Raw genomic sequence first — 56,034 nt, 5'->3', positions numbered from 1 at the left:
AGAACCAACAGAATGGTCGCCAGCGCATTAACCTCCGGCGATACCCCAACTTTAACCATCGAATAGATCTTCAGCGGCAGGATCTCATAACCCGGCCCGGTGACGAATGAAGAGACCACCACATCATCCATCGACAGGGTAAAGCTCAGCAGCCACCCTGCGGCCACCGCGGGCAGCGCCAGCGGCAAAATGATCTTTCGCAGAATGGTCAGTTCGCTGGCGCCGAGATCTTTCGCTGCTTCCAGCATCCGCACGTCAAAACCTTTCAGGCGCGAAAATACCGTGACCACCACGAAGGGCAGGCAAAAGGTGATGTGGGAAAACAGCAGCGACCAGAATCCCAGCTGAATACCGATCAGCATAAACAGCACCAGCAGCGAAATCGCCATCACGATATCCGGCGACATCATCACCACGAACAGCATCCCGCTGACGAACGGCTTGCCGCGAAAGCGATAGCGGTACAGCGCCACGGCGGTCAGCGAGCCGATAAGCGTAGCAAAGGTCGCCGAGAGCACCGCCATGGTCAGCGAGTGCTGCGCCGCCTGCAGCAGGCTGTCGTTATTCATCAGCAGGCTATACCAGTTGGTGGTAAAACCCTGCCAGTTAATGCCAAAGCGTGAACTGTTAAAGGAGTTAACGATCAGAATAATAATGGGAATATAGAGATACGCGTAAATAGCGGTCATAAAGCCGCCGCGCAGCAGTCGACCGATCATTCCAGTTCCACCTTTTTATTCAGTAAACGCGCCGCGCGCCAGTAAATCAGCAGCATCAGGCCCATCACCAGCGTAAGCGTGATGCTGGTCGCCGCGCCAAACGGCCAGTCGCGGATGTTGAGGAACTGGCTCTTAATCACGTTACCAATCAGCAGGTTCTTCGCGCCGCCCATCAGGTCGGAAACGTAGAACAGCCCCATAGCCGGAAGCATCACCAGCAGGCAGCCGGCGATAATCCCCGGCATGGTCAGCGGAATGATGATACGGATAAAGGTTTGTAGCTTACCGGCGCCAAGGTCTTTTGCCGCTTCCAGCAGCGGGCGGTCGAGCTTCTCGATGCTCGAGTAGAGCGGCATCACCATAAACGGCAGCAGAATATAGACCAGGCCGATAATCACCGCCGAGGGGGTGTACATGATGCGCAGCGGCGTATCGATGATACCCAGCCACAGCAAAAATTCATTAAGGTAGCCCTTGGTGCTGAGGAAAATCTTCAGGCCGTAGATACGAATCAGCGAATTGGTCCAGAACGGCACGATCAGCAGAAACAGCATCAGCGGGCGCACCTTTTCCGGTAGCCTGGCCAGGAACCAGGCGAAAGGGTAGCCGAGCGCCAGGCAGGCCAGCGTCGCCAGCAGCGCCATATTCAACGAATGCAGCAGCACGTCGTAGTAGAGCGGGTCGAGCAGGCGCGCGTAGTTGTCCAGCGTAAAGACCAGCTTGACGAAGTTGGTGTCGTCGCGGGTCAGAAAGCTGGTGGCGATGATCATCAGGTTGGGCAGAAAGACAAACAGCACAAGCCAGCCCACGATGGTGGCGATCGCAACATTCTGGAATTTACTGGTGTTCTTCATCGGCCAGCACAACCTCCCAGCTTTCTACCCAGTTAATGGCCATTTTCTGGTCGAGCGAGTGGTCAAAATCAGGGTCGTCTTCATTAAAGAATTCGCTGACCATCACCATTTTACCGTTTTCCAGTTCAACCACCGATTCCAGCGTCATGCCTTTATAGTTGCGTTCGCGGATATAGCCTATCAGGCCATCGGCGTCATTACTGTCGTGGATCTCGTCCACGCGCAGGTCTTCCGGGCGCAGCAGAACGTTAAGCCGCTGGCCTTTTTCAACGGCGAAGTTGACGTAGATATTGCACTCGCGGCCTTCGACGCTGGCGCGCACCCGCCGATCGTCAATCCGTTCAATGACCGTGGCGCTGAAAATGTTGATTTCGCCGATAAAGCTGGCGACGAACAGGTTTTTCGGTTCTTCGTAGATTTCGCGCGGCGTACCGTCCTGCTCGATTTTACCCTCGCGCATCACCACGATACGGTCGGACATGGTCAGCGCTTCTTCCTGATCGTGGGTCACGAAGACGAAGGTGATGCCGAGCTTACGCTGCAGCGCCTTCAGTTCGTTTTGCATCTGCTTGCGCAGTTTATAATCAAGGGCGGAGAGGGATTCATCAAGCAGCAGCAGGCGCGGTTTGTTCACCACCGCGCGGGCAATCGCCACGCGCTGCTGCTGGCCACCAGACAGCTGATGCGGTTTACGTTGAGCAAACGCTTCAAGCTGCACCATGCGCAGGGCATCGTGGACGCGGGGCGCGATGTCCGCCGTCGGGGTTTTCTGCATACGCAGGCCGAAGGCGACGTTTTCAAACACCGTCATGTGCGGAAACAGCGCATAGCTTTGAAAGACGGTGTTCACGTGGCGGTTTTCCGCCGGGATATGGGTGATATCGTGATCTTCGAGATGGATTTGGCCGCTATCGACGCTTTCCAGTCCGGCGATAAGACGAAGAACGGTTGTTTTACCGCAGCCAGAGGGGCCAAGCAGGGTGAGAAACTCACCGTTGTTGATGGTCAGATTGAGGTCGGAGATAACCGTTTTACCATCAAAGCTTTTGCGAATTCCCGCCAGCTGAACCAGCGGAGAACGCGAACGCGGTTGTGTATTCAATTTTCGACTCTGTCCCATGTAGACGCAGCGGAAAGCTTACCGATGCGGGGTTTGTGGTTAACCACCTTTGGTTTTGCACATAAAATAATAAGGCCGAGCATTCTACGGCAAACGATTGTAATCGCCAATGATTGATGCGCCATGATGAACTACCTTTACAACATTATCGTGTGAAATGTATTAAATTCTCATTTGCCGGGCTAAAAATGACCTGACGCAATATTTGGTTTTTCCGGCTTATCAATAATGTTGTCACAAAAGAAGAGGGTGGCTACATGGATAAATTGCTTGAGCGTTTTTTGCAGTACGTTTCTTTAGACACGCAGTCGAAACCGGGCGTGCGTCAGGTACCGAGCACGGAAGGTCAGTGGAAGCTGCTACGTCTGCTTCAGGCGCAGCTGCAAGAAATGGGACTGGTGAATGTAACGCTGAGTGAGAAAGGGACGATCATGGGCACCCTGCCAGCTAACGTTGAGGGTGATATTCCGGCCATTGGCTTTATTTCTCATGTCGATACGTCGCCTGACTTCAGCGGCAAGAACGTGAATCCGCAGATCGTAGAAAACTATCGCGGCGGCGATATCGCGCTTGGTATTGGCGATGAGGTCCTCTCGCCGGTGATGTTCCCGATACTGCACCAGCTGCTCGGGCAGACGCTGATCACCACCGATGGTAAAACGCTCCTCGGCGCCGATGATAAAGCCGGTATCGCAGAGATCATGACCGCGCTGGCGACGCTAAAGGCGAAGAATATTCCTCACGGCGATATTCGCGTGGCCTTTACCCCAGATGAAGAGGTGGGCAAAGGGGCGAAGCATTTCGATGTTGCCGCGTTTGACGCCTGCTGGGCCTATACCGTCGACGGTGGCGGCGTGGGTGAGCTGGAGTTTGAGAACTTTAACGCCGCGTCGGTGACGATTAAGATCGTTGGCAACAATGTTCATCCCGGTACGGCGAAAGGGGTGATGGTCAACGCGCTGTCGCTGGCGGCGCGCATTCATGCCGAAGTCCCAGCGGACGAAGCGCCGGAAACCACCGAAGGCTATGAGGGCTTCTACCATCTGGCCAGCATCAAAGGCACGGTCGATCGGGCCGATATGCACTACATCATCCGCGATTTTGACCGCAAGCAGTTTGAGGCCCGCAAGCGCAAAATGATGGAGATCGCCAAAAAGGTCGGCAAGGGGCTGCATCCGGATTGCTATATTGAGCTGGTCATCGAAGACAGCTATTACAATATGCATGAAAAGGTGATGGCGCACCCGCACGTGGTGGAGATTGCCCGCCAGGCGATGGTGGATTGCCAGATCGATCCGCAGATGAAGCCGATTCGCGGCGGTACCGACGGCGCGCAGCTCTCCTTCATGGGTCTGCCGTGCCCGAATCTGTTTACCGGCGGCTATAACTACCACGGCAAGCATGAGTTTGTGACGCTTGAAGGCATGGAGAAGGCGGTGCAGGTGATTGTACGCATTGCGGAGCTGACGGCGAAACGAGGCGCATGAAGGCTATAAGCTACGGGCCCGGTGAGGCGTCAGCCGTCACCGGGCAGTCGAAGACTCAGTCCTCAAAGAACCAGTAGCCGCTGTTGACCAGCGCGGCCAGCAGGGCGAGGAAGGAGGGATCTTCCAGCGCATCGCCGAGATGCTCAGCGTTTAGCGTCAGGTGGGTTGCCAGAGCATCCAGCGCCGGACGGTGCGGAGAGTTGATCTTCTCGCCGTTGACGAATACCTCGCCATCAATCCGCAGCACGCGCAGGCCCCCAAGACGCGTCAGCTTATCTCCCTGCTGCAGGGCATCGTAAATTTCATCCGGCTGATACGGTGGCTCCGGCGGCGCCACGTCCAGCTCGTGCCGGGACTGGGTGATAAATTCGCCGAACCACTGCTTAAAGTGCTCCGGCTGATTAATCAGCCCCAGCATCATATCGCGCAGGCGATCCAGCTCCGCGGGCAGAATATCCGCAGGGTGCTCGCGAGACGGTACGTCCGGGTCGGCGTAACGCTGGCTGCCCAGTTCACGCTGCAAAATATAATCAGCAAAGCCGCTGAACAGCTCACGCGCGTTAGGCGCGCGATAGCCAACTGAATAGTTGAGCGAGTTTTCCAGCGAGTAGCCTTCGTGCGGGAACCCCGGCGGAATATACAGAATATCGCCCGGCTCCATCTCTTCATCAATAATGGCTTCAAACGGGTCGACCTGCAGCAGGTCCGGGTGCGGGCAGTGCTGTTTCATCGGCACTTTTTCACCCACGCGCCAGCGGCGGCGGCCGGTACCCTGAATGATAAACACATCGTACTGGTCGAGATGCGGACCGACGCCGCCGCCAGGGACGGAAAACGAGATCATCAGATCGTCGATGCGCCAGTCGGGCAGGGCGCGGAACGGATGCATGAGCGCCGCCGTTGGCTGATGCCAGTTATTGACGGCCTGTACCAGCAGCGACCAGTTATTCTCGCTCAGGTGATCGTAGCTCTCAAAGGGGCCGTGGCTGACCTGCCATTTACCGTCCTGATGACTGACCAGGCGGCTGTCGACTTCGCTCTCCATAGCCAGTCCGGCCAGTTCGTCCGGGCTTAACGGATCGACGAAATTAGCAAAGCCCCGTTTCAGCACCACCGGGCGTTTTTGCCAGTAGCGTTCGATAAAGTCGGGCCAGTTAAGCGTTAATTGATAATCCATATTTATATTCCACAGCAGGTGTCTGTTAGGGATTATAACGGATGCGGCACCAGCATGATGCAGGCGCCGTTAAAAAACCGACTGTTTTAGCTCTCTTTATCTTCCAGGGCCTGGCGACCAAAAATAACTTCCATGCAGGCGCCGCCGAGCAGGCTCTCTTCGGCGAGGATGCGGCCATCGTACTGGGCTACGATATCGCGGGCAACCGAGAGACCGACGCCCTGTCCGGGGCGCAGCGTATCTGCGCGCTGGCCGCGGTCGAACACCGCGCTGCGCATCGCGGCGGGGATCCCCGGGCCATCATCTTCAACCAGAATATGCAGATGGTTGTCGTTGGTCTGCCGGACGGAGACTTCCACAAACTCAAGGCAGTATTTACAGGCGTTATCGAGCACATTGCCCATAACCTCCATAAAATCATTCTTTTCACCGACAAAACTGATTTCCGGGGAGATATCCAGGGTAATGTTCACGCCTTTACGTTGATAGACCTTATTCAGCGCCGAGGTCAGGCTGTCGAGGAGCGGAGCGATGGGATGCAGCTCGCGACTGAGCAGCGAACCGCCGCTGCGCATGCTGGCGCGGTGCAGATAGTAGCCAATCTGCTGCGAGATGCGGCTAATCTGCTCCAGCATCACCGGCTCTGCTTCATTGACGCTCATTTTCTCGCCGCGCATGGAACGCAGCGTGCTCTGCATCACCGCAAGCGGGGTTTTCAGACTGTGGGTGAGGTCGGTCAGCGTCGTGCGGTATTTATCATAGCGTTCGCGTTCGCTTTTCAGCAGGCGGTTGAGGTTGCTGACCAGCCGCGTCAGCTCGCGGGTGGTATTCGGATTGAGCATCTCACGGTGATGCTCCTCCAGTTCGCGCACCTCTTTGGCCAGCGATTCGATAGGGCGCAAGCTCCACCATGCCGCGACCCACAGTAGCGGGATCACCAGCAGCAGGTTAGCCGCGAGGACATAGATAAACCAGCTCCACACCATGTAGGAGCGCTTAAGCTCTACCGGAATGGTGTCGACAACCACGATACTGAGCTGCGGCATGGTGCTGGTGGCCGGATAGATATTGATCGCCACCGAGTGGGTCATTTCGGAGCCATCGTCCTCTTGCCGAATGGCGTCCAGCTGTTGCTGAATCTCATGGTTGTTGTGCTGCAGCATACTGCTGCTGTCAACGTCGGCCTCAATTTCGTGAAAGCCGTTGTTTTTGAGCCAGTCCGGTTGAATACGTTTTACCAGCCAGGGTACGTCGCGCTGTGCCCACAGCAGCTGGCCGCGGGCGTCGTAAATGAGCGTCACCGTGGGGCTTTGCATATTCAGGTTTTCGGGGATATCAACATCGATGGTGTTGTTTTCCCATTTCGCCAGCATATAGAACAGATTGCTCTCGCCGCGCAGCAGGCGGAAGGTGGTTTTATCGAAACTGACGCTATACCCCACCAGCGCGACCATGCCATAGGAGAGTGACAACACCAGCACTACGGCGGCCGTCGCCAGCAGAAAGCGAACGCGTAACGACAGCGGCAGAATATGCCGCAGCACCCCTTTCATCCGCGCAGTTCGAACAGATAGCCCTGACCGCGCACGGTGGTAATCACATCCTGCGGATACTCAGCCTGTATTTTTTTGCGCAATCGTCCCATCAGCACATCGATGGTATGGCTTTCGCGCAGCTCGGCGTCGGGATAGAGCTGCAGCATCAGCGAATCTTTGCTGACCACTTTGCCCCGATTGCGGATCAGGGTTTCCATAATGGTGTATTCAAATGCCGTCAGCTTGATGGGCTGGTCGTTGACCGACAGCTCGCGACGCGACAGATCCACCTGGAAAGGCGGAATGGAGATAACCTGTGATGCCAGGCCGCTATTACGCCGCAGAAGCGCCTGCATGCGGGCGGCAACCTCTTCGATATGGAACGGCTTAGTGACGTAATCATCCGCTCCGGCGCTCAGGACCTCAACCTTATCCTGCCAGCCTTCGCGGGCGGTCAGCACCAGCACCGGTACCGACACGTCGTGGCTGCGCCAGCGACGAATCAGCGAAAGGCCGTCTTCATCCGGCAGGCCAAGATCGACGATGGCGATGTCCGGAACGTGCTCACCCAGATAGTAATCCGCTTCCTTTGCGTCTTCCGCCGCATCGACCTGATGTCCCAGCTCCTGCAGCTGAACTTTCAGGTGGTGGCGCAGCAGAGCGTTATCCTCAACCACGAGTACGCGCATGCCAGTTCTCCATTTTATTTATGATATTGAACAATTTAGCGTTTATTATACACCTTTAATATAAACAGCTGTTAAATAAAGAATTTTATTCGATTTTTTGTACCTCGGTCTCTTGGGCGGTGAGGACAAGTCCATCTTCGGCCGCGGGCGACATCATCGGTATCGGGCGCAGCGTACGTTTATCGATCAGTACGGAATGGGGTTCCCCATGGGCAAACAGATGCAGCTCTCCCCACTGGCGTAGCGCAACGACAACGGGGAACAAACGCTCTCCTTTTGCCGTCAGTACGTATTCCTGATAAGCCGTGCCATCCGAGGCGGATTGCATAGTGAGAATACCTGAGTTTACCAATTTGTGCAGACGGTCAGAGAGAATATTACGCGCCATACCGAGGCTTCGCTGAAAATCGCTGAAGCGGCGTATGCCATCAAAGGCGTCGCGTACAATCAACAAGGACCAGCGATCGCCGATAATATCCACGCTTCGGGCGACGGGGCAGGTTTCGTTTTTCATTTTTTCACGCGTTGGCATGGGCTCTCCGAACGGCCTGGTAAGTAGTTGCATTTTAAAACTTGATGTTCTAGCCTTCAACTGGTTTCATTTTGAAACCAGATAACCAAGGTGGGCATCATGAAAGCGACACTGATATCTCCAGTGCTAAGCGATCCGCAAACGGTTATGCCTCGCAGCCTGGTCTGGCTGTTTGCTATCGCCAGCGGCCTGAGCGTGGCAAACGTGTATTACGCGCAACCGCTGCTCGACGCGCTAGCGCGAGATTTTGCGATCGGCGACGCCGCGATTGGCGGGGTGATTGCGGCGACCCAGATTGGCTGCGCAATGGCGTTGCTACTGCTGGTGCCGCTGGGCGACAGGGTGAATCGCCGCCGCCTGATGGCGACGCAGGTGATTTTACTGATCGCTGCCCTGGCGGCGGTGAGTATGGCTTCCACCGCCGTGATGCTATTGGGCTGTATGCTTGCCGTTGGCCTGCTGGGTACCGCGATGACCCAGGGGCTAATCTCGTATGCCGCCAGCGCCGCCGCGCCCCATGAACAGGGACGCGTGGTGGGCGCTGCGCAAAGCGGAGTATTTATCGGGCTGCTGCTGGCGCGGGTATTCTCCGGGTCGATTAGCGATCTCTTCGGCTGGCGCGGGGTGTACATCTTGGCCGCTTTACTGATGCTGGGCATTGCGCTTCCGCTGTGGCGTCGGCTGCCGGTATTGGCGGCTGCGCCGAACCCTCTGAGCTATCCGCGGCTGTTGATATCCATGCTGGCTCTGCTGCGCCAGGAAAAAGTGCTTCAGGTGCGCGGCGTGCTGGCATTACTGATGTTTGCCGCTTTCAATATCTTCTGGAGTGCGCTGGTTTTGCCATTAAGCGCTCCGCCCTTTCGCTTTTCCCATACTGAGATTGGCGCCCTGGGCCTGGTCGGGGTCATCGGCGCTCTGGCAGCGGGGCGTGCCGGTAAATGGGCCGATCGCGGATATGGGCAGCGCACCAGCGCCGCGGCCCTGGCGATGTTGCTGATAGCCTGGTGGCCGCTGTCGCTGATGGCATGGTCGCCCGCGGCGCTGTTGGTTGGCATTGTACTGCTGGATCTCGGCGGTCAGGCGCTGCATGTCACCAATCAAAGCATGATTTTCCGTACCCGTCCCGAAGCGCATAGCAGGCTGGTCGGTTTGTATATGCTGTTTTATGCGTTTGGCAGCGGTTTGGGCGCGGTCAGTACGACAGCGGTATATGCGCGCGGAGGATGGCAGGGCGTTTGCCTTCTGGGGGCTTCGGTCAGTCTGCTGGCGCTGCTGTTCTGGTTAATAACCCGGGGGATGACGACGAGCAGATGAGGGGGAGGAAAAATAACCCTCTTTCCCGGCGGAAAGAGGGTGGAAAGGTTTACTTCAGTTCGTCAACCATGGTGGTCGCGCGGCCGATATAGTTAGCCGGGGTCATGGCCTTCAGGCGAACTTTTTCCGCTTCCGGCAGCGCCAGGCTGTCGATGAACTGCTGCATGCCTTCGGCATCAACGCGCTTGCCGCGGGTCAGCTCTTTCAGCTTCTCGTACGGCTTCTCGATGCCGTAGCGACGCATGACGGTCTGAATCGGCTCGGCCAGAACTTCCCAGTTGTGGTCCAGTTCATCCAGCAGGCGGTCCTGATTCAGCTCCAGCTTGCTCACGCCTTTCAGGGTGGATTGATACGCGATCAGCGCGTAGCCGATGCCCACGCCGAGGTTACGCAGGACGGTGGAGTCGGTGAGGTCGCGCTGCCAGCGGGAAACCGGCAGTTTGCTTGCCAGATGCTGCATCACCGCATTGGCCAGACCGAGGTTGCCTTCGGAGTTCTCGAAGTCGATCGGGTTCACTTTATGCGGCATGGTGGAAGAGCCGATTTCGCCGGCAATGGTCTTCTGCTTGAAATGGTTGAGCGCGATATAGCCCCACACGTCACGATCGAAATCAATCAGGATGGTGTTGAAGCGGGCGACGCAGTCAAACAGCTCGGCGATATAGTCGTGCGGTTCAATCTGGGTGGTGTACGGGTTCCACTGGATACCCAGCGAGGTGACGAACTCTTCGCTGAACTGGTGCCAGTCGACTTCCGGGTAGGCGGCGATGTGGGCGTTATAGTTCCCCACCGCACCGTTGATTTTGCCAAGAATTTCAATCTGATTCAGCTGACGATACTGGCGCTCCATACGGTAAGCGACGTTCGCCATCTCTTTACCCATGGTGGACGGCGTGGCCGGCTGGCCGTGGGTGCGGGAAAGCAGCGGGATATCGCGATACTGTACCGCCAGCTCCTTAACCGCGTCGATCAGCTTGCGCCAGTATGGCAGGATCACTTCGTCGCGGGCGGTTTTCAGCATCAGCGCGTGGGACAGATTGTTGATGTCCTCGGAGGTGCAGGCGAAGTGGATAAACTCGGAGACCGCGTGCAGTTCTGCCACGTCGACGACTTTTTCCTTGAGGAAATACTCAACCGCTTTGACGTCGTGGTTGGTGGTGCGCTCGATCGTTTTGATGCGCTCTGCATCTTCTACGCTAAAATCGGCGACGATTTTATCAAGGTAACCGTTTGCGTCGGCAGCAAAAGCAGGAACTTCCTTGATCGCTGCGTGCGCGGCCAGTTTTTGCAACCAACGCACTTCTACCTGAACGCGGAATTTCAGCAAACCGAATTCGCTGAAGATACCGCGCAGCGCGCTGACTTTGTCGCCGTAGCGGCCGTCGACTGGGGAAACGGCGGTCAGTGAGGATAATTCCATAGATCACAACTCCGGGGTTAAATGAGCAAGAATTTGTTTTGCCTGGTTAACCAGACGATTACGGGAAAACATCAGCTGCAGACGTCCGCCGCCGACCTGGTGCCAGAGCACCGCGGAGCGAATACCTGCCAGCAGGGCAGAGCGAACCTTCGCCTGAACCTGAGGGCTTTGCAGCACGGCTGGAGAGCCGGTCACCTGAATCCGCGGGCCCAGCGGGCTAATGACATCAACATAGATGCCGGCCATTGCGCTGAGCAGGGTCTCGGATTGCAGATCGAAATGTTCAAGCTGACGGCGCAGGCCACCGATACGGTTGCCGAGGGTATCCATGGCCCCTTTGCTGGCGGCAAGCTTACGCTCGAGCACCATCAGGCTTAGAGTATAGCGGGTGAGTTCGGCGTTCAGTCCCTGGCGACTGCTGGTATTCAGCACGCCAATGAGAGTTTCCAGCCCGAGACGAAGATTGGCTTCACTACCACCGAACACCGCCAGCGTTGAATCCGGGTCGAGGTCGATGATGCTGTTCAGCGACACATGCAGGGCGTCGCTATCGCAGTGCCCCTGGTGCGCCAGTTCCTGAACCAGACGCGCGGCCTGGCAAACGCCGGCCAGCGCCAGCGTAATGTCATAATAATTCTTCGCCACACATTCTCCTTGTAAACCGCCGAATACCCGGTTGAGGCATTCCGCGGCTAATATGTCTGTCAAGCCTGCAGCGGCAAGCGCTGTTCGATAATCCCACCGCCGAGGCAGACTTCGTCGCGGTAAAAGACCGCAGACTGGCCAGGCGTGACGGCGGCAACCGGCTCATCAAAGATCACTTCAATGCGGTCGTCATCCAGCGCTTTTACGCTGCAGGGGATATCGGTCTGGCGGTAGCGGGTTTTCACCGTGCAGCGCAGCGTGCCGGTCAGCGGCTCGCGGTCTACCCAGTGCAGCTGTTGAGCAATCAACCCCACGGACATCAGACGCGGATGGTCGTGGCCCTGGGCGACAATCAGAATATTGTTTTCGACGTCTTTGTCGACCACGTACCACGGGTCTTCGCCGCCGTCTTTGATGCCGCCGATGCCCAGGCCTTTACGCTGACCCAGCGTGTGGTACATCAGGCCCTGGTGCTCGCCAACTTCGTCGCCGTCAACGCTGATAATTTTACCCGGCTGGGCGGGCAGGTAGCGGCCAAGGAATTCACGGAATTTACGTTCGCCGATAAAACAGATACCGGTCGAGTCTTTTTTCTTCGCGGTGATGAGATCCAGCTCTTCGGCGATTTTACGCACCTGCGGCTTTTCCAGCTCTCCTACCGGGAACAGGCTTTGCGCGATCTGTTCGTGGCTGAGAGTATAAAGGAAGTAGCTCTGGTCTTTGTTACCGTCGAGGCCGCGCAGCAGCTGGCTCTTGCCGTTAACGTCGGCGCGGCGCACGTAGTGCCCGGTGGCGATGTAGTCAGCGCCGAGGTCTTCTGCGGCAAATTCGAGGAAGGCTTTAAATTTAATTTCTTTATTGCACAGAATATCCGGGTTCGGCGTGCGGCCGGCTTTATATTCTTCAAGGAACAATTCGAATACGTTGTCCCAGTATTCTGCGGCAAAGTTGACGGTGTGAAGTTCAATTCCCAGCTTATCGCAAACGGCCTGCGCGTCGGCAAGATCCGCCGCTGCGGTGCAGTATTCCTCGCCGTCGTCCTCTTCCCAGTTCTTCATGAACAGGCCTTCCACCTTATACCCTTGCTGGAGCAGCAGGTAAGCGGAAACTGAGGAATCAACCCCGCCGGACATGCCGACGATCACTTTTTTCTGGCTTTCTGACATTGGAATACTCACTACATTGAACTTCGAGGCGGCGTATTCTAGCACGCGTCATCCGTCGAGGCACCCCCTGTAAACGGCCAGTTAAATTCGCCGATGAGCGACAGCGGGTAGCGCGGATCCTGCTGATAGCTGCGAATGCTCTCGGCAACCAGTTGAGAACGCAGGTTTGTTGCGTTAAGAATTTCCTCAGCTCTGAGCCACAGGCAGCGATCGATATCGCTATCATGGGGCTCGGTGACGCACGTATCGTTAAGCTCGATAGTAAAGAGGAAGCGCAAAAACGGGGTGCGATCCGGGGCTATCCACTGATGCAGGCGAAGAAAGTGCTGCGGCGTCGCGCGAATGCCGGTCTCTTCCCAGAGCTCGCGCTCTGCGGCCTGAACCAGGGTTTCGTCGGCTTCGAGGTGACCTGCAGGCTGGTTCCACAGCGCTTTTCCGTTGATCGTTTCTTCAACAACGAGGAATTTGCCTTTCGCGTGAACCACGCAGGCGACGGTGACGTGCGGCTTAAACATTGGTTTTCCTTATGGATGCGGTGAGTCGGTTTTACGCCATTCGCCGTTGGCCAGGCCATCCAGCGTATAGCCGCCCATCGCGTAGCGAATCAGGCGCAGCGTCGGAAAGCCGACGTGGGCGGTCATCCGCCGTACCTGGCGGTTGCGTCCCTCATAGAGGGTGATTTTCAGCCAGCTGGTGGGGATAGATTTGCGCTCGCGGATGGGCGGATTCCGCGGCCACAGCCACTCTGGTTCCGCAACCCGCTCAACGCCGGCGGGCAGAGTAGGGCCGTCATTAAGCGTGACGCCGTCGCGGAGCGCGGCCAGCGCGTCCGCCGTGGGTTCACCTTCCACCTGAACATAATAAATTTTACCGGTGCGCTTACCCGGTTGAGTGAGCGCCGCCTGCAGCGCGCCGTCGTTGGTCATTACCAGCAGGCCTTCGCTATCGCGATCCAACCGACCGGCAGCGTAGACGCCGGCAACCGGAATAAAATCTTTTAGCGTGCTGCGTCCGGCTTCATCGGTAAATTGCGGCAATACATCGTATGGTTTATTGAACAAGATCACAGTTTTTGGCTGGCGTTCTTTGCGTTGTCTGGTGACTTGTTGCGTGCTGAATCGCTCAACGCGATGTTTTCTAAATGAAGTTTTTTGCATGGTATTTTCAGACTCAATCAATTGCCGCATTATAGCCTAATTACGAATGCCTTTCATGGATGCAAACATTCAGGTAGTATTGACATGCTCATTACAACTTATTAACAAAAAGGTTGCTCAAACCGATTCGCATTACAGGAAGGCGACACGGACGCGAAATCTCCGGTTAGCGGGATATTCCGATGACGGGAGTGGGCGAGTAAAGCCAACGCCCGGCTAGCGTGAAGAGGGAAGAGCAGAACCAGAAGCGCTCGAAGGAGAGGTTAATGGAAAGCAAAGTAGTAGTTCCGGCGGAAGGTCAAAAAATCACCCTGCAAAACGGCAAGCTGAACGTCCCTAATAACCCGATTATCCCGTTCATCGAAGGTGATGGTATCGGCGTTGACGTGACTCCGGCGATGCTGAAAGTGGTTGATGCTGCCGTTGAGAAAGCCTATAAGGGCGAGCGTAAAATTTCCTGGATGGAAGTTTACACCGGTGAAAAATCGACCCAGGTTTATGGCCAGGATGTCTGGCTGCCTGCCGAAACTCTTGATCTGATTCGTGAATATCGTGTTGCTATCAAAGGCCCTCTGACCACCCCAGTCGGCGGCGGCATCCGTTCTCTGAACGTTGCTCTGCGTCAGGAACTGGACCTCTACGTTTGCCTGCGCCCGGTTCGTTATTATCAGGGTACCCCGAGCCCGGTTAAGCATCCTGAACTGACCGATATGGTTATCTTCCGCGAAAACTCTGAAGACATCTACGCCGGTATCGAGTGGAAAGCCGATTCTGCTGAAGCAGATAAAGTGATCAAATTCCTGCGCGATGAAATGGGCGTGAAGAAAATTCGCTTCCCGGAACATTGCGGTATCGGCATCAAGCCGTGCTCTGAAGAAGGCACTAAACGCCTGGTTCGCGCCGCCATCGAATACGCTATCACCAACGATCGCGATTCTCTGACTCTGGTGCACAAAGGCAACATCATGAAATTCACCGAAGGCGCGTTCAAAGACTGGGGTTACCAGCTGGCACGCGAAGAGTTCGGCGGTGAGCTGATTGACGGCGGCCCGTGGCTGAAGATTAAAAACCCGAACACCGGGAAAGAGATCGTCGTTAAAGACGTTATCGCCGACGCCTTCCTGCAGCAGATCCTGCTGCGTCCGGCGGAATACGATGTTATCGCCTGTATGAACCTGAACGGTGACTATATCTCTGACGCCCTGGCGGCGCAGGTTGGCGGTATCGGTATTGCCCCGGGTGCGAACATCGGTGACGAGTGCGCGCTGTTTGAAGCCACCCACGGTACTGCGCCGAAATATGCCGGCCAGGACAAAGTGAACCCAGGTTCCATCATCCTGTCCGCTGAGATGATGCTGCGCCACATGCAGTGGTTCGAAGCGGCAGACCTGATCGTTAAAGGCACCGAAGGCGCAATCGCCGCTAAGACCGTGACCTATGACTTTGAACGTCTGATGGAAGGCGCTAAGCTGCTGAAATGTTCAGAGTTTGGCGACGCGATTATCGCGAACATGTAATCCAGTCTCTGGGTTAAACAAAAACGGGAGCCGATGGGTTCCCGTTTTTTTATTCTCCGGGGGGAATCGCGTCCGTTACGCGGGTCTAAAAGGAGGGGTATAGCGGTCTCTCGTCCAGTTTTACGCGGTGGTGTGACTGTCGACTCAATCCGCCTTCAACATCCCAAAGCTCACAATTCTCGACCGCCCCAGCTCTTTTGCCCGGTAGAGCGCTGCGTCAGCCGCGCGCAGCAGGCTATCGCTTTGCGTATGCTGCGGGTAGCTGGCGATGCCGATGGAAACATCGATCTGACCAATTTCAGCCAGGCCATAGCGTAGCGTCAGCAGTTGGACGCTGTGATAGATGTCGGTCGCGCAGGCCATCGCGGCCTCTTCATCGGTTCCGCCCAGCAATACCAGGAACTCTTCGCCGCCATAGCGGAAGGCCATCCCAATATCGCGCACCGCACGTTGAATAATCGCCGCGACGTTTTTAATGACCAGATCGCCCGCTTCGTGACCATAACTATCATTAATCGCCTTAAAGTGATCGATATCGATCATCAGGCAGCTCAGCGGCGTACCGTTGCGTACCGCCAGATTTATTTGGGTATGCAGAGCGTCCTCCAGGTGGTGGCGGTTACGCAGGCCGGTTAATGAATCAAACAGCGCCTTTTCCAGCAGCGCATTGCGTAAACGCTGGTTCGCCAGCGCCAGACCCAGGGCTTCGGCCATCAGTTCAAGATAGGCGCGGGACGGGGCGGTCGCGGAGGTGACGTTGCTGAAGGAGAGCAGACCAATCGCTTCTCCTTGCGCAATCAGCGGCACGCATAGCGACCGTTGAGCCTGCGATTCCGACAGGTGATAGCAGGCGATATCCGGCTCACCGTTGACCGGCGGATGGCTCAGCCCGCGCCGCACGGCCCAGCAGTTATCCGGATGGAAGACGTCGGCTTCAAGCGGCGGAGAAAGCCACTGCGCCACGCAGCGCATCTGCCAGGGATCGGTATCGAGAATATACAGCCGGCCCGGGATCTCCGGGGCGATATTTGGCGCGAACAGTTCGGCAACCTTGATCACATCCTCGAACGATTCGCAGCCCTGCAAGCGCTGGGTCATCCTCGCCAGCAGCTCGCGGACCGCCCAGTCCGCATCGCGCTCTTGTTCCAGCCGCTGCCGCGCCAGCCCGTTCTCGCGAAAGATACGAATGGCCTGGGCCATATCGCCAATTTCATCAATCTGGGTAAACTGCGGCGTCTCAACCGCATAATCCTGCGATGCCAGCCGCTGCACCACGTCGCTCAGGCGAACGACGGGATAGAGCACCCGCCTCTTAAGAATAAACCCCAGCACAAACAGGAACATCAGCGCGGTGAGCCCAACCATGATCTCAGAAAGCGTACGCCAGATCCGTGATTTCTCCGTAGCCTCGGCAATGGTTTTATTTACCCGGCCTTCGAGCATCAGGCGAAAGTGATCGAGCTGCGTCTGGACCCGCTCGAGCTCCTGCTCATAGGCAGCGCCGTAAAGCAGGCTGACCGCCGCTTTTTCTTCTCCCCTGGCAACCTGCGCCAGCGCCGTTAGCTGTTCATCCTGAAGTTCATCGGCTATCTGTAAACCCTCGCGCAGCAGCGCCAGCTCTTCAGCGGTTGCGCCACTGTCTTTCAGCTTTTCCAGACGATGTTCAATGGCGGCGGTGGCCTGGGCTTGCTGCCGGTACTCCTGCAGCACATCCTGATTTTTTTGAATGATGTAAAGTCGCGCGAGATCGGAAAGCTCCCAGGCGCCGCTTTCTACTTCTTCGCTTAGCTGGTCAAACGCCTGGCGTTGTTCGACGGCGCGGCGTTCGGCATTATCCGCACTTGAGGCCATCAGCATGGCGATGCCTGAGGCGAGGGTCAGGGCGACGGTGATCCCGTAGGCCCAGTTAGTCATGGTGGCGATTCTCACCGGATATTCCTTGCGTGCAGATGAATTAATTATTTTTTTATCGTCACACTCCGGCTTCACCGGAAAAAAAGCGGTGATTACGGGTGCAGCGTGTGAGTAATAATAGCGTGCAGCGCTTCGGCATGGTGATGCAAAATGCGGTACACGTCTTTATCCAGCGCGCCATTTATAACATCACTCTCTATCAGCTGTAACGCTTGCTGACGGCTCATTCCGGGGCGATAGGGGCGGTCTTCGGTAAGCGCGGTGAAAATATCCGCGATGGCGATAATCCGATCCGGGAGCTGCAGGTAATGCTCATTGAGATGAAGCGGATAGCCGCTGCCATCCAGCTTTTCATGATGATTCGCGGCCCAGTTAATTATTTCGCCGAGTTCGCTGAAGGTGCTAAGAATTTCGCCGGTCATATAGCTATGTTCCCGCACCTGAAGCAGCTCTTCGTCATTCAGTTCGCCCTGTTTCTCCAGGATTTTCAGCGGAATGTGTACTTTGCCAATATCGTGTAAATAGCCGGCAATCTCAATTTTCTTACACTCCATCTCCGGCAGATTCATATAAGCGGCGAGGGTGCGCGAAATTCGCCCGACCTTCAGACTATGGCTGGCGGTGAAGCTGCTGTAGGTATCGACGATTTTGGCAATTAACAGGCAGATATCTTTCAGACCGTCGATATCGATATAAACATGGTTGATAGGGCCGATGATCTCCAGCATTCGCTGAATATGTCCGGGATTGAGGTGCAGCCAAAAATGCTCTTTTTGTGCGAGCTGGCACAAAGTCTGGCACAGCGGCGGATCTATCGCCTGGTAAAGCGCGCGAAATTTACCAATAATCATATCGGTTTGAAAGGTTGTCGCGTGCTTATCGCCAGCAAGCAGGCGTTCAAACACGTCGGCGAAATAGACGATATGCTGTTCGAGGCTGCCTTTGTGGTGTGGGCTAAAATGGTGATCGCGGATAATCGGCAGGATGGGGGCCAGGGTCGCTAACCCGGCCAGCATTTCTGCTCCCCGGTGCTGATGCGGATCGTTGAGGTTATCGATGGCGTTCAGCGAGGAGAACACTCGTTTATCGCCCAGAACGCCAATGTCGTGCAGCAGCGCGGCGCAAAAGATCGTCTGCTGCTGCTGACGCGAGAGCCCTGACGCCTGCGCAAGCTCCAGCGCGATCAGCGCCGTTCGTTGCATATGCAGGTGTAATTCAGGGTTAATAATTTGTATGACGCGGGTGGTAAGCATCAATGCTGATTTTAAGGCGATATTATGCATCGTTTTTCTCCATCGCATTACCCGCACCGTTTTGCTCTATTTCGTTGATAGCGATGCCGACATGACAAAATAGATTGAATAAGTCCATTCGGGTTTCGCATTTTTATCCTGCCCATTTTTAGCGCGTCCCTGCACCAAAGTAGCGCTCCGGGCGAAGTAAAAATCCTTTTTTGTCCGATAGTTAATCATTTTTACCGAGTAAAATACATTAAATCCTGGCAAGCCGTTTGCATTCTCTCTGCGCGAATTTATTTAATATCTATTTTGGGATGAGTCATGATGAATTTTAGAGCATTACTGGCAATTACGTTACTGGCGATAAGCGCTTTCGCCTCGAGTGAGACGCGTCTGCCGCATATCGTAATCCTCGCGACCGGAGGGACGATTGCCGGTTCAGCGGCCAGCAATACCCAGACTACCGGGTACAAAGCCGGCGCGATTGGCGTACAGACGCTGATTAATGCCGTGCCTGAGATGAGCAAAGTCGCACGCGTTGACGGCGAGCAGGTCGCTAATATCGGCAGCGAAAATATGACCAGCGACATCATTCTCAAACTGTCAAAGCGCGTCAATGAACTGCTGGCCCGCGATGATGTGGACGGCGTAGTGATTACCCATGGTACCGACACCCTGGACGAGACGCCTTATTTCCTCAACCTGACGGTAAAAAGCAATAAGCCGGTCGTTTTCACGGCGGCAATGCGTCCGGCCACGGCCATCAGCGCCGACGGTCCGATGAATCTGCTGGAAGCGGTGACCGTGGCGGCCGACCCGGAAGCGAAGGGCCGCGGCGTGATGGTGGTGCTTAATGACCGCATCGGCGCGGCGCGTTTTGTCACTAAGACCAACGCCACGACGCTGGATACCTTCAAGGCGCCGGAGGAGGGCTATCTGGGCGTTATCGTGAGCGGCAAACCGCAGTTCGAAACTCGCGTGGATAAAATTCACACCGTGCGTTCGGTTTTTGACGTCCGCAATCTTAACGCGCTACCGAAAGTGGTCATTATTTATGGCTACCAGGATGACCCTGAATATATGTATGACGCGGCGATCGCGCACCATGCCGACGGGATTATCTATGCGGGCACCGGCGCGGGGTCGGTCTCCGTACGCAGCGCGGCGGGGATCGAAAAGGCGGAAAAAGCCGGTATCGTGGTGGTTCGCGCCTCGCGTACCGGCAGCGGCGTCGTGCCGGTTGATGACGGCCAGCCTGGGCTGGTAGCCGACTCGCTCAACCCGGCAAAAGCGCGCATCCTGCTGATGACGGCGCTGACGCAAACGAAAAATCCGCAGGTGATCCAGCAATACTTCCACACCTACTGATCAACTTCGGGTAGGGCGCAGCGCGCCTTACCCGGGTTATTTCACCACGCACATCGGGCGCTGCGACACCGGCTCCGGGTGAATCTCCGCCTCCAGGTGAAAAATCTCCCGTAGCATCTCCGGCGTCAGTACCGTTTCCGCCAGGCCCTGAGCCTGCACCTGGCCCCCTTCAAGCACCACCAGATGGTCGCAGTAGCGACTGGCCTGGTTCAGGTCGTGCAGTACGGTGACCACGGTCTTGCCCATCGTCTGCAGCTCGCGCATCAGCGTCATTAGCGCCACCTGATGATGAATATCCAGCCAGGTCGTTGGCTCATCGAGCAGCACCAGCGGCGTATCCTGCGCCAGCAGCAGCGCCAGAAAAGCCCGCTGCCGCTGGCCGCCGGAAAGGGCGGTCAGCGGTCGTTCCGCCAGCGCAGCGATGCCGGTTCGTTGTAGCGCGCTGTCGACCTGCTGTCGATCCTGCGCGGAAAGCCGCCCCCACAGCGGTAGCCACGGACTCCGGCCGTAGCCGACCAGCTCGCGTACGGTGACGCCTTCCGGAACGTGATGCTGCTGCGGCAGCAGCGCCAGTCGCCGCGCCAGCTGTCGGGCGGAGAGGCGGTTTAAGGGGACATCATCGAGCCAGACCTCGCCGGCGATGGGCGTCAGGAGGCGAGAGAAACACTTCAGCAGCGTTGATTTACCGCAGCCGTTTGGCCCCAGCAGCGCGGTAATTTTCCCGCCCGGTAGCGTCAGATCGAGATTGTTGATAACGCGCTTGCCGCCATAGCCAGCGGTTAGCTTTTCTATTCGCAGTTCCATTTAACGCATTCTCACAAGAAGCCAGATAAACCAGGGGGCGCCGATAATCGCCGTCAGCACGCCTGCCGGCAGCTCAAGCGGCGGATGCAGCGTTCGCGCCAGCAGATCGGCGAGCAGCAGAACCAGTCCGCCCGTGAGCGCAGAGAGCGGCAATAAACGGCGATGGCGGCCGCCGAAGAGGCGACGCACAAGATGCGGCACCACAAGGCTGATAAAGGCGACAGGACCGCAGACCGCGACGCCGATCGACGCGAGGGCCACCGCCAGCGTTAAGCCGTAGCCGTTAAGCCAGCGTACGTTGACGCCGAGCGTTCCCGCGCGCTCATGGCCTAGCGCCAGCAGGTCGAGATCGTGACTGAGGGCGAAGCTTAAGGGCAGCAAAATCGCCAGCAGGGGCAGGACGATGATGACGAATGCGCCGTCTCTGGCCCACAGGCTTCCGGTCAGCCACAGCAGCGCGTTATTGATCTCCTGCGGCCGCGACAGTAAGAGGTAGTCGGTCACGCTGGCCCAGCAGGCCGACAGCGCGATGCCGGTCAGCGCCAGGCGCATTGGTCGAGAAAAACCGGCAAGGGCGAGCGGTATTACCATCGCCACCATTCCGCCGATAAAGGCCAGCAGCGGCAGCCACTGCAGGGGCAGGGACGGTAAAAACCACAGTGCCGCCACCGAGGTCAGGCTCGCCCCGTGGTTAATGCCCAGAATGTCCGGCGAGGCCAGCGGATTATGCACAATACCCTGAACCAGCGCCCCGGAAACCGCCAGCGCGGCGCCGATAATCAGCGCCAGCACCACGCGCGGCAGGCGATATTGCATAAGGACGTAGTGATACTCGCTGTCCGCATGCCATCCGCTGAGCAGCGCTCGCCACGGCAGCGGGATCGCCCCCATCCGCAGCGAGAACAGGGTTAACAGCGTGAGCGCGAGCCATAAAAACACGATGCGTTGTTTCACCCGCGTCTCCTGACCAGCCAGACAAAACAGGGCCCGCCCGCCAGCGCCAGCACCGCGCCCGCGGGCAGTTCACCCGGCCAGGCCAACGCTCTGGCGAGCATATCCGCCAGCAGCATAAACAGGGCGCCCAGCAGGGCGCTGACCGGCAAAAAAGTACGATGATCGTGACCCGCCCAAAAACGCGCCAGATGCGGGACCAGCAGGCCAACAAAGGCAATCGGTCCGGCGACGCTGACGCTGGCGCCGGTAAGCAGCAACACGGCCGCGTTGATAAGCAGGCGCAGGCGCGGCAAATTCACCCCCAGCGAATGGGCGGCGGTATCGCTGACGTTAAGCAGATTAAGCGCGTTGGCCAGCAGGAATACGCCGGGGGTAATCAGCGCGACAAAAGGGAAAAGCTGCCAGAACTCGGCCCAGCGCACGTGGGAAACGCCGCCCGCAAGCCAGGTAAGAATGCCCCAGGCGCGATCTTCCGCCAGCAGCAGGGTCATTCTGGTCAACGCCATGCATAGCGCCGAGAGAGCAATACCGGCGAGGATCAACCGTTGGCGATCCTGCTGTTGACGCCAGCCGCCGCCGGCGCTCATCACCAGCAGCCAGCTTATTCCGCCGCCGCAGGCGGCAATCAGCGCCAGCGAAAAGCCCGCCAGCGGTGCCGGACTGAATGCGCTGGTCAGCGCCATCGCCAGCGCCGCGCCGCTATTAATGCCGAGCAGTGAAGGCGATGCCAGCGGGTTATGGGTAAGCGTTTGTAATAACGCCCCCGACATTGCCAGCGAGGCGCCGAGCATTACCGCCACCAGGCTGCGGGGCAGGCGCAGATTAAGCACCAGCGCCTCCGCAAGCGAAGGAGACTCAGGCGCCAGCAGGGCGTGAAGGGCGTTGAGCGGCGAAATCGGGATGGGCGAATAGCAGAACAGGCTCAGCCAGAACAGGCCGCTGAGGGCCAGCAGCGGCCATCCCCAGATAAAAAACGCGCGACGGAACGGTTTCATGGCGTGATATCAACCGCCCGGTGGTGGACAATTTTAACCATATCGCTGGCAATACGCTCGGCGGCGAAGATCCCGCGCATCCGCGCCCAGCTGTTGCTGTCGACGGCGGCGACCTGCCCTTTCTGCTCGGCCTGCAGCATTGGCCACAGGGAGTCCTGCTGCCATTTTTTCACGATACTTTCAGTACGGTAATGAGCGACCAGCAGCCATTGCGGATTCAGGGCCAGCAGCTGTTCGAAATTTATCGCCGCCATCGGCGCGCCGCCGATTGGCGGCGGAACCTTCAGGCCAAGCGCCGTCAGCACGCTACCGGTATAAGTTTGCGTTGAGTGAAGATTAAACTGCTGTTCGCGAGAGGTGCCAAACAGCACGCTGGCGCCAGCCGGCAGCTGTCGGGAAAACGCCGCCATTTTTTGCCGATGCAGCGCCAGACGCTGCTGCATCTCCTTATCCTTACCCACTACTTTGCCGATAATCGCCGCTGACTGCAGGTTCTCCTCCCAGGTTTCATTGCGCGATTTCAACAGCAGCACCGGGGCAATTTGCCTCAGGGCGGCGTAAATTCCGGCATGGCGACTGCTATCGGCGACGATCAGATCGGGATGCAGCGCGCTGATGGCCTCCAGTGAAGGCTGGGCGCGGGTGCCCACCGACTGCCAGGGCTTCAGACGTGCGCGTACGTCCGCCAGAATACGCGACGGATCGTTGTCATCGGCCACGCCTGTCGGGCTAACGTCAACCGCCGCCAGCGCGTCGACAAAGGAGAGTTCAAGCACGACGATGCGCTGCGGCGTTTTATCAAGCGTAAAGCGACCGCGCTCATCCTGTACGGTGGCGGCAAAGAGCGGGCCCGCCAGAAACAGCAGGCTGAAAATACACAGACGAACAAGGCTAAACATTATTCACTCCAGCTTGCCGGACAGGGCGCGAATACCGCTGTCCGGCAACGCTCTATCATCAGAACTTCATTGATCCTTGCAGGTACAGCGTGCGCGGCTGACCGGCGTAAAGCCCTTTGTTGTTATCGTCGTACGAGCGGGTGTAATACGCATGGTCGAAGATGTTTTTCACCCCCAGCGCGAGGTTGAGATTGGCCATCTGCGGGCCAAAGTCATAGGCCACGCGAGCGCCCCACAGCATATAGCCGGGAATGCGGCCGGTACTGCCATCGGCGCTTTCGGCAACGGTATTGGCGTTATCGGCAAACTGGCTCGACTGGAAGTCGCCGTTGAGGTTAAACGTCCAGCTGCCGGGCTTGTAATCGACGCCAAAGGTGCCTTTGTGCTTCGGCGAGAAGGGAACCTGGTTACCGTAGGTATCGCCTTTCTCGCGAATTTCAGCATTGACGTACGCATAGCTGGCGTAGACAGAGAGATTATCAAGCGCGGGTGAAAGCTCGCCGAGGGCGTAACGGGTTTGCGCTTCCAGGCCGCTATGACGCGTTTTACCCCGGGCGGTGACCGTGTCATTGGTCTGGTTGGAATCGTACTGATTGTTGAAGTTAATCAGGAACAGCCCCATCTCTGCGGTCAGCGCGCCGTCGTCGTAGCGGGTGCCGACTTCCCAGGTTCGCGCTTTTTCCGGTTCCACATTGCCGCTTTGCACAGCCTTGCCAATCTGGCTGTACTGTACGGTGCCGAATGAGCCTTCTGTGTTGGCATAAAGATTCCAGCTGTCGGTGAGGTGATAAAGAACATTCAGCGCCGGGAGCGGGGCGTTATAGCTGACCCGTTCGCGGGTGCCCAGCAGATTATTGTCCTGATAAGACTCAATGTGCTCAAAGCGCATACCTGGCGTAATCGTCCAGTTGCCGATATCCACGCGATCGTCGATATACCAGGCGTGGGCTTCGGTGCCGGAACGGGTATCGCGATCGTACGGGCTGGCGGTGCTGGGCAGCTCGCCGCTGGTGGTCGCGGTGTAGTAACGCATCTCGTGGGTCGATTCGTTGACGTAGCGATAGCCGACGCCGACTTCGTGGGCGGATGGGCCGATCATAAAGCTTTGGCTGTAGCGCGGCTCGATGCCGCGGACCCAATATTCGCGCGGGGAGAGGGTAATGCGCTTACCCTGTTCCAGGTAGCCGCTGCGCAGGGTATGGGTATAGAACCCCTGAATATTAAATTTATGCTGCGCATCCGGCTGGTACTGGTAGCCGAGGCTGGCGAGCTGGCGGCGCCCCCAAAAGCGGTCATAAGGACGCGTGGACTGCCAGCGGTCGGCGTTGTAGTCGGCGCGGGAGAGGCCGCCGGGCATATCGGCTTCGCCGTCATAGTATTGCAGCAGGCTGTTAAAGGTATGGACTTCGTTGGGCGCGTATTTGCTTTTCAGCATCACATCATCAATCCGCGTGGCGCTGTGTTCGCGCCAGTCGCTGCCCCGGGTGCCGGAGTAAAGCAGGGCGGATCCGAAACCGTTGTCCGCCGTGCCGCCGATCGCGAGGTTATGCGTCTCTTTCGGGTTGTTTTGCGAAGAGGTGGGGCTGAGCTGCCCTTCAATGCCGCCCTGAATGCCAAAATCCTCGGGGATGGCGCGGGTGACGAAGTTCACCACGCCGCCGACGCTCTGCGGCCCGTAGCGTACCGCGCCGCCGCCGCGCACGACATCGATGGCGTCCATATTGCCGAGCGAGACCGGCGCCAGCGAAAGCTGCGGCTGGCCGTAGGGGGCAAAGGGAACCGGGATACCGTCCATCAGCACCGTGGAACGGCTGGCAAGCCGCGGGTTGAGGCCACGAATACCGAAGTTCATCGCCAGGTCGTGACTGCCGGTGCCGGTATTTTCCGGCGCGTTGACGCCAGGGATCCGGTTCAGCACTTCGCGCATCGTGGCGGCGCCGGTTTTGGCGAAATCCTCCCGACGGATCACGTCGCGGGCGCCGGCGTGCTCAAAGACATCATTTTCGCGCGCGTCGCCAAGCCAGTCCCCGACGACGGTGAGGGTGGATTCTGCAGTGACGGGCGTGGGATCCAGCTCCAGGGTCCAGACATTCTTGCCCAGCGGCTTGAGCCGTAATCCGCTGCCGTTCAGCAGCCTGCGTAAACCCTCTTCGGTTTCAAAGCTGCCGTGCAGGCCCGGGCTATGCTTGCCGCGTGTCAGGCTGGCGTCGGCGGAAAGCGTGATACCGCTGCGGGCGGCATATTGGTTCAGGGCGTGGTCTAACTCCCCGGCGGTAATATCATACTGCGCGGCGGCGAATACCGGCGCGGCGGCCAGCCCCGCTAGCGGCAGCAGGCTTAAACGGATTGCCATCACCAGAGGCATCGGTTTGCGTAAAACGCGTAAAGGCGTCATCTCTTCTCCACCATCGTTTTTGGTTATATTCATCAGATAAGTCGAACGAGCAGGGGAAAAGGGACAATGGAGAATGAGAATTTTTTCGATTTTTTTTCTCAGGCCGGAACGAGCGTGACCCAGTAGCGGGTGACAGACCGCAATGTAATCGGCAGCGTTTGCGCGATAACCTGCAGAATGGCATCAGGATCGCCCAGCGGAAAGGTGCCGCTCAGGCGTAAATCGGCCACGGCGGGATCGCAGCGCAGCACCCCGGAGCGATAGCGGGCGAGGGTTTCGACCACTTCGCTCAGCGGGGCGTCGCGGAAGGTCAGCACGCCCCGGATCCAGCTATCCTCGTCGCCGTTGAGCTTAACCAGGGCGGCGAAGCGATCGCGGGTAAACCACAGGCTTTCCCCGGCGTTAACGCGTTGGGCGCTGCCGGACGGTAAAACCACTTCTACGGCATGCTGCTGTACCGCCAGCCGGGTGCCGCCGGCAAACTGACGGACGGTGAATTCGGTCCCGAGCGCGGTGAGAGTGCCTTCCCGCGTTTGGACCCGGAAAGGCCGCTGCCGGCTGTCGTGAGCGGTCCTGATGGCGATTTCGCCGTAGCGTAAATGAACCATGCGCTGCCGCGCGTCAAAACGGACGTCGGCGGCACTTTCGCTATTCAGCGTCAGCAGCGAACCGTCGGCAAGCCGCTGCGGGCGCGGTATCCCTTTCGCCGTCCGGTAGTCGGCGCGGAGGCCCTCCGCCAGCTCGGACTCCCAGAGCCGCCAGCTGCCTCCGGCCGCCAGCAAAAGCATCAGCCCTTTCAGCACGTGGCGACGCGCCAGACGGCTATCGTGAAGAGCACGTCTGGCCAGCCCGCCCGGCAGTAGCCCCATCTGCTGACGCAGATTTTCTACCTGCTGCCACGCCCACTGATTTTCGTTGTTTTGCTCATACCACTGCTGCCAGCGGGCCTCCTGCTGCGGACTGACGCGCCCATCGCTGAGGACCGCGTACCAGTGCGAGGCGGAACGCAGCGCCTGACGACGGGATTCGCTTAGCGTCGGTTTCACAGGCCATTCTCCAGACGGAACAGCAGGCAGTGCTCGGTGGCTTTCGCGATATATTTCTTAACCGAACTGACGGAAACCGCCAGGCGACTGGCGATATCGGCGTAGGTCAGCCCTTCAAGCTGCGAGAGCAAAAACGCTTCCCGGGCTTTTGCGTTAAGCCCGTCCAGCATGGCATCAATCTGCTGTAACAGTTCGAGCTGGCTCTGCCGTAGCTCCGGTGAGGGAGAGAGCTCTGGCGGTAGCTGAGAGAGCATGTCGAGCCAGGCGCGCTCCAGGGCGTTGCGGCGGAACAGGTCGATCATCACCCGTTTGGCAATCGTGCAGAGAAAAGATTTTGGATCGCGAATCGTCAACAGCGACTCGCCGGCCATAATTCGGACAAAGGTGTCCTGCGCTACGTCGTCGGCGTCATAAGCGGATTGCAGCTTATGGGTAAGCCATTTTTTCAGCCAGCCATGATGGTCGCTATAGAGCGAGGCAAGCGTCAGCGGAGAGGCGATGGCGGAAGAAGGTGACATAGCCAGGTTCAGGAGAGTTGATCAATACGGTATATGTTAATATGAGAATGGTTATCATTTCAATAAAGCGCGACAGGGATAAGGGCCATACAGACCCATAGTAACGATAAGTTATTGTTAAATATTGAATAGATTTTTCCGCTCAATGCATCATTTCTTTCCCTTTCTTCTTAATGAAAATAAAATTCATTATCATTATTCCCTCCTTAACCTTAATGTTGTATTTATAATGCATCTTATAGGGAGTGAGGAGAGTCAAATGAACGCAAGCGAAAAAGCCGGACATACGTTTTTGGCAAGCCTGGGGAAAACCCGCTTACGCCCCGGCGGCATTGAAGCCACAGAGTGGCTATTTCAGCAGGCGGGTTTTACCGCCGACAGTAAAGTTCTGGAGGTAGCCTGTAATATGGGGACAACCTCTATTGAGCTGGCGCAGCGTTTTCACTGCAGCGTTTACGCCATCGATATGGATAAAGACGCGCTGGCGAAAGCCCGGCAAAATATCGTTCGCGAAGGTGTGGATCATCGGGTGATAGTGATGGAGGCGAATGCCGCTCGGCTGCCATTTGCCGATGCAACGTTTGATATGGTGATAAATGAAGCGATGCTCACCATGTATGCGGATAAAGCCAAAGAGAAACTGGTGGCGGAATATTTTCGCGTTCTTAAGCCCGGCGGTCGTTTGCTGACGCACGATATCATGTATACGCAGGATGCGCTGGGAGAGGATACCCGGCGGCAGCTGCAGGGGGTGGTGAAATCCCACGTCAGCCCGCTGAGCGCCGCCGCCTGGCAGACGCTTTTCCAACGGACCGGCTTTGATGCCGTAAGCATTCATCATGGACCGATGTCGCTGATGTCGCCGCGAGGGTTGATGAAAGATGAAGGTTTTAAACAGGCGCTAAAAATTGTCGGCAATGGCTTGTTGAAGCGCGAGAATCGTCCGAGATTTTTATCTATGTTGCGTTTTTTTCAACGTCATAAAAGGCATTTGAACTTTATTGCCTGCTGTTCTGTTAAAGCAACGGAGGTAAAAAGTCTGAAATAGCCCACCGGCGATATGGATAATTGTCGATAAATATTAATTATTGTCAAGAAAGTAAAATAAGCTGATTCTTATTTTAGTCATTTCGCTGACACTCATTTTTAATATTTCTATTTTATGTCAGTGAGGCTTATGGAAGATAAAGGAATAGCCTGTCCGCAAACGTTGTGAAAAGGATAACAGAAAGCAGAGGCTATCCCGATCTCATCTGGATGCAGTCGTACCTCGACGCGGCTTCAGCTGCGGCCTGCGGGTTACCACAGCGACGTTCTGGTTGGAAAAGACGCATACTTTATGTTGAATGATTAGCGCGTTAATCATTCTTGTGGTGGATATTTGAGGTTTATTATTCACTTTTTTATTTACATTTTGTTACAGGTGTGCTGGTATTGTGTTTTTTTCTGTTGGCCTCTTTTTTTACTTGCCGGAGTGAATTTACCAGGATTATTATTGTCTGAACTGCTACACGTACCGCCTAATGACAGATGAAGGGACTCGTTTTTTCCTTAAGCGTTACCTCATGTTCTAATGTTTACAGGAAAAAACATGTCTTGCGCTTTTAATAAAAAACTTCTTCATCCCCGTAATTGGGGGACCTGGTTTGGCCTGAGCGTGCTCTGGCTCATCGTCCAGCTTCCTTATCCCGTCTTGCATCTTATCGGTACCAGCGCCGGTCGCGCATCCCGGCGCTTCCTGAAACGCCGTGAGCATATCGCCAGACGCAATCTCGAACTTTGCTTTCCCACCATGTCGCCCGCGGCGCGTGAAAAGCTTATCGAGCAGAACTTCATGTCGCTAGGGATGGGTCTGATTGAAACGGGGATGGCATGGTTCTGGAGCGATGAGCGCGTTAAGAAATGGTTTGACGTGGAAGGCATGGTCAATCTCAATAATGCCCTGAGCGAGCAAAAAGGCGTGATGGTCGTTGGCGTCCACTTTATGTCGCTTGAACTGGGTGGCCGTACGATGGGGCTGTGTCGTCCGATGATGGCGACCTACCGTCCGCACAATAGCCCGTTAATGGAGTGGGTGCAGACGCGAGGTCGTTTGCGCTCGAACAAGGCGATGATTGACCGTCGTAATTTATCCGGTCTGGTACATGCCTTAAAGTCGGGTGAAGCGGTGTGGTTTGCGCCGGATCAGGACTACGGCCCGAAGGGGAGCGTATTTGCTCCGTTCTTCTCGGTACAGCAGGCAGCAACGACTAACGGTACCTACGTACTCTCTCGTTTGTCGGGCGCGAAAATGCTTACCATCAGCATGGTGCGTAAAGCGGACCGCAGAGGTTATAGCCTGCACATCAGCGACGTCATGAGCGACTATCCTGGCGAAGATAAACAGGATGCGGCAAGCTATATCAACAAGGTTATAGAGAAAGAGATCCTGCGCGCGCCGGAGCAATACCTGTGGGTTCACCGCCGCTTTAAAACCCGTCCGCTTGGCGAAACTTCGCTCTATTAAGCTCTCCGCACTCGCGGCGCTTTCAAAATGGTCCCGGTTGCGTTAACGTGCGCGGGATCATATTTTTTGTTGTAAGCGAAGGAGTGCGTTGTGTTCGCTGAGTTTGGTGTATTGAATTACCTGACCTATCTGGTCGGCGCTATCTTTATCATCCTGGTTCCCGGCCCGAATACCTTTTTTGTCCTCAAGACCGGCATCGCCCACGGCGTTAAGAAAGGGTATCTGGCGGCGGCAGGCGTGTTTATTGGCGATGCGGTGCTGATGTTTCTGGCTTTTGCCGGCGTCGCGACGCTCATCAAGACTACGCCGGTGCTGTTCAATATCGTGCGTTACCTGGGGGCGATTTATCTGCTGTGGATGGGCGGCAAGATGCTCTACGCGGTGTTAACCCAGCGTGATGGTCATTCGTCTGCTGATTCCGAGCCGGGCAGCGCGATTCTCAAACGTTCGCTGACCCTTAGCCTGACGAATCCAAAAGCGATTCTTTTTTATGTCTCATTCTTCGTGCAGTTTATTGACGTCGGCGCCAAAACGCCCGGGCTGGCGTTCTTTATTCTGGCGCTGACCCTGGAGATAATCAGCTTCATCTATATGAGCTTTTTGATCCTCTCCGGCTCTTTCGTCACGCGTTACGTGAAGACGAAAAAGAAGCTGGCGAAAATCGGCAACAGTCTGATAGGCCTTGTGTTTGTCGGTTTTGCCGCCCGTCTGGCGACGCTCCAGTCGTAATCGTTGGGGGCCGGTACGCGGGACCGGCCCTATCGTGACTGTCACTGCCTCGTAACAAAATCCCTTCAATTTTGATTGCATTGGTGTTACATATACAGCCGATTATCGCTCAGAAAAAAGGGAACCCGGATGATTCTGCAGAAACTCACCAGCAATAAAAACAGCAAGAAGTTCTTTTTGTCGATCGCGGCGATCTTTGCCATCGCGCTTATCGTGGTTGGGCGCGCCACCTTTGGCGGCGTGGTGAGTGAATACAATATGCCGTATTCAGAATGGACGACGTCAATGTTCTTCCTGCAGGGGGCGATGGTCACGGTTTACAGCATTGTGTTTACGCTGCTGTTTTCCATCCCGCTGGGTTTCCTCTTTTTAGGTTCCGACCGCCGGGACTAATTTCATGCAATAAGGCGAACCGAAGTTCGCCTTATTATGTTTCCACGGCTATCGCCAGTCTCTGTCGTCATGATGATGGTGGCGGTGTTGATGGTGATAGCCTGGGTCGACAATACATCCCGATAACAGCGTGCAAAGCGCGAGAATCAACGGCAACACGATCGGTTTTTTCATTTCTCACTTCTCCAGTTAAATCCGTGCGCAAAAACGGGCATGCGCCATCGGCTGATGAGGTGAGTGTATGCTTTTAACTTATTGAGTAGATGAGATAATTCTGCAATCCTTGCCGGAAAGACGCGCGAATAATCCTGGAATTACCACCAGCCCAATTGCGTACCCGCCACGGCGACGATGGCGACAATAAGCATAATTATGGTGCTTTTTTTCATTACGCTCCGCCTGGTGCCGCATAGCCGCCGACAAAAAACCAGCCCAGAAAAACCACGGCGACGATAAAAATAGCCACCGGAAATAGAATACCCAGTCTCATTATTGAGCCCCTGTAAGTGCGAGTCGTGTCGACTATGATACGGGATTTCACCGTAGATTAGTCAATATGAAAAAAACGCCCCTGACGGCGAGACTGCTTATCCTGATACATCGCCTCATCGGCGGCGCGCAGCGCCAGTTCAACGTCGATCTGCCAGGGGTCGGCTTCAATCACCCCAAAACTGGCGCCGGGGTAGTTAATCCGGTGTTCGCCAAGGAAATAGATCCCCGCCAGCGCTTGACGTAACGCGGCGATATACTCCTGCTGGTCGGCTGAATCGGGACCCGTACCGACAATTAAAAACTCATCGCCGCCGAGACGACCTACAATATCGCCGCTGCGCACGCGGGCGGCCAGGCGTTCTCCGATCTGAATCAAAAAGCTGTCGCCGCACGGGTGGCCGAATCGATCGTTGATTGCTTTGAAATCATCGAGATCGATAAAAATCAGCAGCACGCTGAGCTGCTGTTCCCGGGCCTGCGAAAACTGCGCGGCAAGATGCTTAAACAGCGAGCGGCGATTCGGCAAACCCGTAAGCTCGTCGGTATACGAATGCATCTCCAGCGCGACGTTAGCCGCCCGAAGCTGCTGTACCAGCGTCTCTTTCTCAACGTAATGGGAGATGAGGTTGGCAAACAGATTCATCACCTGCTCACCCTCAATGTTATAGGGCTGTCTTGCCCGGCTGGTGGCGCACAGCGTGCCGAATAATGAGCCGTCGGTCAGGCGCACGGGAATGCTGAAAAAGGTGGCGATCCCCAAATCCTGGGCGGCGAGACACGAACGCCAGCGCTCGGCAACATCGTTGCTAAAAATGCAGCGGTCGTCCAGCGCGCGTTTGCACAGCGAGTCGTTCCACGGGACGGAGAACCCTTCGGGGATCTGCATTTCGCTGCTGTTGTGCGCGTACATAATATGCTGGCGCTGCGCGTCGAAGTCGATACGAGTCAGGTAGGTAGATTCCATTCGGGTAACCAGCTCCAGCATCTCAAGCAGCTGTCGCACCAGGGTTTCGAGGGAGTGTTCATTAGCGAGCGTTTGCGACACGCGAGCGAGAATAAAATCGGACATGAGAAATACGGCTCCCGAATGCTAATCGTCACTACCAGCAAATGATGCTAAAAAACAATCAGCGCAGAATTAACAGAGATACACAAAATTTAACACATCTGGGGGGAGAATACCTGCATCCGCGGCGGGAAAAAAAGCCCCGTCGGGGGCGACGGGGAAAACTCATTGATTATGGAATGATCTGTTCTCTGGTCAATTCGAGAACAGGGCTACTCTACGATGCAAAAGTGCAGCTAAAATGGAGAAACCGTGGAGATTCAGGGTGAAAGACCGTTTTAAACGATTAAGGAGGGGAAATGAAGGGGATGATAGTCATGCTGCCTCTGGCGCTTGCCGGATGCGCGCAGAGTCAGCCGACGCAGCAAGCACACCCGATAGGGATGGCTAACCCGGCTTCGGTATACTGCCAGCAGCTGGGAGGGAAACAGGTTCCTGTTCAAAGCCCGCAGGGCGTGCGCACCGAGTGCAAGTTACCCAGTGGTGAAACGTTAGATGAATGGGCGCTCTGGCGCCGCGATCATCCGGCTAAGTCATAGCGCTTTCAGCCAGTCAGCCAGCACCTGGGCATGGTTTTGCCGGGTGTTTTTCGCCGCGTAGAGCAGCGTCAGCGGCTGCTGCCTGGCAAGCGCGGCCAGGCGCTCGCCTTCATCGCGGTGGGCTTCCAGCTCCTGGCGATAGCGCTGGCTAAAGTGGGCAAAATCAAGCGTCTCGCCGTGAAAAGCCTTACGCAAATCAGTCGATGGCGCCAGGATTTTGCACCACTCATCGTAATTCAGCGCCTCTTTTTTTATTCCGCGCGGCCACAGGCGGTCTACCAGTATCCGGTAGCCGTCGCTCGCTTCCTGCGGGTCATAAACCCGTTTACATTGAATCATCGTCACTCTCCCTCTGTTCCATCCAGGCAAGCAGCTGCGGCAACTGCTGCTCGGAAAATACCGTTATCCCGTATTCGCGAAGCAGGGCGGCGGCAACGCCGGCACCGGGTTTGCGCTGTCCGTTAAAGGTACCATCATAGATAAACTGACTGCCGCAGGTTGGGCTGCCGTCGGTGAGCAATGCTGCGGTACAGCCTTCCTCCTGCGCTGCTTTTAGCGCCAGCCAGGCGGCCAGCTGATAGCGCGCAGTGACGTCCTGTCCGTCACTTTCAACAATTTTCGCACGGTTTTGCATGACATCCGCTCCCTGCGCGCCAAGGATTTCCGCCGGTAGCCTGGGGATGGGCAATCCGGCAGCCAGCTCCGGGCAGTGGGTGACCAGCCGCCCCTCGCTCTGCCAGCGAGACAGCGCGTTAGCCAGCCGGGCTTTGTGGCTACCGTTATAGCGAACCTGAAAGCCCATCAGGCAGGCGCTAACCAAAATTTTGTCCTTCATCATGCATCCATAGCGATTTGTCTGCCCTATACCATAGCGCCAGTCAGACTAAATTACCCGCGTTCAGAAGCAGACAAAATAAGGATTGTGTTCTGCCGTTGAGATCGCTAACCTGAGGCTCCTTGTGTTGCCTGATATTCGCTCTGACATAAGGATCCTGCTATGAACTCCCTCCTGCGTATTGCCCTGGTTGGTGATTACAACCCTGATGTAGTTGCCCATAAAGCGATTCCCCTGGCGATTGATGATGCCGCCGCCGTACTGGAGCTGCCGCTGCGTTATGACTGGCTGGCTACCAGCGAAATAAAGTCCGCTGACGATCTCGCTGATTACGATGCTATCTGGGTGGTTCCCGCCAGCCCCTATAAAAACGCCGAAGGCGCGTTTATCGCTATACGCCACGCGCGGGAAAACAGCATTCCGTTCCTTGGCACCTGCGGAGGATTCCAGCACGCGATTATCGAATACGCGCGCAACGTTATGGGCTGGCGGGATGCCGCACATGCGGAAACCGATACCGAAGGCCGGATGGTTATCGCGCCGCTTAGCTGCTCGCTGGTAGAAAAGTCGGACAACATTGAACTGCGGGCCAATACGCTGATCTCTCGCGCCTATGGCCGCGACAGTATTGAAGAGGGTTACCACTGCAGCTACGGGATTGCCGCCGATTTTGCCCGCGAGCTGGAGCAGGGCGACCTGCGGGTTACGGGCTGGGATGATGACGGTGAGATTCGGGCGGTAGAACTGGTGACGCATCCGTTCTTTGTCGCCACGCTATTTCAGCACGAGCGCAATGCGCTGGAAGGCAGACCTGCGCCGCTGGTTCACGCGTTTTTACGCGCGGCAAGTCAGTGAGCGAACGCCCGGCGGCGGTTGCCGGGCGTCGATATCGCTAGCCGTTGATCTCCCGATCGCGGCCGGCCAGCGCGCCAAATACCGCCATCGCAACGGAAATCAGCGCCACGGCGATCAGCGGGATATGCCAGTCGCCGTTGGCATCATGAATTTTTCCCATCACCGGCGGTCCGCAGGCAGCCAGCAGATAGCCCACCGCCTGCGCCATTCCCGACAGCGCGGCGGCCTGGTGCGCCGAGCTGGCGCGCAGCCCGATAAAGGTCAATCCCAGAATCATGGTCGCGCCGGAACCGAAGCCAAAGATAAGCGTCCACAGCACCGCCTGAGCGGGTAAAAACCATAAACCGAGCGCGCTGACTGCGCACATCAGGGCGACCAGCACCGCAATGCCGCGCTGATCTTTCAGCCGATGCAGTATTAACGGGATCGCCAGCCCCGGCGCCGCGGTGGCCAACTGGAGCAGCCCGTGCAGGGAGCCCGCCTGCGCTTCGCTGTAGCCTATGCTTTGCAAAATGGCGGGCAGCCAGCCGATGATGACGTAGTAGACCAGCGAGTTAATCCCGAGAAACAGCGTCACCTGCCAGGCCAGCGCCGAGCGCCAGATCCCGCGGTTGTGGATGGCGCCCGACCCCGTCAGCGGCGCGGTGACTTGCCTGCGCGCCTGCGGTAGCCAGATAAACAGCGCCAGCAGCGGAAATGCCATCAGCATCAACAGCGCGCCGCGCCAGCCCAGTCCGGCGAGCGCCAGCGGAACGACCATTGCCGAACCCAGCGCCGCCGCGCCCCCCATCGTGAGAGAGTAAGCGCCGGTCATTTTGGCGACGTGCTGCGAGAAGTCACGTTTGATCAGTCCGGGCAGCAGAACGTTGCCCAGGGCGATGCCGCAGCCGATAATCGCGGTTCCGATAAACAGCAGCGAGACGAAGGGCAGGGAGCGCAGACCCACGCCGAGGCAAATCAGGATCATCGCCAGCAGCAGGCTACGTTCAATGCCGAATCGGCGGGCGACACCTGCCGCCAGCGGCGAGACCAGGCCAAAGGCCAGCAGCGGCAGGGTGGTTAACAGACCGGTTTGCGCGGTGGTAAGGCCATATTCGCTGCGAATGGCATCAAGCAGCGGCGCGGCGCCGGTAAAGGTGACCCGCAAGGTGGTGGCGATAAGCAGAATACCGGCAATCAATAGCAGATTACGGCGGCCGGCAGAAGGTGAAACAGAATTCATGGCTATCTCAAACAAGAATACGTGGCGCTTACCATAGCCTGTTTGTCGCCTGTTTAAAACAAGCTAAAATGACAGATTATCGCTAAAATCGGACAATATCATGATCGGACTCGGCCTGGACGGCTACGACCCGGACAGCGGCCACGAAGCGGCGGCGGCTTTTCGTATTCAGGTGGTCGCGGACGAGCAGTACATTCCGCGCCATCAGCACCGTAAAGGTCAGCTCATCCTGGCGCTACACGGGGCGCTGACCTGCGAAGTGGAGAACGCGATGTGGATGGTGCCTCCGCAGTACGCGGTGTGGGTACCGGGACAGGTGCCGCACAGCAATCGCGCGACGCCGGAGGCGCAGGTCTGCTTTTTATTTATTGAACCCCACGCGGCACCGATGCCGGATTTCTGCTGCACGCTAAAGATTTCGCCGCTGGTGCGCGAGCTTATCCTCGTTATGGCCGAGCGCGGCAGGGCCGAACTCGCTAAACCGGCAATGAACCGCCTGGTGCAGGTGCTGTTCGATGAACTCCCGCAGCAGCCGCAGGAGCACCTGCAGCTCCCGGTCTCCGGGCATCCAAAAATTCGTCAGATGGTGGACACGATGGCCGTCGACCCGGCCCGCTGGCAAACGCTGGCGCAATGGGCGGCGGAGTTTGCCATGAGCGAACGCAATCTGGCGCGGCTGGTGGTGCGTGAGACGGGCTTAAGCTTTCGCCGCTGGCGACATCAGCTGCAGCTGATCCTCTCCCTGCAGATGCTGATCCGCGGGCAGACGGTACAGCAGACGGCGCAGAGCCTGGGCTATGACTCGACCACCGCCTTTATTACCATGTTTAAAAAGGGCCTCGGGCAAACCCCGGGGCGCTATCTTGCCAGCCTGGCTACGACTTCCCAATAAACAGCGAAATGATCCCGGCGGCGATCAGCGGGCCGACCGGGACGCCGCGGAAGAGGGCGACGCCGAGCACGGTGCCGACCAGCAGTCCGGCTACCAGCTGCGGCTGCGAGCCCATCAGCGCCACGCCGCGCCCGCCGAGCCAGGAAACAAAAACCCCCACGGCAATCGCCAGCAACGATTTCCAGTTCACGAAGGAGTGCAGCAGCGTAGAGGGCGGTAGCGTGCCGCTGGCAATGGGCGCCATCACGCCGATGGTGAGAATAATAATACCGATGGTCAGCCCTTGCTTTTCAATCCACGGAAAGAAGGCGTTGAGCGGGGTGACGCGGACGATAATTAATACCAGGATTGAAATAGCTACGGTGGTGTTATGGCTAATAAAGCCGAGCGCCGCCAGGCCCAGCAGTATTAACAGGGTGGTGTCGAGCATGTGCAGAGGTCCTTGCCAGAATATAAAAAAGAACAGCCCGTTTACTCTACGCATAATCGCGTAAGTAAACAGGTTTTTTATCGCAGACTCGCGATTTGAGGCATCTGCACGATCGATTTTCCCCCGCGGCACAATCCGTGCCCTGGCGCAGGAGAGGGAACAATCAGGCTTCGCGATGAAACGCGATCAGTTCCGGACGGGCAATACGCAGATAGTCGGCGGTATCAAGGATGATGGACTTATCAAGCTGCCCGGCGTTGAAGGCGATTTCCGGGAAGCGCTCAAACAGCAGCGGGTCGGCGACCAGGCGTAAAGAGGGGTGGAAGCTGAAAGGGGGAATGGCGCCAAAGACGCAGGCGGTCAGGGCGTCAACTTCCGCCGGACTGGCCAGAGAGGCTTTGCTGCCGCCGACGTATTCGGCCAGACGGGCTAAATCCGCCTGTAGATCGGCGGCAAGGATAGCCAGAACGTGCTGATTAACCCCATGTCCTTTAATTTTACATACCAGCGCTTTCGCTCCCTGACCCAGCGCGGTGCCGCGGATCTTCGACACGGCTTCACACTTTCCGACGGCTTCATGTTCCACGACCCGGTAACGGGCGTGGTCGCGGTTAAGCAGCGCCAACAGCTGCTGATGAATACTCACTTTTACTGGCGCGTTCATGTCGTTTTTTTCCTTAAAAATAAAACCTCAAGATTAATCCTCTCGCCCCGGGTAAGCGTGTTTTTTTTGCTTTTTATTTTCGTACAGCCGGGCATCCGCGATTTTCATGACGTCGGCCAGGCTATCCCCCGGCGCCATGCTGCAGGCCCCCCATGAAAAATTAACGCGCTGGTTAATGTCAATTTCCTTCAGGTGCTGGCGAATGCGCTCGGGTATATTTTTCGCCTCCTGTTCCTCATAATCGATCAGTATCAGGAAGAACTCATCGCCGCCCAGCCGGATACCGTAATCGCTTTTACGTATGGCGGCGGAAATGGACTGGGCGAGCAGCACGATGGCGCGGTCGCCTTCATCGTGCCCCCAGGTGTCATTAAGGTATTTTAGCCGGTCGCAGTCCAGCGCCATAAACACGATATTTACACCTTGCTCGGTGAGCTTTTGCATACGCGATTCCAGCAGCGAGGAGAGAATTTTTCGGTTGTACAGACCGGTTAAGGAATCACTAATGTTTTCTTTAAAAACGTCGGTATACAGGCGAAAGTGCATGCGTACCAGGTGCAGCAGAACGCCGGTAGATATCAGGTAAAACAAAAATAGCTTCCAGGAGCTCAGCAGAAAATAGGACATATCCAGCGACAGCGAAATGTGCAGGTTTTCCGCCACCTGCTGGCTATGGTGGGCGTAGCTGAAAAAATACGTGTTGCTGCGGTGAACGCGGATTTCAGACGTTGAGTCCGAGTCCGTTAAGGTGATGTCGAGATAGCGCCAGACCAGGGGGCGGTCGGTGGTATAGAGCAGCTTCTCAATATCGTGACGAGTGACGTCCACCATCACAATACCCTTCAGCCGATCCCGATAATAGACCGGGGTTAAGAACGACAAAATATTCTGTCCGGTTAGCGCGTCAGCATAGATGCTGGAAATTAGCGTACGCCCGCGAAGTAAACCGTTAAGACTGAACTGAGTGATGCCCAGTTTACTGTCGTGAAGAAAGTTCCAGTTATCAACGGGGCTGCTATCTATCTCAATCGGCGAATAGAAATACGCGTATTTATTGTCTAAATCGAGGTAATAGCGGAAGCGTTTATCTGATTTGAACGTTGCCGAATTCAGCGCGGCGATAATATCGCTTTGGGCTATCGCGGCATCAAAAGCCTGCAGCGCCGGGAGATCGTTAATCCACGGCTCGCACGAAGGCTGGGTGGTGCTGAGCGTACCGTGAAGCCCGGGGAAGGTATGCCCGGCGATATTGAGCCCGTATACGTTGCCATTGGTCTGCACGCCAGCGCAGGCCTGTCGGGCCTTTTCGGCCGCGGGATGCGTATCCAGCTTTCGCGAGACCTGGGAGATAACCAGCTGATTTTGATATTTATCGTACAGAAAGGCGGATTCGCCCTTCTCGACGATGTAGCGCATGTATTCCGACATATCCCGATGGCTGGCGACTAATTCATACACCAGAAATGAAGATGTCAGGACAACCACCCCCGCAGAAATGAAATGACGGAGTAATTTATTCTGTAATTTCATGATGATAATTTCGCCAGCACAATTAAGACAATTCTACCATGTGCGGCGCAGGGACGCCACGTTCGGTGGCAGACAGACTGTTTATCTATCCAGTGCCGGACTCGGTCAGTATCGCGCGGCAATGGAAATAAATAGTTTATTAAATATGAGGGCGCTAATGAATATTACTGTCGTAAATATCCTGCAAAATCCATTTTTCACTCATTTTATCCTCAATGAAATATGCTGCAATGACGCTGCTATGGCTATCCTGGTGCAGATAAAAATGAAATAATGTTAATTATCAAGCGAACTTTTCTTATTTTTACCAGTCCTTAGCAGGGTTACAGGCAGTACTATTGAAAGCGGCAATGAGGTTATGATGATGGAAAACGCAGCGGTGCAGGGATCCCCTCGAAAGTTTAAAAAAATAAGGGCGCTAAACAGGCGTCGAAATTATTTTTTTAAGAAAATACGCAATGATCTGCGAGTCTATATCGCTAAAGCGTTCTGGGATAGTCGCGCGCGCCGCGAAGCTGATTTAACCTCCGCGAAAACGGTGCTGTTAATGCGTAATGAAGGTGCGATCGGCGATGTAGTTGTTGATTCAGCGCTGGTTAAATGCCTTCACGAGGCGGGAATGACCGTTGACTTTCTGTTGACCAAATCCAATAGTCAGGTCATGCGGTATAATCCTCGCATTCGCCATATCTATGAAGCCGAGAATGTCGACTCGGCGGATTATTTGCACAAATTTACCCATAACGTTCCTCAGTCAGTTATTACTGAGCTTGCGAATAATAAGTACGATATTGTAATCGACCCGTCGTTGTTTGATATTCCGGTACACAGGATGCTGCTGTTACGACAGATAAAGCCCAGAGCGGTACTGGGTTTCAATAAGTGGCCTTCTATTAAACACTACAGCAAGTCTTTTGATTTTGACTGTGAAAACTGGCACGTCAGTAAGACCTTTTCTTTCATCGCTGATTATCTCCAGCTGGATAAAAAATCTCTGCAATCTTATGATCTGCATATTCCGCAGGATATCAGCCAGCAGGTTCGTGATTATCTGGCGGCGCTCAACGGGCGTAACGTGGTGATTAATATTTTTGCCGGGCATCAGGACCGCAGTATGTCGCAGGCGCAGCTGGCAACGCTTATCGCCAGGCTGTGCGAGGATTATCCGGACGTCAATATCATATTGCTCGATCATCGCAATGAAATCCGGATTCCCCTGCCGGAGAAGGTCTGCGTGAATCCGTTCAAAACGCTGCACCACTGCATGGCGCTTATCGCCGAGGCCGACTTAGTTATCTCGCCGGATACCTCGGTGGTCCATATGGCGGCGGCGTGGAAAAAACCGCTTATCGCGGTCTACAAAGATGTGCGGATGAATAATCGACTCTGGGCGCCGGGGTACGACAACGCGCGGCAGATTATCGTTAAATGCGGCAAGGTATACCAGCTGGAGAGCTTGCCCGACCTGATAATGGCGGAGATTGATCCCGTCACTCTGCAACAGGCGCGAGCCGGGTAAGGTGGGGTAAAAAAACAGCCAGCGTCTGTGCTGGCTGTCCGGAAAGGCTTAACCGTCCGCTTTTGAGGTTTGCTTGTGAAACAGTTCACGGAACACCGGATAAATATCTTCCGGGTCGCGAATATGCTGCATAGCAAAGTTTTCGAAGGTTGACTGCAGGTGTTCATATTCCCGCCACAGCGTCTGGTGCGCGCGCCGGGTTATCTCGATATAACTATAGTAGCGCACCACGGGCAGGATTTTCTTCGCCAGCAGTTCGTGACACAGCGGTGAATCGTCCGCCCAGTTATCGCCATCCGAAGACTGCGCGGCGTAGATATTCCACTGCGCCGGGTCATAGCGCTCTTTGACCACTTCATCCATCAGCTTCAGGGCGCTGGAGACAATGGTGCCGCCGGTTTCCTGCGAATAGAAGAATTCGTGTTCGTCGACCTCTTTCGCCTGCGTATGGTGGCGGATATAAACCACATCAACGTTTTTATAGGTCCGGCTGAGGAACAGATACAGCAGGATGTAAAAGCGTTTTGCCATGTCCTTTGTCGCCTGGTCCATGGAGCCGGAAACGTCCATCAGGCAGAACATCACCGCCTGACTTGACGGTTCTGGCCGTTTTTCGTAGTTCTTGTAACGCAGATCGAAAGTGTCAATGAACGGCACGCGGTCAATTTTCGCCCGCAGTTCGGCTATCTCTTTGCGCAGCCGCTCCTCTTCAAGCAGCTGCGCCGGTTCGCTTTTGCTAATGGTGTCCAGGTCTTCTTCCAGCGCGTGCAGTTCCCGGCGTTTACCGGCGGTCATCGCCGTGCGGCGCGCCAGCGAGTTTTGCAGCGAGCGAACGACGCTGATGTTAGCGGGCACACCGTTAGCGGTATAGCCCGCGCGATGGGTTTTATACTCCGTCAGCTGACGCTGCTGGTTTTTCTTCAGGTTCGGCAGGGCGAGATCTTCAAAGAGCAGATCGAGATATTCGTCTTTCGAAATCTGAAAAACAAACTCATCCTGGCCTTCGCCGTCGGCGCTGGCCTGGCCCTGACCGCTGCCTCCACCGCCTCCGCCGCCCTGAGGGCGCTCAATGCGGTCATTCTGTACGAAGTGATCGTTACCCGGGTGTACGCGATTGCGCAGGCCGCCGCGCCCCTGATGAAACATCGGTTCGTTAATATCGTCCGTTGGGATGGAGACGGACTCTCCGCTCTGAATATCGGTCACCGAGCGCTTGTTTATGGCCTCGGAGATCGACTGTTTTATCTGCGCTTTATAGCGGCGCAGAAAGCGCTGCCGGTTGACGGCGCTTTTATTTTTCCCGTTCAGGCGTCGGTCTATGAACCAGGTCATATGCCCTCCTGTACTGCATTTGCCAACTTATGCCCCGGCCATTCAGGCGCTGAAATATGCCTGGCGCTGAATGTCATTGGGTCTTCGCAGTTATTATTAGCCCGGCAGCCGCTGCCTGCCGGGCTGGTCTATCAGGATGATTTACGTACCCGCAGATACCATTCGCACAGCAGGCGAACCTGCTTGCGGGTATAGCCTTTTTCCATCATGCGGTCGACAAAGTCATCGTGTTTTTTCTGCTCATCGGTTGACGTTTTGGTGTTGAAGGAAATCACCGGCAACAGCTCTTCGGTATTGGAGAACATTTTCTTCTCGATAACCGTGCGCAGTTTCTCGTAGCTGGTCCAGTTTGGATTACGCCCGCTGTTGTGCGCTCTGGCGCGCAGCACGAAGTTGACTATTTCGTTACGGAAGTCTTTCGGGTTGCTGATCCCGGCGGGCTTCTCGATTTTCTCCAGTTCCGCATTCAGCGACTCGCGGTCAAACAGCTGGCCGGTATCCGGGTCGCGATACTCCTGATCCTGAATCCAGAAGTCAGCGTAGGTGACATAACGGTCAAAAATGTTCTGCCCGTACTCCGAGTAGGACTCAAGGTAGGCGGTCTGGATCTCTTTCCCGATAAACTCGGCGTATTTCGGGATCAGATAGCCTTTGAGGAACTCAAGGTAACGCTCGGACTGCTCCTGCGGGAACTGCTCGCGCTCGATCTGCTGCTCGAGGACGTAGAACAGATGCACCGGGTTGGCGGCGACTTCGGCATGGTCAAAGTTAAATACCCGCGACAGGATTTTGAACGCGAAGCGGGTAGACAGGCCGTTCATCCCTTCATCAACGCCGGCATAATCGCGATACTCCTGATAGGATTTCGCTTTCGGGTCGGTGTCTTTCAGGCTTTCGCCGTCATAGACGCGCATTTTTGAATAAATGCTCGAGTTTTCCGGCTCTTTCAGGCGCGACAGAATGGAGAAGCGCGACAGCGTTTCCAGCGTGCCCGGCGCGCACGGCGCATGGGTCAGCTCGCTGTTGTTAAGCAGTTTTTCATAGATACGGATCTCTTCCGAGATACGCAGGCAATAAGGCACCTTGACGATATACACGCGGTCGAGGAAGGCCTCATTGTTTTTGTTATTACGGAAGGTCACCCATTCCGATTCGTTGGAGTGGGCGAGGATAATCCCGTTGAACGGCAGGGCGGAGATCCCTTCGGTACCGTTATAGTTACCTTCCTGCGTCGCGGTCAGCAGCGGATGCAGCACCTTGATAGGCGCTTTAAACATCTCGACGAACTCCATCAGCCCCTGGTTGGCGCGGCACAGAGCGCCGGAGTAGCCGTAGGCGTCCGGGTCATTCTGCGCGTAGTGTTCCAGTTTACGGATATCGACTTTACCGACCAGCGCCGAGATGTCCTGGTTGTTTTCGTCACCGGGCTCGGTTTTGGCGATGGCAATCTGCGCCAGGATTGACGGCCACACTTTCACCACGCGGAATTTCGTGATGTCGCCGCCGAATTCATGCAGACGCTTGGCCGCCCACGGCGACATAATCGTCCCCAGATAGCGGTTTGGAATGCCGTACTCTTTTTCGAGGATTTGCGCATCCTCCTGCGGGTTAAACAGACACAGCGGATGGTCGTTGACCGGGCTGCGCTCACCGTTTGCGCTGAGCACATAGATAGGGACGCGCTGCATCAAGGACTTCAGGCGTTCGGCAAGCGATGATTTACCGCCGCCCACGGGGCCCAGCAGATACAGAATCTGTTTCTTCTCTTCCAGCCCCTGAGCGGCGTGTTTTAAGTAAGAAACAATTTGCTCGATGGCATCTTCCATACCGTAAAACTCTTCAAAGGCCGGGTAGCGCGCGACGACCCGGTTTGAAAAGAGACGGGATAGCCTGGGTTCGAGGGCCGTATCGACCATGACCGGCTCACCGATGGCCATCAGCAATCTTTCTGCTGCGTTAGCATAAGCACTGCGATCTTGCCGACAGATGGTAAGAAACTCCTGCAGTGTGAACTCTTCGTCCTTGGCAGCTTCATAGCGCTGGCGATAGTGATCGAATATATTCATGGCATGCCGTCCTTTCGTTTTTAGCACAGGTTGAGAGCCGTTCATATGAATAGTGGGAGCTCCCGGAAGAGGTAAGCTGCACAGCGCTCTCTGAATCTCCAGCAACCCTTATGCCAGGTTGGCGAAGTCTCGGGATAACGTGCCCCGCATTTACTTCTTCTAAATTAAAGCGTAGATGCATTTGGAAAACTTGCATGGCGCAGAAAATCAATTTCAATGACTTATCAACAACTCATCCGGAAAAGCAGCGTCTCATTCCCACTTCGGGTTTCGCCGCGTCATGACGCTGTCATTCAGCTGTCAGCGGGTGGTCATCTGATGATGAGAATCTGGTGAATTCAGTGTAATGACTGGTAAAGAATTTGAGGCATGACGTATACAACGTTAAACTGCCTGCGCTAATAATTTGACAACAGGAATATGGATCGTGACTAAAATCAAACTTCTGGCACTTGGTGTGTTGATTGCGACTTCAGCATCCGCCGTACACGCTGAAGGGAAGTTCACTTTAGGGGCGGGTGTAGGCGTCGTTGAACATCCGTACAAGCAATATGATGCTGATGTTTACCCGGTGCCGGTGATTAATTACGAGAGCGATAACTTCTGGTTCCGCGGCCTGGGCGGTGGCCTCTACCTGTGGAATGATACCAACGATAAGCTCTCCGTGACCGCCTACTGGTCGCCGATGTACTTTAAGCCAGGCGACAGCGATAGCGAGCAGATGCGCCGTCTGGATAAACGTAAGTCTACGGTGATGGCAGGGCTTTCCTACGAACACTATACGCAGTACGGCTTCCTGCGCACCGCGCTGTCGGGGGACACCCTCGATAACAGCAACGGTATCGTGTGGGATCTGGCCTGGCTGTATCGCTATACCAACGGCAACCTGACGCTTACGCCGGGTATTGGCGTGGAGTGGAACAGCGACAACCAGAACGAGTACTACTACGGTGTTTCGAAGCATGAGTCGAATCGCAGCGGCATGCGCAGCTACGATCCGGACAGCAGCTGGAACCCGTACCTTGAGCTGTCGGCTAACTATCGTTTCCTCGGCGACTGGAGCGTATACGGCGTGGCGCGCTATACCCGCCTGTCTGACGAAATTACCGATAGCCCGATGGTGGACAAATCCTGGAGCGGGCTGATTTCAACCGGGATCACTTACTCCTTCTGATAGTGCGTTATTACAGTGCAATTTGTGCATCAGAACAGGGCGTAAAGCCCTGTTTTGCATTACGGTGGTGCAATCAAACACAGGAGCATGTCATGGCAGAAAGGACAATCCGTTTTGGCGAGCATTCAGCGGTTCCGCTCATAGGGCAGGGGACCTGGTTCATGGGCGAAAACCCGGCTCTGCGCGCGCAGGAGTCTGCTGCACTACGCGCGGGCATCGATCTTGGCCTGACGGTGATCGATACGGCGGAAATGTACGCCGACGGCGGCGCCGAAGAGGTTGTCGGCGAGGCCATTCGCGGGCAGCGCGAGCGCGTGGTGCTGGTGTCTAAAGTCTATCCGTGGAACGCTGGCGGTCGCAAAATAGCCAGCGCCTGCGAGGAGAGCCTGCGCCGCCTCAATACCGACTATCTGGATCTCTATCTGCTGCACTGGCGCGGGGACTATTCATTGCAGGAGACGGTTGCGGGCATGGACGCGCTCGTTGCGCAGGGGAAAATTCGTCGCTGGGGCGTATCAAACCTCGATTACGATGATATGCAGGAACTCTGGCAGGCGAACGGCGGCGAACAGTGCGCGACCAATCAGGTGCTCTACCATCTGGCCTCCCGCGGTATTGAATATGACCTCCTGCCGTGGTGCCAGCAGCAGCGGCTGCCGGTGATGGCATATTGTCCGCTGGCTCAGGCCGGTCGACTGCGCAATGGACTTTTAAATCATACCGTTGTGAAAAATATTGCGCAGGAGCGGGGCGTAACCGCGGCGCAGATTCTGCTGGCGTGGGTGATTAGCCACCGGGGCGTAATAGCGATCCCGAAAGCGTCAAGCATTGAGCATGTCAGGCAAAATGCCGCGGTGCTGGATATTGTGCTGAACGATGAGGAGCTTGCGCTTCTGGATAACGCCTACCCGGCGCCGGCCAGAAAAACGCCACTGGATATGGTCTGAACAAGCGTTTAAGAAAAGCCCCGACTTCGCGGGGCTTCAGCCGTCATCCGGCAGATATGGCGCACACGCGGTTAACCCGTGGGCCAAGCTTCCTGGCGTTAGCGTTTCACCACGCGAAGGGTTTGCGTCAGGCGCGAAGGTTTCTCTTCGCTGGCCTTCTGCGTTTCGGTCACGCAGCAGGTTTCTACACAAACGAAGGTCTTGTAACCATCATCCGGCATGTCGCCCATGCTGACGGAAAGCGCCGGGCCCGGGTTCCAGGCCACTACGTTGCTGTTGTGATGATGCGTAACGTCGATGTTGCGGTTCAGCGCATCGTCATGAATCACGCTGCAGGTTTCGGCATTCAGATAGACGCGGTCGGTACGGTCGGGAAAAGTCTCTGTACCGTTGCTTAATACGCCTTCTTCCGCGTTTTTCACTTTATCAATATAACGGTCGCCCAGACCGCTGACCTTCACTGCCGCAATGTCGCCGACGTTGAAATAGGTATGCAGGGCAGACGTGGTTTCAAATTCGCCGTGCGCCTCCAGCTCAATTTCGCAGGTTTTGCCCAGCTTAAAGCGCGCCAGCAGGGTGAACTCGTGCGGCCAGTACTGGCGGGTGGCGTCGCTGCTTTTCAGTGCAAAGGTCAGCACCACGCCGTTGTCGTCTTCATCGTGCCCTTTCAGGGCCCACGGCAGGTTGCGGGCGAAGCCGTGGGAGGGCAGACCCTGCTGAGCAGAAGGACCAAACCACGGCCAGCAAATCGGCACGCCGCCGCGCAGGGCAACGCCGTTTTTAAATGGGGTGTTGCCGCTGAGCCACAGGACTTCTTCTTCGCCAGCGGGCTTCCAGGAGAGCAGGTGAGCGCCCTGGAAAGCCACGGATGCTTTCACCTGCGGATGGTCAACGACGATCAGCTCCAGGTCATCAAGCTGGCGGCGGGAAAGTACAGGGGTAAGCTGTTCGATAACCGGGAGGGCAAAAATTTTATTAATCATTACGCAATCCTTTATCTTCAGACAAAAAAAAGAGCGACCGAAGTCGCTCTTACAGATTACTGTCTCATCCCAACTTATTTGGAGATGTGAGCAATCAGGTCCAGAACCTTGTTGGAGTAACCAGTTTCGTTATCGTACCAGGAAACCAGTTTCACAAAGTTGTCGTTCAGAGCGATACCCGCTTTGGCGTCGAATACGGAAGTGCAGATTTCACCGTTGAAATCGGTGGATACCACGTCGTCTTCGGTGTAGCCCAGAACGCCTTTCATTGCGCCTTCGGAAGCAGCTTTGATTGCTTTCTTAATTTCTTCATAAGAAGCAGCTTTTTCCAGACGAACGGTCAGGTCAACAACGGATACGTTCGGAGTCGGAACGCGGAACGCCATACCGGTCAGTTTGCCATTCAGTTCTGGCAGAACTTTACCTACAGCTTTAGCAGCGCCGGTAGAGGACGGGATGATGTTCTGAGCTGCGCCGCGGCCGCCGCGCCAGTCTTTGTGAGACGGGCCATCAACGGTTTTCTGAGTCGCGGTGGTTGCGTGAACGGTAGTCATCAGACCTTCGATGATGCCGAAGTTGTCGTTGATAACTTTTGCCAGCGGAGCCAGGCAGTTGGTGGTGCAGGATGCGTTGGAAACGATGTCCTGGCCTTCGTATTTGTCAAAGTTAGCGCCTTTAACAAACATCGGAGTGTTGTCTTTGGACGGGCCAGTCAGTACGACTTTTTTCGCGCCAGCGGTGATGTGTTTACGAGCGGTTTCGTCGGTCAGGAAGATACCGGTTGCTTCAGCAACAACGTCAACACCCACTTCGTCCCACTTCAGGTTAGCCGGGTCACGCTCAGCGGTAACACGGATTTTTTTACCGTTAACGATCAGATGACCGTCTTTCACTTCAACGGTACCGTTGAAACGGCCGTGAGTGGAGTCATACTTCAGCATGTAAGCCATGTAGTCAGCGTCTAACAGGTCGTTGATTGCAACGATCTCGATGTCAGAACGTTCCTGAGCAGCACGGAAAACAATGCGACCGATACGGCCAAAACCGTTGATACCTACTTTGATAGTCATATATTCCACCAGCTATTTGTTAGTGAATAAAAGGTTGCCTGTAAAATTACAAAAACCTTACGCAGCGTCAAGCGGAATCGTGTCAATCATTGCGACAAATCAATCCAGAGCATGCCTTTGCGAGGTCGATTTATCCCACTTTCCCTTTGAGCCCAATTCCATATGGGGGCTGCGCCCGGAATTTTAAAGGTCACTGAAGATAAAAATGTGATATTCATCACAATTGTGTGGCTGCCTTTTGGCGTCGCCTAAGTTTAGAACAAAAGTGCACGCTTCATTGTTAATATTTTGTTAGAATTGACGTGAAAAGTTGTCCTTTCACAGCGAGAAGCAAGCCAATGTCGAATAAACCCTCTTCGGACGAGCTCAAAAAAAATTTGAGCGAGATGCAGTTTTACGTGACGCAGAATCACGGTACTGAACCGCCGTTCACCGGGCGGTTGCTCCACAACAAACGCGATGGCGTCTACCACTGCCTGGTGTGCGATGCCGCGCTGTTTCACTCGCAAACCAAGTATGATTCCGGCTGCGGCTGGCCAAGCTTTTATGAGCCCGTCAGCGATGACGCTATCCGCTACCTTAATGATTACTCCCACGGTATGCAGCGCACGGAAATTCGCTGCGGAAACTGCGATGCTCACCTTGGGCACGTATTCCCGGATGGTCCACAGCCCACCGGAGAGCGTTTTTGTGTTAATTCGGCCTCATTAAGCTTCACCAATGATGAAAACGGTGAGCAAATTAAGGGTTGAAAAAACGATTCAGCAAATTATTCCAAACGGGGTTGGCGGAAGATGGAAATTGAGCGGATTATTGACGGTATGACGCCGGAAGTTTATCAGCGCCTGGCGACGGCGGTTGAGCTGGGTAAATGGCCGGACGGCGTGGCGTTGACTCACGAACAGAAAGAGAACTGTCTGCAGCTGGTGATGCTCTGGCAGGCGCGATACAACGTTGACGCGCAGCATATGACCATCGATACCAACGGGCAGATGGTGATGAAGAGTAAACAGCAGCTGAAAGTTGACTTCGGCATTACGCCGCAGCCTATCGCGACCTTTAAATCCTGAGGCTGAAAAGGCCTGCGTCAGCCCGGCTAACTCCGCGCCGGGCTCTGAGGCATCACAACGTTACTTCTTGTTCATCATCGCTTTAAGATCGGCGAAGGGGTTATATTTCGCTTCGCCGACGCTTTTCTGCGCATCTTCGCCAGCGACCACCGTCGAGCCATACAGATCGGCTTCGGTGTATTTTGAGTGCTCATGATCGTGACAGTACAGGCACAGCATCTCCCAGTTGCTACCATCTTCCGGGTTATTGGAGTGGTCGTGGTCAATATGGTGTACCGTCAGTTCACGCAGGTTTGAATAGACAAACTCTCGCGAGCAGCGTCCGCAGACCCAGGGGAAGAGCTTCAGCGCTTTTTCGCGGTAACCGACTTCCAGACGGGCGTAGTTTTTCGGGATATAAGCCATAATACCCATGCCTTTTGTTGCAAATGAAAAGCTGCGCCGGAGCCGGCGCAGCGGAATGGGGTTATCATAACCTATTGTGCTGGCGCTGACACCGCGCAGATCAGCGTTTGATCCCCAATGACTCGGCCAGCTGTTTCGCTAACTGATTCTGGTCATCGGCGCCGTACTCCCAGAACATCGCGCCACCCAGCCCCTTGCTCTTGATGTAGTCAGCCTTGATGGCCACCGAGCGCGGGTTCTCATAAGAAAGCGCAAAGAGGGCTTGACCGTCGGCGGACTGCACCGACAGCCACGGTACCTTCCCTTCATCATCCCAATGCTGAGTAAAGCGCTTCTGCGGATCGTTGATTAACTTCGCCACGATATCGTTATATTTCACATAGGTATCTTTGGTCAGATCGACGCCCAGCGATTCGAACAGTTCAATCTGTTGAGCCGCAAAGTAGGGGCGGGTGGCCGGGTTTTTCTGCGCGTCCGGCTTGCTCCAGTCAATACCCGGCTCGACGGCGCGTTTGGGTATCCGGCCATAGAAACCAATCCCCAGGTTCATCTGGCTCGGCTTTAGACCGGCGGCAAGGTAGTTGTTCACTATAAAGTCCGCGCTGTACTTATCCGCTTCGGCGACCGTCGGCCAGCGGGTTGAATCATACAGGTTGGAATTGAAGTATTGGGTACCGTAGGCCAGGTCGTAGGTCATCAGGTTGATGTAGTCGAGCGATGGCGCAATGGCTTTGACGTCCACCCAGCTTTTTGGGCTCTCCGCGTTGGCGCCTACGGCGATGGTCACCAGTTTTTTATTACCGACCGCCGCGCGCAGCTCTTTCAGCAGGGCGGTAAAATTATCGCGATCGGCCGGTTGGCTGGCGACAAGCCCCCACGCGCCGTTGACCGGATACTCCCAGTCCAGATCGATCCCATCGAGACCGTATTTTTCAATAATCGCCTGAGCGGACTGAATAAACACCGCCCGGGTTTCCTTCGTTGCCGCCGCGCCGGAGAATCCGCGCGCACCCCAGCCGCCGACGGAAAGCAAGACTTTCAGGTTCGGGTTCTGCTGGCGCAAGCTGGGGATTTTCTGTAAATCAGCCTGCACTTTCGGCGACAGCCAAATTTGATGCAGCTTGCTCGGATCTTTCAGGGCGGCGTTGGTTTCGTCTTTTTCATCGTTGTAAACCAGACCAAACGAGTAGTTGAGATGGGTAATCTGGCGTACGTCCAGTTTATCAATATCGCCGCCTGGACCGGCAGTGACGTCGCCGCCGCCGTTAAAGTAGCCGACGGACATCAGTGAGTTAGCGGAAACAACGCTCGCGCAGAGCAGGGGTAAAGCTGCCAGTAAAGGCAAAAGTTTCATAGCGGATCCTCTTTGACTTAAAAGTGACATTGAAAAGCAAACACGCCACGGAAATGGCGTGGCGAAAAAAACAGCTCGTGCAGCCTAGCATCTTCCGCTGCGCAAAAATGCGAAGCGGTTCACGGCTGCATTAGCGAAGCGGTAGTGAGACGACGTCCTTTTCTTCACTTCAATCATCTCCCTCGACGAATTTTACCGTATTTGTGATCTGAGTTGTGAAATGCAGATCAATATCTGTGTTTTAAAGATTTAATATTGACCTCAAAGATTCTGTGGTTAAGTATGGCTTTCACTGATGCAAAATCATTAAACAAAGGAAAACGCAATGAAAGCACTGGCAAGATTTGGTAAGGCCTTTGGCGGCTATAAGATGATTGATGTTCCGGAGCCGGCGTGCGGACCGGATGACGTGGTGATTGAAATCAAAGCCGCCGCCATCTGCGGCGCGGATATGAAACACTACAACGTCGACAGCGGCTCCGATGAATTTAACTCCATTCGCGGTCACGAATTTGCCGGTGCAATTGTCCGGGTTGGCGAAAAGGTCAAGGACTGGAAGGTCGGCCAGCGGGTGGTTTCTGACAACAGCGGGCACGTCTGCGGCGTGTGTCCGGCCTGCGAACAGGGCGATTTTCTGTGTTGTACAGAAAAAGTGAATTTAGGCCTGGACAACAATACCTGGGGCGGCGGATTTTCGAAATACTGCCTGGTGCCGGGGGAGATCCTCAAAATTCATCGCCACGCGCTGTGGGAAATCCCGCCGGGCGTTGATTACGAAGAAGCTGCGGTGCTGGATCCTATCTGTAATGCCTATAAATCGCTCGCCCAACAATCCAGGTTTCTTCCCGGTCAGGACGTGGTGGTTTTCGGTACCGGTCCATTAGGGCTATTTGCCGTACAGATGGCGCGCATTATGGGGGCCGTTAATATCGTGATGGTCGGTCTGGAAGAGGACGTCGCGGTGCGTTTCCCTGTTGCCAAAGCGCTCGGGGCAACGGCGGTCGTCAACGGTTCATCCGAAGATGTGGTCGCTCGCTGCCAGGCAATCTGCGGCAAAGATAATCTGGGGCTGGTTATCGAATGTTCCGGCGCCAATATCGCTCTCAAACAATCCATTGAAATGCTGCGCCCCAACGGTGAAGTGGTGCGCGTAGGTATGGGCTTCAAAGCGCTGGACTTCTCCATCAACGATATCACCGCGTGGAACAAAAGCATCATCGGGCATATGGCCTATGACTCTACGTCCTGGCGCAACGCCATTCGCCTGCTCGCCAGCGGCGCTATCGAAGTCAAACCAATGATCACGCATCGCATTGGCCTGTCGCAATGGCGCGAAGGGTTTGACGCCATGGTCGATAAAACCGCCATCAAAGTCATCATGACTTACGACTTTGATGAATAACCCCGTGATAAAAGGAACGTTATCCGATGGAACAGATAGCAAAACCGCACTGCGGCGCCAGGCTGGATCGCCTGCCTGACTGCCGCTGGCACTCTTCGATGTTTGCCATGGTCGCTTTCGGATTACTGGTCTGCTGGAGTAATGCCGTTGGTGGATTAATTCTCGCGCAGTTAAAAGAGCTCGGCTGGACCGACAATTCGACTACCGCCACGTTCTCCGCCATTACCACGGCAGGTATGTTTCTTGGCGCGCTCGGCGGCGGCATCATTGGCGATAAAATTGGGCGTAAAAACGCGTTTATTTTGTATGAAGCGATTCATATTATCGCCATGGTCATCGGGGCGTTTTCCCCGAATATGAGCTTCCTTATTGCCTGTCGTTTTGTCATGGGCGTGGGATTAGGCGCGCTGCTGGTGACCTTATTTGCCGGTTTCACCGAATATATGCCCGGCAGAAATCGCGGAACATGGTCCAGTCGGGTCTCGTTTATCGGTAACTGGTCTTATCCGCTCTGTTCGCTGATCGCGATGGTATTAACGCCGCTAATCAGCGCGGAATGGAACTGGCGCGTGCAGCTGTTGATCCCGGCCGCGTTGTCGCTGATTGCTACCGTGATTGCCTGGCGCAGTTTCCCTGAGTCCCCCCGCTGGCTGGAGTCTCGCGGGCGCTATGCGGAAGCTGAGGAGATAATGCGGGCCATTGAAGGGCGGGTGGCTCGGCAGACGGGCAAGTCGCTGCCGCCGGTAGTTATCGATGATGACGGCAAACCGCCGCGCGCCGTTCCTTATTCGGCCTTATTAACGGGGGCATTGCTGAAACGGGTTATTTTAGGCTCCTTCGTGCTGATAGCCATGAACGTCGTCCAGTACACCTTAATTAACTGGCTACCGACGATATTTATGACCCAGGGTATTAATCTGAAAGACTCTATTGTCTTAAATACCATGAGTATGTTCGGCGCGCCGTTCGGGATTTTTATCGCCATGCTGGTGATGGATAAAATTCCCAGAAAGACGATGGGTGTAGGTCTGTTAGTGTTAATTGCCGCGCTGGGATATATCTATTCGCTGCAAACCAGCATGCTGCTGATTACGTTAATTGGCTTCTTCCTGATTACGTTTGTCTATATGTACGTCTGTTACGCCTCGGCGGTTTATGTTCCGGAAATATGGCCGACTGAAGCGAAGCTTCGCGGGTCGGGTCTCGCGAACGCGGTGGGGCGAATCAGCGGTATCGCCGCGCCTTATGCGGTGGCGGTACTGCTTAACGGCTATGGCGTAACCGGGGTGTTTGTGCTGCTGGGGGCCGTCTCCATTATTGTCGCTATCGCTATTGCAACCATCGGAATTGAAACTAAAGGCGTCTCTGTCGAAAGTCTCGGTATTGATGCAGTTACCAGCAAATAATATTGACGGGCAATAAAATGAAAAATTCAAAAGCGATATTAAAAACACCGGGCACGATGAAAATTATCGCTGCCGATATCCCGGTACCCAAAGAACATGAAGTGCTGATCAAAATTGAATACGTCGGAATTTGTGGTTCAGATGTCCACGGTTTTGAGTCGGGGCCCTTTATTCCGCCGAAAGACCCTAATCAGGAAATTGGTCTGGGACACGAATGCGCCGGTACGGTGGTGGCCGTAGGCAAAAGCGTGAGCAAATTTAAGCCGGGCGACCGGGTGAATATTGAACCCGGCGTGCCGTGCGGCCACTGTCGCTACTGCCTGGAGGGAAAATACAATATCTGTCCCGACGTCGACTTTATGGCCACGCAGCCAAATTATCGCGGTGCGCTAACCCACTATCTATGCCATCCGGAGAGCTTCACTTACAAACTGCCCGATAACATGGACACCCTTGAAGGCGCTTTGGTGGAGCCTGCGGCGGTTGGCATGCATGCCGCAATGCTGGCGAACGTCAAGCCGGGCAAGAAAATCGTCATACTTGGCGCAGGCTGTATTGGCTTAATGACCCTGCAGGCATGCCTTTGCCTGGGGGCAACCGACATCGCGGTGGTTGATGTGCTGGAAAAACGCCTTGCCATGGCCGAACAGCTCGGAGCCAAAGTCGTTATCAACGGCGCGAAAGAGGACACCGTTGGGCGCTGCCAGCAGTTCTCCGGCGATATGGGGGCCGATGTTGTTTTTGAAACGGCCGGGTCGGCCATCACCGTTAAGCAGGCTCCTTACCTGGTGATGCGCGGAGGAAAAATCATGATCGTCGGTACGGTTCCCGGTGATTCAGCCATCAATTTCCTCAAAATTAACCGTGAGGTCTCGATTCAGACCGTCTTCCGCTATGCCAACCGCTATCCGGTCACCATAGAAGCGATCTCCTCCGGGCGTTTCGATGTGAAATCGATGGTGACGCATATTTATGATTTTGAGGATGTTCAGCGCGCGTTTGATGAATCCGTTAATAACAAACGCGAGATTATTAAAGGCGTTATTAAAGTTAACCATTAATGTATTGCAAAGGGAGAAACAACCATGCTGGCAGATATTAAATATTGGGAAAGCGATGCTCAGAATAAACATTATGCGATTGCCCACTTTAACGTGTGGAATGCGGAAATGCTGATGGGAGTTATTGATGCAGCGGAAGAGGCTAAGTCGCCGGTGATTATCTCTTTCGGTACCGGATTTGTGGGCAATACCTCGTTTGAAGATTTTTCGCATATGATGGTTTCGATGGCCAAAAAGGCGTCGGTTCCGGTGATTGCTCACTGGGACCACGGGCGCAGCATGGAGATAATCCACAACGCCTGGGTCCACGGCATGAATTCGCTGATGCGCGACGCTTCAGCCTTTGATTTTGAAGAGAACATTCGCCTGACCAAAGAGGCGGTGGATTTCTTCCATCCGCTGGGTATTCCGGTTGAGGCGGAGCTGGGGCATGTGGGGAATGAAACGGTCTACGAAGAAGCGCTGGCGGACTATCACTATACCGACCCGGATCAGGCGGCGGAGTTCGTCGAGCGTACCGGCTGCGATTCGCTGGCGGTGGCGATTGGCAACCAGCACGGCGTCTATACCTCAGAACCGAAATTGAATTTTGATGTAGTGAAACGTGTGCGCGAGGCGGTATCCGTTCC

At 55.6% G+C, this 56,034-nt stretch carries 57 protein-coding genes (2 of these 57 running past the window's edge); 20 read left to right on the top strand and 37 right to left on the bottom strand.

Annotated features, from left to right (window positions below):
* The 3 genes in view from potC to potA are tightly spaced (each overlapping or abutting the next) and all read right to left on the bottom strand, a layout consistent with a single transcriptional unit that may run on beyond the window.
* Positions 1 to 719 carry the 5' portion of a spermidine/putrescine ABC transporter permease PotC gene (gene potC, locus F8562_RS10790; protein WP_004849960.1) on the bottom strand. The gene continues 67 nt to the left of window position 1, outside the view, so only the first 719 of its 786 coding nucleotides appear in the window; the start codon lies at positions 717 to 719; its stop codon lies beyond the left edge, outside the window.
* Entirely contained in the window at positions 716 to 1,573 is an 858-nt protein-coding gene (potB, locus tag F8562_RS10785; protein ID WP_004849963.1) for a spermidine/putrescine ABC transporter permease PotB, read from the bottom strand. The genes potC and potB overlap by 4 nt, the downstream gene beginning before the upstream one ends.
* The gene (gene potA, locus F8562_RS10780; RefSeq protein WP_014228869.1) at positions 1,557 to 2,693 is read right to left on the bottom strand and encodes a spermidine/putrescine ABC transporter ATP-binding protein PotA; all 1,137 of its coding nucleotides are present in this window, start codon (positions 2,691 to 2,693) and stop codon (positions 1,557 to 1,559) included. Before potA ends, potB begins: the two co-directional genes overlap by 17 nt.
* 257 nt (positions 2,694 to 2,950) lie before the next feature.
* On the opposite strand from potA, the gene pepT reads away from it, so the two are divergent.
* Complete coding sequence (gene pepT, locus F8562_RS10775; protein ID WP_014228870.1) at positions 2,951 to 4,180, top strand: peptidase T; 1,230 nt, start codon at positions 2,951 to 2,953, stop codon at positions 4,178 to 4,180.
* Between the two features lie 55 nt (positions 4,181 to 4,235).
* Here the strand turns inward: pepT and F8562_RS10770 are convergent, their stop codons facing one another.
* The 4 genes from F8562_RS10770 to F8562_RS10755 all read right to left on the bottom strand — a co-directional run bounded on the left by F8562_RS10770 (position 4,236) and on the right by F8562_RS10755 (position 8,113).
* Complete coding sequence (locus tag F8562_RS10770; RefSeq protein ID WP_004849969.1) at positions 4,236 to 5,357, bottom strand: cupin domain-containing protein; 1,122 nt, start codon at positions 5,355 to 5,357, stop codon at positions 4,236 to 4,238.
* Positions 5,358 to 5,443: 86 nt separating this feature from the next.
* Positions 5,444 to 6,910 carry a two-component system sensor histidine kinase PhoQ gene (gene phoQ, locus F8562_RS10765; RefSeq protein WP_004849971.1) on the bottom strand — a complete coding sequence of 489 codons (1,467 nt, stop codon included), beginning with the start codon at positions 6,908 to 6,910 and terminating at the stop codon, positions 5,444 to 5,446.
* Positions 6,907 to 7,581 (bottom strand): two-component system response regulator PhoP, encoded by a 675-nt coding sequence (gene phoP / locus F8562_RS10760; protein ID WP_004101181.1) that lies wholly within the window; start codon positions 7,579 to 7,581, stop codon positions 6,907 to 6,909. Before phoP ends, phoQ begins: the two co-directional genes overlap by 4 nt.
* Before the next feature lie 85 nt (positions 7,582 to 7,666).
* Positions 7,667 to 8,113, bottom strand: coding sequence for a winged helix-turn-helix transcriptional regulator (locus tag F8562_RS10755; protein WP_014228871.1), 447 nt, complete (start codon positions 8,111 to 8,113; stop codon positions 7,667 to 7,669).
* Positions 8,114 to 8,212: 99 nt separating this feature from the next.
* On the opposite strand from F8562_RS10755, the gene F8562_RS10750 reads away from it, so the two are divergent.
* Positions 8,213 to 9,427 carry an MFS transporter gene (locus F8562_RS10750; protein WP_014838106.1) on the top strand — a complete coding sequence of 405 codons (1,215 nt, stop codon included), beginning with the start codon at positions 8,213 to 8,215 and terminating at the stop codon, positions 9,425 to 9,427.
* 49 nt (positions 9,428 to 9,476) lie between these two features.
* On the opposite strand, the gene purB is transcribed toward F8562_RS10750, so the two are convergent.
* The 5 genes from purB to rluE are packed head-to-tail and all read right to left on the bottom strand — an operon-like array spanning position 9,477 to position 13,845.
* Positions 9,477 to 10,847, bottom strand: a complete 1,371-nt coding sequence (gene purB / locus F8562_RS10745; protein ID WP_014838107.1) for an adenylosuccinate lyase — start codon at positions 10,845 to 10,847, stop codon at positions 9,477 to 9,479.
* A gap of 3 nt (positions 10,848 to 10,850) precedes the next feature.
* Positions 10,851 to 11,492 carry a high frequency lysogenization protein HflD gene (gene hflD / locus F8562_RS10740; protein ID WP_004131471.1) on the bottom strand — a complete coding sequence of 214 codons (642 nt, stop codon included), beginning with the start codon at positions 11,490 to 11,492 and terminating at the stop codon, positions 10,851 to 10,853.
* Between the two features lie 59 nt (positions 11,493 to 11,551).
* Positions 11,552 to 12,658 (bottom strand): tRNA 2-thiouridine(34) synthase MnmA, encoded by a 1,107-nt coding sequence (gene mnmA, locus F8562_RS10735; protein WP_004849976.1) that lies wholly within the window; start codon positions 12,656 to 12,658, stop codon positions 11,552 to 11,554.
* Positions 12,659 to 12,696: 38 nt separating this feature from the next.
* Entirely contained in the window at positions 12,697 to 13,173 is a 477-nt protein-coding gene (locus F8562_RS10730; RefSeq protein ID WP_014838108.1) for an NUDIX domain-containing protein, read from the bottom strand.
* A gap of 9 nt (positions 13,174 to 13,182) precedes the next feature.
* On the bottom strand, positions 13,183 to 13,845 hold the full coding sequence (rluE, locus tag F8562_RS10725; protein ID WP_038423232.1) for a 23S rRNA pseudouridine(2457) synthase RluE: 663 nt from the start codon (positions 13,843 to 13,845) through the stop codon (positions 13,183 to 13,185).
* Positions 13,846 to 14,081: 236 nt separating this feature from the next.
* Between rluE and icd the strand changes: the two genes are divergently transcribed.
* A complete protein-coding gene (gene icd / locus F8562_RS10720; protein ID WP_004131480.1) occupies positions 14,082 to 15,332 on the top strand; it encodes an NADP-dependent isocitrate dehydrogenase in 1,251 nt (416 codons plus the stop codon).
* 144 nt (positions 15,333 to 15,476) lie between these two features.
* Here the strand turns inward: icd and F8562_RS10715 are convergent, their stop codons facing one another.
* Together F8562_RS10715 and F8562_RS10710 are read right to left on the bottom strand one after the other, a co-directional pair.
* Positions 15,477 to 17,261, bottom strand: a complete 1,785-nt coding sequence (locus F8562_RS10715; RefSeq protein WP_014838162.1) for a sensor domain-containing diguanylate cyclase — start codon at positions 17,259 to 17,261, stop codon at positions 15,477 to 15,479.
* Positions 17,262 to 17,338: 77 nt separating this feature from the next.
* The gene (locus tag F8562_RS10710) at positions 17,339 to 18,529 is read right to left on the bottom strand and encodes an HD-GYP domain-containing protein (RefSeq protein WP_014228927.1); all 1,191 of its coding nucleotides are present in this window, start codon (positions 18,527 to 18,529) and stop codon (positions 17,339 to 17,341) included.
* A 279-nt stretch (positions 18,530 to 18,808) separates the two neighbouring features.
* On the opposite strand from F8562_RS10710, the gene fraE reads away from it, so the two are divergent.
* Entirely contained in the window at positions 18,809 to 19,852 is a 1,044-nt protein-coding gene (fraE, locus tag F8562_RS10705; RefSeq protein ID WP_009653379.1) for a fructose-asparagine asparaginase, read from the top strand.
* A 36-nt stretch (positions 19,853 to 19,888) separates the two neighbouring features.
* On the opposite strand, the gene fecE is transcribed toward fraE, so the two are convergent.
* The 7 genes from fecE to fecI all read right to left on the bottom strand — a co-directional run bounded on the left by fecE (position 19,889) and on the right by fecI (position 27,463).
* Positions 19,889 to 20,656, bottom strand: a complete 768-nt coding sequence (fecE, locus tag F8562_RS10700) for a Fe(3+) dicitrate ABC transporter ATP-binding protein FecE (protein WP_042944913.1) — start codon at positions 20,654 to 20,656, stop codon at positions 19,889 to 19,891.
* Positions 20,657 to 21,610 carry a Fe(3+) dicitrate ABC transporter permease subunit FecD gene (fecD, locus tag F8562_RS10695; RefSeq protein WP_014838165.1) on the bottom strand — a complete coding sequence of 318 codons (954 nt, stop codon included), beginning with the start codon at positions 21,608 to 21,610 and terminating at the stop codon, positions 20,657 to 20,659.
* A complete protein-coding gene (gene fecC, locus F8562_RS10690; RefSeq protein ID WP_014228931.1) occupies positions 21,607 to 22,605 on the bottom strand; it encodes an iron-dicitrate ABC transporter permease FecC in 999 nt (332 codons plus the stop codon). Before fecC ends, fecD begins: the two co-directional genes overlap by 4 nt.
* Positions 22,602 to 23,504, bottom strand: a complete 903-nt coding sequence (locus F8562_RS10685) for a Fe(3+) dicitrate ABC transporter substrate-binding protein FecB (RefSeq protein ID WP_014838166.1) — start codon at positions 23,502 to 23,504, stop codon at positions 22,602 to 22,604. Before F8562_RS10685 ends, fecC begins: the two co-directional genes overlap by 4 nt.
* Before the next feature lie 58 nt (positions 23,505 to 23,562).
* On the bottom strand, positions 23,563 to 25,899 hold the full coding sequence (fecA, locus tag F8562_RS10680) for a TonB-dependent Fe(3+) dicitrate receptor FecA (RefSeq protein WP_032720060.1): 2,337 nt from the start codon (positions 25,897 to 25,899) through the stop codon (positions 23,563 to 23,565).
* Between the two features lie 98 nt (positions 25,900 to 25,997).
* A complete protein-coding gene (gene fecR / locus F8562_RS10675; protein WP_014838168.1) occupies positions 25,998 to 26,945 on the bottom strand; it encodes a ferric citrate uptake sigma factor regulator FecR in 948 nt (315 codons plus the stop codon).
* On the bottom strand, positions 26,942 to 27,463 hold the full coding sequence (fecI, locus tag F8562_RS10670) for a ferric citrate uptake sigma factor FecI (protein ID WP_014838169.1): 522 nt from the start codon (positions 27,461 to 27,463) through the stop codon (positions 26,942 to 26,944). The genes fecR and fecI overlap by 4 nt, the downstream gene beginning before the upstream one ends.
* Before the next feature lie 259 nt (positions 27,464 to 27,722).
* On the opposite strand from fecI, the gene F8562_RS10665 reads away from it, so the two are divergent.
* The 4 genes from F8562_RS10665 to F8562_RS10650 all read left to right on the top strand — a co-directional run bounded on the left by F8562_RS10665 (position 27,723) and on the right by F8562_RS10650 (position 31,091).
* A complete protein-coding gene (locus F8562_RS10665) occupies positions 27,723 to 28,511 on the top strand; it encodes a class I SAM-dependent methyltransferase (RefSeq protein WP_014228936.1) in 789 nt (262 codons plus the stop codon).
* 543 nt (positions 28,512 to 29,054) lie between these two features.
* Complete coding sequence (gene lpxP, locus F8562_RS10660; protein WP_009653416.1) at positions 29,055 to 29,969, top strand: kdo(2)-lipid IV(A) palmitoleoyltransferase; 915 nt, start codon at positions 29,055 to 29,057, stop codon at positions 29,967 to 29,969.
* A gap of 90 nt (positions 29,970 to 30,059) precedes the next feature.
* On the top strand, positions 30,060 to 30,698 hold the full coding sequence (leuE, locus tag F8562_RS10655; RefSeq protein WP_014838171.1) for a leucine efflux protein LeuE: 639 nt from the start codon (positions 30,060 to 30,062) through the stop codon (positions 30,696 to 30,698).
* 129 nt (positions 30,699 to 30,827) lie between these two features.
* Positions 30,828 to 31,091, top strand: a complete 264-nt coding sequence (locus F8562_RS10650; protein ID WP_004131510.1) for a DUF2534 family protein — start codon at positions 30,828 to 30,830, stop codon at positions 31,089 to 31,091.
* Between the two features lie 48 nt (positions 31,092 to 31,139).
* Here F8562_RS10650 and F8562_RS10645 read toward each other — a convergent pair whose 3' ends face one another.
* From F8562_RS10645 to F8562_RS10630, 4 genes are all read right to left on the bottom strand, one after another.
* The gene (locus F8562_RS10645) at positions 31,140 to 31,265 is read right to left on the bottom strand and encodes a hypothetical protein (RefSeq protein ID WP_086074258.1); all 126 of its coding nucleotides are present in this window, start codon (positions 31,263 to 31,265) and stop codon (positions 31,140 to 31,142) included.
* A 140-nt stretch (positions 31,266 to 31,405) separates the two neighbouring features.
* Positions 31,406 to 31,480: a protein YoaJ gene (gene yoaJ, locus F8562_RS29765; RefSeq protein WP_100248259.1), complete on the bottom strand. Its 75-nt coding sequence runs from the start codon at positions 31,478 to 31,480 to the stop codon at positions 31,406 to 31,408.
* On the bottom strand, positions 31,480 to 31,581 hold the full coding sequence (locus tag F8562_RS10635; protein WP_004101234.1) for a YoaK family small membrane protein: 102 nt from the start codon (positions 31,579 to 31,581) through the stop codon (positions 31,480 to 31,482). The genes yoaJ and F8562_RS10635 overlap by 1 nt, the downstream gene beginning before the upstream one ends.
* 57 nt (positions 31,582 to 31,638) lie before the next feature.
* Positions 31,639 to 32,652 carry a sensor domain-containing diguanylate cyclase gene (locus F8562_RS10630; RefSeq protein ID WP_014838172.1) on the bottom strand — a complete coding sequence of 338 codons (1,014 nt, stop codon included), beginning with the start codon at positions 32,650 to 32,652 and terminating at the stop codon, positions 31,639 to 31,641.
* Positions 32,653 to 32,948: 296 nt separating this feature from the next.
* On the opposite strand from F8562_RS10630, the gene F8562_RS10625 reads away from it, so the two are divergent.
* Positions 32,949 to 33,188 carry a DUF333 domain-containing protein gene (locus tag F8562_RS10625; RefSeq protein WP_014228939.1) on the top strand — a complete coding sequence of 80 codons (240 nt, stop codon included), beginning with the start codon at positions 32,949 to 32,951 and terminating at the stop codon, positions 33,186 to 33,188.
* Here the strand turns inward: F8562_RS10625 and F8562_RS10620 are convergent.
* Complete coding sequence (locus F8562_RS10620) at positions 33,183 to 33,527, bottom strand: DUF488 domain-containing protein (protein WP_014228940.1); 345 nt, start codon at positions 33,525 to 33,527, stop codon at positions 33,183 to 33,185. The genes F8562_RS10625 and F8562_RS10620 overlap by 6 nt on opposite strands.
* Positions 33,514 to 34,023 carry a DUF523 domain-containing protein gene (locus F8562_RS10615; protein WP_014228941.1) on the bottom strand — a complete coding sequence of 170 codons (510 nt, stop codon included), beginning with the start codon at positions 34,021 to 34,023 and terminating at the stop codon, positions 33,514 to 33,516. Before F8562_RS10615 ends, F8562_RS10620 begins: the two co-directional genes overlap by 14 nt.
* A 162-nt stretch (positions 34,024 to 34,185) precedes the next feature.
* Here F8562_RS10615 and F8562_RS10610 point away from each other — a divergent pair, with 162 nt between their 5' ends.
* On the top strand, positions 34,186 to 34,878 hold the full coding sequence (locus F8562_RS10610) for a CTP synthase (RefSeq protein WP_014838173.1): 693 nt from the start codon (positions 34,186 to 34,188) through the stop codon (positions 34,876 to 34,878).
* Between the two features lie 37 nt (positions 34,879 to 34,915).
* Here the strand turns inward: F8562_RS10610 and F8562_RS10605 are convergent, their stop codons facing one another.
* Positions 34,916 to 36,100, bottom strand: a complete 1,185-nt coding sequence (locus tag F8562_RS10605; protein WP_032692759.1) for a CynX/NimT family MFS transporter — start codon at positions 36,098 to 36,100, stop codon at positions 34,916 to 34,918.
* Between the two features lie 97 nt (positions 36,101 to 36,197).
* On the opposite strand from F8562_RS10605, the gene F8562_RS10600 reads away from it, so the two are divergent.
* On the top strand, positions 36,198 to 36,992 hold the full coding sequence (locus F8562_RS10600) for an AraC family transcriptional regulator (protein ID WP_162140806.1): 795 nt from the start codon (positions 36,198 to 36,200) through the stop codon (positions 36,990 to 36,992).
* Here F8562_RS10600 and F8562_RS10595 read toward each other — a convergent pair.
* From F8562_RS10595 to dgcJ, 3 genes are all read right to left on the bottom strand, one after another.
* Entirely contained in the window at positions 36,976 to 37,422 is a 447-nt protein-coding gene (locus F8562_RS10595; RefSeq protein WP_004138309.1) for a DUF441 domain-containing protein, read from the bottom strand. The two genes, F8562_RS10600 and F8562_RS10595, sit on opposite strands and share 17 nt — an antisense overlap.
* Positions 37,423 to 37,585: 163 nt before the next feature.
* Positions 37,586 to 38,086 carry a YbaK/prolyl-tRNA synthetase associated domain-containing protein gene (locus tag F8562_RS10590; RefSeq protein WP_004850011.1) on the bottom strand — a complete coding sequence of 167 codons (501 nt, stop codon included), beginning with the start codon at positions 38,084 to 38,086 and terminating at the stop codon, positions 37,586 to 37,588.
* Positions 38,087 to 38,119: 33 nt separating this feature from the next.
* Entirely contained in the window at positions 38,120 to 39,616 is a 1,497-nt protein-coding gene (gene dgcJ, locus F8562_RS10585; protein ID WP_094909476.1) for a diguanylate cyclase DgcJ, read from the bottom strand.
* A 361-nt stretch (positions 39,617 to 39,977) separates the two neighbouring features.
* Here dgcJ and F8562_RS10580 point away from each other — a divergent pair, with 361 nt between their 5' ends.
* Positions 39,978 to 41,135 carry a glycosyltransferase family 9 protein gene (locus F8562_RS10580; RefSeq protein WP_014228948.1) on the top strand — a complete coding sequence of 386 codons (1,158 nt, stop codon included), beginning with the start codon at positions 39,978 to 39,980 and terminating at the stop codon, positions 41,133 to 41,135.
* A gap of 48 nt (positions 41,136 to 41,183) precedes the next feature.
* Here the strand turns inward: F8562_RS10580 and F8562_RS10575 are convergent, their stop codons facing one another.
* Both F8562_RS10575 and yeaG read right to left on the bottom strand, forming a co-directional pair.
* Complete coding sequence (locus tag F8562_RS10575) at positions 41,184 to 42,467, bottom strand: YeaH/YhbH family protein (protein ID WP_014838177.1); 1,284 nt, start codon at positions 42,465 to 42,467, stop codon at positions 41,184 to 41,186.
* Positions 42,468 to 42,598: 131 nt separating this feature from the next.
* Positions 42,599 to 44,533 carry a protein kinase YeaG gene (gene yeaG / locus F8562_RS10570; protein WP_004121478.1) on the bottom strand — a complete coding sequence of 645 codons (1,935 nt, stop codon included), beginning with the start codon at positions 44,531 to 44,533 and terminating at the stop codon, positions 42,599 to 42,601.
* Positions 44,534 to 44,960: 427 nt separating this feature from the next.
* On the opposite strand from yeaG, the gene F8562_RS10565 reads away from it, so the two are divergent.
* Together F8562_RS10565 and F8562_RS10560 are read left to right on the top strand one after the other, a co-directional pair.
* Positions 44,961 to 45,707, top strand: coding sequence for a MipA/OmpV family protein (locus F8562_RS10565; protein WP_004850021.1), 747 nt, complete (start codon positions 44,961 to 44,963; stop codon positions 45,705 to 45,707).
* A gap of 92 nt (positions 45,708 to 45,799) precedes the next feature.
* A complete protein-coding gene (locus F8562_RS10560; RefSeq protein ID WP_014228950.1) occupies positions 45,800 to 46,654 on the top strand; it encodes an aldo/keto reductase in 855 nt (284 codons plus the stop codon).
* A 98-nt stretch (positions 46,655 to 46,752) separates the two neighbouring features.
* Here F8562_RS10560 and F8562_RS10555 read toward each other — a convergent pair whose 3' ends face one another.
* Positions 46,753 to 47,637 (bottom strand): D-hexose-6-phosphate mutarotase, encoded by an 885-nt coding sequence (locus tag F8562_RS10555; protein WP_014838178.1) that lies wholly within the window; start codon positions 47,635 to 47,637, stop codon positions 46,753 to 46,755.
* Between the two features lie 74 nt (positions 47,638 to 47,711).
* Positions 47,712 to 48,707: a glyceraldehyde-3-phosphate dehydrogenase gene (gene gapA / locus F8562_RS10550; RefSeq protein WP_004138295.1), complete on the bottom strand. Its 996-nt coding sequence runs from the start codon at positions 48,705 to 48,707 to the stop codon at positions 47,712 to 47,714.
* Between the two features lie 338 nt (positions 48,708 to 49,045).
* Here gapA and msrB point away from each other — a divergent pair, with 338 nt between their 5' ends.
* Both msrB and F8562_RS10540 read left to right on the top strand, forming a co-directional pair.
* Complete coding sequence (gene msrB, locus F8562_RS10545) at positions 49,046 to 49,459, top strand: peptide-methionine (R)-S-oxide reductase MsrB (RefSeq protein WP_004121465.1); 414 nt, start codon at positions 49,046 to 49,048, stop codon at positions 49,457 to 49,459.
* Between the two features lie 42 nt (positions 49,460 to 49,501).
* Entirely contained in the window at positions 49,502 to 49,777 is a 276-nt protein-coding gene (locus F8562_RS10540) for a YeaC family protein (protein WP_014838179.1), read from the top strand.
* Between the two features lie 60 nt (positions 49,778 to 49,837).
* Here F8562_RS10540 and yajD read toward each other — a convergent pair whose 3' ends face one another.
* Together yajD and F8562_RS10530 are read right to left on the bottom strand one after the other, a co-directional pair.
* On the bottom strand, positions 49,838 to 50,182 hold the full coding sequence (gene yajD / locus F8562_RS10535; protein WP_004138290.1) for an HNH nuclease YajD: 345 nt from the start codon (positions 50,180 to 50,182) through the stop codon (positions 49,838 to 49,840).
* A 100-nt stretch (positions 50,183 to 50,282) separates the two neighbouring features.
* A complete protein-coding gene (locus F8562_RS10530) occupies positions 50,283 to 51,536 on the bottom strand; it encodes a glycoside hydrolase family 18 protein (RefSeq protein WP_014838180.1) in 1,254 nt (417 codons plus the stop codon).
* Positions 51,537 to 51,861: 325 nt separating this feature from the next.
* Between F8562_RS10530 and F8562_RS10525 the strand changes: the two genes are divergently transcribed.
* The 4 genes in view from F8562_RS10525 to F8562_RS10510 are tightly spaced (at most 26 nt apart) and all read left to right on the top strand, a layout consistent with a single transcriptional unit that may run on beyond the window.
* Positions 51,862 to 52,938: a zinc-binding dehydrogenase gene (locus F8562_RS10525; RefSeq protein WP_014838181.1), complete on the top strand. Its 1,077-nt coding sequence runs from the start codon at positions 51,862 to 51,864 to the stop codon at positions 52,936 to 52,938.
* Positions 52,939 to 52,964: 26 nt separating this feature from the next.
* Positions 52,965 to 54,344, top strand: a complete 1,380-nt coding sequence (locus F8562_RS10520; RefSeq protein WP_014228954.1) for an MFS transporter — start codon at positions 52,965 to 52,967, stop codon at positions 54,342 to 54,344.
* Positions 54,345 to 54,361: 17 nt separating this feature from the next.
* Positions 54,362 to 55,405, top strand: a complete 1,044-nt coding sequence (locus F8562_RS10515) for an NAD(P)-dependent alcohol dehydrogenase (protein ID WP_014228955.1) — start codon at positions 54,362 to 54,364, stop codon at positions 55,403 to 55,405.
* Between the two features lie 24 nt (positions 55,406 to 55,429).
* On the top strand, positions 55,430 to 56,034 hold the 5' portion of the coding sequence (locus tag F8562_RS10510; protein WP_014228956.1) for a ketose-bisphosphate aldolase. The gene runs 232 nt beyond the window's last position; the window shows 605 of its 837 coding nt (coding positions 1-605); it begins with the start codon at positions 55,430 to 55,432; the stop codon falls past the right edge of the window.

Source organism: Klebsiella sp. RCJ4 (genome assembly GCF_009025755.1).
GTDB classification, from domain to species: domain Bacteria; phylum Pseudomonadota; class Gammaproteobacteria; order Enterobacterales; family Enterobacteriaceae; genus Klebsiella; species Klebsiella michiganensis.
The sequence above is the reverse complement of the archived record's forward strand: the minus strand, read 5'-3'. Positions and strand labels throughout refer to the sequence as shown.

Bases quoted from the DNA above. Each gene is read 5' to 3' on its own strand.
- potB (WP_004849963.1), bottom strand. From the start codon at position 1,573: ATGAAGAACACCAGTAAATTCCAGAATGTTGCGATCGCCACCATCGTG.
- potA (WP_014228869.1), bottom strand. From the start codon at position 2,693: ATGGGACAGAGTCGAAAATTGAATACACAACCGCGTTCGCGTTCTCCG.
- pepT (WP_014228870.1), top strand. From the start codon at position 2,951: ATGGATAAATTGCTTGAGCGTTTTTTGCAGTACGTTTCTTTAGACACG.
- F8562_RS10770 (WP_004849969.1), bottom strand. From the start codon at position 5,357: ATGGATTATCAATTAACGCTTAACTGGCCCGACTTTATCGAACGCTAC.
- phoQ (WP_004849971.1), bottom strand. From the start codon at position 6,910: ATGAAAGGGGTGCTGCGGCATATTCTGCCGCTGTCGTTACGCGTTCGC.
- phoP (WP_004101181.1), bottom strand. From the start codon at position 7,581: ATGCGCGTACTCGTGGTTGAGGATAACGCTCTGCTGCGCCACCACCTG.
- F8562_RS10755 (WP_014228871.1), bottom strand. From the start codon at position 8,113: ATGCCAACGCGTGAAAAAATGAAAAACGAAACCTGCCCCGTCGCCCGA.
- F8562_RS10750 (WP_014838106.1), top strand. From the start codon at position 8,213: ATGAAAGCGACACTGATATCTCCAGTGCTAAGCGATCCGCAAACGGTT.
- purB (WP_014838107.1), bottom strand. From the start codon at position 10,847: ATGGAATTATCCTCACTGACCGCCGTTTCCCCAGTCGACGGCCGCTAC.
- mnmA (WP_004849976.1), bottom strand. From the start codon at position 12,658: ATGTCAGAAAGCCAGAAAAAAGTGATCGTCGGCATGTCCGGCGGGGTT.
- F8562_RS10730 (WP_014838108.1), bottom strand. From the start codon at position 13,173: ATGTTTAAGCCGCACGTCACCGTCGCCTGCGTGGTTCACGCGAAAGGC.
- rluE (WP_038423232.1), bottom strand. From the start codon at position 13,845: ATGCGGCAATTGATTGAGTCTGAAAATACCATGCAAAAAACTTCATTT.
- icd (WP_004131480.1), top strand. From the start codon at position 14,082: ATGGAAAGCAAAGTAGTAGTTCCGGCGGAAGGTCAAAAAATCACCCTG.
- F8562_RS10710 (WP_014228927.1), bottom strand. From the start codon at position 18,529: ATGCATAATATCGCCTTAAAATCAGCATTGATGCTTACCACCCGCGTC.
- fraE (WP_009653379.1), top strand. From the start codon at position 18,809: ATGAATTTTAGAGCATTACTGGCAATTACGTTACTGGCGATAAGCGCT.
- fecE (WP_042944913.1), bottom strand. From the start codon at position 20,656: ATGGAACTGCGAATAGAAAAGCTAACCGCTGGCTATGGCGGCAAGCGC.
- fecC (WP_014228931.1), bottom strand. From the start codon at position 22,605: ATGAAACCGTTCCGTCGCGCGTTTTTTATCTGGGGATGGCCGCTGCTG.
- F8562_RS10685 (WP_014838166.1), bottom strand. From the start codon at position 23,504: ATGTTTAGCCTTGTTCGTCTGTGTATTTTCAGCCTGCTGTTTCTGGCG.
- fecA (WP_032720060.1), bottom strand. From the start codon at position 25,899: ATGACGCCTTTACGCGTTTTACGCAAACCGATGCCTCTGGTGATGGCA.
- fecI (WP_014838169.1), bottom strand. From the start codon at position 27,463: ATGTCACCTTCTTCCGCCATCGCCTCTCCGCTGACGCTTGCCTCGCTC.
- F8562_RS10665 (WP_014228936.1), top strand. From the start codon at position 27,723: ATGAACGCAAGCGAAAAAGCCGGACATACGTTTTTGGCAAGCCTGGGG.
- lpxP (WP_009653416.1), top strand. From the start codon at position 29,055: ATGTCTTGCGCTTTTAATAAAAAACTTCTTCATCCCCGTAATTGGGGG.
- F8562_RS10650 (WP_004131510.1), top strand. From the start codon at position 30,828: ATGATTCTGCAGAAACTCACCAGCAATAAAAACAGCAAGAAGTTCTTT.
- F8562_RS10645 (WP_086074258.1), bottom strand. From the start codon at position 31,265: ATGAAAAAACCGATCGTGTTGCCGTTGATTCTCGCGCTTTGCACGCTG.
- F8562_RS10635 (WP_004101234.1), bottom strand. From the start codon at position 31,581: ATGAGACTGGGTATTCTATTTCCGGTGGCTATTTTTATCGTCGCCGTG.
- F8562_RS10630 (WP_014838172.1), bottom strand. From the start codon at position 32,652: ATGTCCGATTTTATTCTCGCTCGCGTGTCGCAAACGCTCGCTAATGAA.
- F8562_RS10625 (WP_014228939.1), top strand. From the start codon at position 32,949: ATGAAGGGGATGATAGTCATGCTGCCTCTGGCGCTTGCCGGATGCGCG.
- F8562_RS10620 (WP_014228940.1), bottom strand. From the start codon at position 33,527: ATGATTCAATGTAAACGGGTTTATGACCCGCAGGAAGCGAGCGACGGC.
- F8562_RS10615 (WP_014228941.1), bottom strand. From the start codon at position 34,023: ATGAAGGACAAAATTTTGGTTAGCGCCTGCCTGATGGGCTTTCAGGTT.
- F8562_RS10610 (WP_014838173.1), top strand. From the start codon at position 34,186: ATGAACTCCCTCCTGCGTATTGCCCTGGTTGGTGATTACAACCCTGAT.
- F8562_RS10605 (WP_032692759.1), bottom strand. From the start codon at position 36,100: ATGAATTCTGTTTCACCTTCTGCCGGCCGCCGTAATCTGCTATTGATT.
- F8562_RS10595 (WP_004138309.1), bottom strand. From the start codon at position 37,422: ATGCTCGACACCACCCTGTTAATACTGCTGGGCCTGGCGGCGCTCGGC.
- F8562_RS10590 (WP_004850011.1), bottom strand. From the start codon at position 38,086: ATGAACGCGCCAGTAAAAGTGAGTATTCATCAGCAGCTGTTGGCGCTG.
- dgcJ (WP_094909476.1), bottom strand. From the start codon at position 39,616: ATGAAATTACAGAATAAATTACTCCGTCATTTCATTTCTGCGGGGGTG.
- F8562_RS10580 (WP_014228948.1), top strand. From the start codon at position 39,978: ATGATGGAAAACGCAGCGGTGCAGGGATCCCCTCGAAAGTTTAAAAAA.
- F8562_RS10575 (WP_014838177.1), bottom strand. From the start codon at position 42,467: ATGACCTGGTTCATAGACCGACGCCTGAACGGGAAAAATAAAAGCGCC.
- yeaG (WP_004121478.1), bottom strand. From the start codon at position 44,533: ATGAATATATTCGATCACTATCGCCAGCGCTATGAAGCTGCCAAGGAC.
- F8562_RS10560 (WP_014228950.1), top strand. From the start codon at position 45,800: ATGGCAGAAAGGACAATCCGTTTTGGCGAGCATTCAGCGGTTCCGCTC.
- F8562_RS10555 (WP_014838178.1), bottom strand. From the start codon at position 47,637: ATGATTAATAAAATTTTTGCCCTCCCGGTTATCGAACAGCTTACCCCT.
- gapA (WP_004138295.1), bottom strand. From the start codon at position 48,707: ATGACTATCAAAGTAGGTATCAACGGTTTTGGCCGTATCGGTCGCATT.
- msrB (WP_004121465.1), top strand. From the start codon at position 49,046: ATGTCGAATAAACCCTCTTCGGACGAGCTCAAAAAAAATTTGAGCGAG.
- F8562_RS10540 (WP_014838179.1), top strand. From the start codon at position 49,502: ATGGAAATTGAGCGGATTATTGACGGTATGACGCCGGAAGTTTATCAG.
- yajD (WP_004138290.1), bottom strand. From the start codon at position 50,182: ATGGCTTATATCCCGAAAAACTACGCCCGTCTGGAAGTCGGTTACCGC.
- F8562_RS10530 (WP_014838180.1), bottom strand. From the start codon at position 51,536: ATGAAACTTTTGCCTTTACTGGCAGCTTTACCCCTGCTCTGCGCGAGC.
- F8562_RS10525 (WP_014838181.1), top strand. From the start codon at position 51,862: ATGAAAGCACTGGCAAGATTTGGTAAGGCCTTTGGCGGCTATAAGATG.
- F8562_RS10520 (WP_014228954.1), top strand. From the start codon at position 52,965: ATGGAACAGATAGCAAAACCGCACTGCGGCGCCAGGCTGGATCGCCTG.
- F8562_RS10515 (WP_014228955.1), top strand. From the start codon at position 54,362: ATGAAAAATTCAAAAGCGATATTAAAAACACCGGGCACGATGAAAATT.